At 70.7% G+C, this 54,771-nt stretch carries 60 protein-coding genes, 2 tRNA genes and 2 pseudogenes; 33 read left to right on the top strand and 31 right to left on the bottom strand.

The features are described from left to right. Positions 1-14: 14 nt before the first annotated feature. On the bottom strand, positions 15-986 hold the full coding sequence (locus MR1_RS05485; protein WP_067243748.1) for a GlxA family transcriptional regulator: 972 nt from the start codon (positions 984-986) through the stop codon (positions 15-17). A gap of 162 nt (positions 987-1,148) precedes the next feature. Between MR1_RS05485 and MR1_RS05480 the strand changes: the two genes are divergently transcribed. The 4 genes from MR1_RS05480 to MR1_RS05465 are packed head-to-tail and all read left to right on the top strand — an operon-like array spanning position 1,149 to position 2,945. Next, entirely contained in the window at positions 1,149-1,841 is a 693-nt protein-coding gene (locus MR1_RS05480; RefSeq protein ID WP_067243793.1) for a DJ-1/PfpI family protein, read from the top strand. A 56-nt stretch (positions 1,842-1,897) separates the two neighbouring features. Next, positions 1,898-2,182: a hypothetical protein gene (locus MR1_RS05475; protein ID WP_217996182.1), complete on the top strand. Its 285-nt coding sequence runs from the start codon at positions 1,898-1,900 to the stop codon at positions 2,180-2,182. Next, a complete protein-coding gene (locus MR1_RS05470; RefSeq protein ID WP_067243745.1) occupies positions 2,179-2,664 on the top strand; it encodes a hypothetical protein in 486 nt (161 codons plus the stop codon). The genes MR1_RS05475 and MR1_RS05470 overlap by 4 nt, the downstream gene beginning before the upstream one ends. 11 nt (positions 2,665-2,675) lie before the next feature. After that, positions 2,676-2,945 (top strand): hypothetical protein, encoded by a 270-nt coding sequence (locus tag MR1_RS05465; RefSeq protein ID WP_231492954.1) that lies wholly within the window; start codon positions 2,676-2,678, stop codon positions 2,943-2,945. Positions 2,946-3,115: 170 nt separating this feature from the next. On the opposite strand, the gene MR1_RS05460 is transcribed toward MR1_RS05465, so the two are convergent. Further along, a complete protein-coding gene (locus MR1_RS05460; RefSeq protein WP_255218100.1) occupies positions 3,116-4,333 on the bottom strand; it encodes an SGNH/GDSL hydrolase family protein in 1,218 nt (405 codons plus the stop codon). Then, a complete protein-coding gene (locus MR1_RS19290) occupies positions 4,254-4,862 on the bottom strand; it encodes a TetR/AcrR family transcriptional regulator (RefSeq protein ID WP_084344388.1) in 609 nt (202 codons plus the stop codon). The genes MR1_RS05460 and MR1_RS19290 overlap by 80 nt, the downstream gene beginning before the upstream one ends. 305 nt (positions 4,863-5,167) lie before the next feature. Between MR1_RS19290 and MR1_RS05455 the strand changes: the two genes are divergently transcribed. The 11 genes from MR1_RS05455 (at position 5,168) to MR1_RS19285 (ending at position 14,674) form a co-directional block, all read left to right on the top strand. Continuing rightward, on the top strand, positions 5,168-6,262 hold the full coding sequence (locus tag MR1_RS05455) for a helix-turn-helix domain-containing protein (RefSeq protein WP_084344387.1): 1,095 nt from the start codon (positions 5,168-5,170) through the stop codon (positions 6,260-6,262). Between the two features lie 256 nt (positions 6,263-6,518). Further along, positions 6,519-7,598 (top strand): ArdC-like ssDNA-binding domain-containing protein, encoded by a 1,080-nt coding sequence (locus MR1_RS05450; protein ID WP_067243742.1) that lies wholly within the window; start codon positions 6,519-6,521, stop codon positions 7,596-7,598. After that, the gene (locus MR1_RS05445) at positions 7,598-8,494 is read left to right on the top strand and encodes a bifunctional DNA primase/polymerase (RefSeq protein ID WP_067243740.1); all 897 of its coding nucleotides are present in this window, start codon (positions 7,598-7,600) and stop codon (positions 8,492-8,494) included. The genes MR1_RS05450 and MR1_RS05445 overlap by 1 nt, the downstream gene beginning before the upstream one ends. Beyond that, a complete protein-coding gene (locus tag MR1_RS05440; RefSeq protein ID WP_174522513.1) occupies positions 8,491-9,171 on the top strand; it encodes a DUF2637 domain-containing protein in 681 nt (226 codons plus the stop codon). The genes MR1_RS05445 and MR1_RS05440 overlap by 4 nt, the downstream gene beginning before the upstream one ends. Continuing rightward, complete coding sequence (locus MR1_RS05435; RefSeq protein WP_067243738.1) at positions 9,168-9,617, top strand: hypothetical protein; 450 nt, start codon at positions 9,168-9,170, stop codon at positions 9,615-9,617. Before MR1_RS05440 ends, MR1_RS05435 begins: the two co-directional genes overlap by 4 nt. Positions 9,618-9,697: 80 nt before the next feature. Beyond that, a complete protein-coding gene (locus MR1_RS05430; protein ID WP_067243736.1) occupies positions 9,698-10,561 on the top strand; it encodes a serine/threonine-protein kinase in 864 nt (287 codons plus the stop codon). Continuing rightward, positions 10,558-11,637, top strand: a complete 1,080-nt coding sequence (locus tag MR1_RS05425; protein ID WP_067243733.1) for a ParB N-terminal domain-containing protein — start codon at positions 10,558-10,560, stop codon at positions 11,635-11,637. Before MR1_RS05430 ends, MR1_RS05425 begins: the two co-directional genes overlap by 4 nt. 73 nt (positions 11,638-11,710) lie before the next feature. Then, a complete protein-coding gene (locus MR1_RS05420) occupies positions 11,711-12,409 on the top strand; it encodes a hypothetical protein (RefSeq protein WP_067243786.1) in 699 nt (232 codons plus the stop codon). Positions 12,410-12,421: 12 nt separating this feature from the next. Further along, positions 12,422-13,600, top strand: a complete 1,179-nt coding sequence (locus MR1_RS05415) for a M23 family metallopeptidase (protein ID WP_067243731.1) — start codon at positions 12,422-12,424, stop codon at positions 13,598-13,600. Then, entirely contained in the window at positions 13,600-13,866 is a 267-nt protein-coding gene (locus MR1_RS05410) for a DUF6112 family protein (RefSeq protein WP_022883064.1), read from the top strand. Before MR1_RS05415 ends, MR1_RS05410 begins: the two co-directional genes overlap by 1 nt. A 94-nt stretch (positions 13,867-13,960) precedes the next feature. Beyond that, entirely contained in the window at positions 13,961-14,674 is a 714-nt protein-coding gene (locus tag MR1_RS19285) for an amidase family protein (RefSeq protein WP_084344386.1), read from the top strand. 22 nt (positions 14,675-14,696) lie between these two features. On the opposite strand, the gene MR1_RS05400 is transcribed toward MR1_RS19285, so the two are convergent. Beyond that, a complete protein-coding gene (locus MR1_RS05400; RefSeq protein ID WP_027479446.1) occupies positions 14,697-15,146 on the bottom strand; it encodes a MarR family winged helix-turn-helix transcriptional regulator in 450 nt (149 codons plus the stop codon). Positions 15,147-15,212: 66 nt separating this feature from the next. On the opposite strand from MR1_RS05400, the gene MR1_RS05395 reads away from it, so the two are divergent. Then, on the top strand, positions 15,213-15,587 hold the full coding sequence (locus MR1_RS05395; RefSeq protein WP_067243721.1) for a VOC family protein: 375 nt from the start codon (positions 15,213-15,215) through the stop codon (positions 15,585-15,587). Here MR1_RS05395 and MR1_RS05390 read toward each other — a convergent pair. From MR1_RS05390 to MR1_RS19685, 3 genes and pseudogenes are all read right to left on the bottom strand, one after another. Beyond that, positions 15,565-16,197: pseudogene (locus MR1_RS05390) on the bottom strand (MmyB family transcriptional regulator). The gene MR1_RS05395 and the pseudogene MR1_RS05390 sit on opposite strands and share 23 nt — an antisense overlap. Positions 16,198-16,243: 46 nt before the next feature. After that, positions 16,244-16,459 carry a helix-turn-helix domain-containing protein gene (locus MR1_RS20500; RefSeq protein WP_245556858.1) on the bottom strand — a complete coding sequence of 72 codons (216 nt, stop codon included), beginning with the start codon at positions 16,457-16,459 and terminating at the stop codon, positions 16,244-16,246. Between the two features lie 71 nt (positions 16,460-16,530). Beyond that, positions 16,531-17,395 (bottom strand): annotated as a pseudogene (locus MR1_RS19685) (IS5 family transposase). Positions 17,396-17,899: 504 nt separating this feature from the next. On the opposite strand from MR1_RS19685, the gene MR1_RS19280 reads away from it, so the two are divergent. Continuing rightward, positions 17,900-18,804, top strand: a protein-coding gene (locus tag MR1_RS19280) for an IS5 family transposase (RefSeq protein WP_255218101.1) whose coding sequence is annotated in 2 segments (ribosomal slippage) — positions 17,900-18,302 and positions 18,302-18,804 — 906 coding nt in all. Because the reading frame shifts where the segments join, the coding sequence is not laid out codon by codon here. Here the strand turns inward: MR1_RS19280 and MR1_RS05365 are convergent. Next, the gene (locus tag MR1_RS05365) at positions 18,801-19,094 is read right to left on the bottom strand and encodes a hypothetical protein (protein WP_022883068.1); all 294 of its coding nucleotides are present in this window, start codon (positions 19,092-19,094) and stop codon (positions 18,801-18,803) included. The two genes, MR1_RS19280 and MR1_RS05365, sit on opposite strands and share 4 nt — an antisense overlap. A gap of 108 nt (positions 19,095-19,202) precedes the next feature. Between MR1_RS05365 and MR1_RS05360 the strand changes: the two genes are divergently transcribed. The 11 genes from MR1_RS05360 to MR1_RS05310 all read left to right on the top strand — a co-directional run bounded on the left by MR1_RS05360 (position 19,203) and on the right by MR1_RS05310 (position 29,782). Further along, a complete protein-coding gene (locus MR1_RS05360; RefSeq protein WP_022883069.1) occupies positions 19,203-19,472 on the top strand; it encodes a DUF6112 family protein in 270 nt (89 codons plus the stop codon). Positions 19,473-19,512: 40 nt separating this feature from the next. Beyond that, complete coding sequence (locus MR1_RS05355) at positions 19,513-21,000, top strand: conjugal transfer protein TrbL (RefSeq protein WP_067243778.1); 1,488 nt, start codon at positions 19,513-19,515, stop codon at positions 20,998-21,000. 7 nt (positions 21,001-21,007) lie between these two features. Beyond that, entirely contained in the window at positions 21,008-22,474 is a 1,467-nt protein-coding gene (locus MR1_RS05350; protein WP_067243716.1) for an SCO6880 family protein, read from the top strand. A 52-nt stretch (positions 22,475-22,526) separates the two neighbouring features. Beyond that, complete coding sequence (locus MR1_RS05345; protein ID WP_067243715.1) at positions 22,527-23,351, top strand: hypothetical protein; 825 nt, start codon at positions 22,527-22,529, stop codon at positions 23,349-23,351. After that, a complete protein-coding gene (locus MR1_RS05340; protein ID WP_067243714.1) occupies positions 23,348-24,871 on the top strand; it encodes an ATP-binding protein in 1,524 nt (507 codons plus the stop codon). The genes MR1_RS05345 and MR1_RS05340 overlap by 4 nt, the downstream gene beginning before the upstream one ends. 85 nt (positions 24,872-24,956) lie before the next feature. After that, positions 24,957-25,448 carry a hypothetical protein gene (locus tag MR1_RS05335; RefSeq protein ID WP_255218099.1) on the top strand — a complete coding sequence of 164 codons (492 nt, stop codon included), beginning with the start codon at positions 24,957-24,959 and terminating at the stop codon, positions 25,446-25,448. Further along, complete coding sequence (locus MR1_RS05330) at positions 25,445-27,241, top strand: type IV secretory system conjugative DNA transfer family protein (protein ID WP_067243712.1); 1,797 nt, start codon at positions 25,445-25,447, stop codon at positions 27,239-27,241. The genes MR1_RS05335 and MR1_RS05330 overlap by 4 nt, the downstream gene beginning before the upstream one ends. Before the next feature lie 57 nt (positions 27,242-27,298). Next, positions 27,299-27,754, top strand: a complete 456-nt coding sequence (locus tag MR1_RS05325; RefSeq protein ID WP_067243711.1) for a single-stranded DNA-binding protein — start codon at positions 27,299-27,301, stop codon at positions 27,752-27,754. Between the two features lie 15 nt (positions 27,755-27,769). Continuing rightward, entirely contained in the window at positions 27,770-28,360 is a 591-nt protein-coding gene (locus MR1_RS05320) for a hypothetical protein (protein ID WP_067243775.1), read from the top strand. Continuing rightward, positions 28,357-28,572 carry a helix-turn-helix transcriptional regulator gene (locus MR1_RS05315; protein WP_067243709.1) on the top strand — a complete coding sequence of 72 codons (216 nt, stop codon included), beginning with the start codon at positions 28,357-28,359 and terminating at the stop codon, positions 28,570-28,572. The genes MR1_RS05320 and MR1_RS05315 overlap by 4 nt, the downstream gene beginning before the upstream one ends. Beyond that, the gene (locus MR1_RS05310; RefSeq protein WP_067243707.1) at positions 28,556-29,782 is read left to right on the top strand and encodes a tyrosine-type recombinase/integrase; all 1,227 of its coding nucleotides are present in this window, start codon (positions 28,556-28,558) and stop codon (positions 29,780-29,782) included. Before MR1_RS05315 ends, MR1_RS05310 begins: the two co-directional genes overlap by 17 nt. 209 nt (positions 29,783-29,991) lie before the next feature. On the opposite strand, the gene MR1_RS05305 is transcribed toward MR1_RS05310, so the two are convergent. Next, positions 29,992-30,065: transfer RNA gene (locus tag MR1_RS05305), tRNA-Pro, on the bottom strand. 111 nt (positions 30,066-30,176) lie between these two features. Then, positions 30,177-30,247 (bottom strand) — tRNA-Pro (locus tag MR1_RS05295). 168 nt (positions 30,248-30,415) lie between these two features. Here MR1_RS05295 and MR1_RS05290 point away from each other — a divergent pair. Continuing rightward, positions 30,416-30,997: a GNAT family N-acetyltransferase gene (locus MR1_RS05290; protein WP_067243704.1), complete on the top strand. Its 582-nt coding sequence runs from the start codon at positions 30,416-30,418 to the stop codon at positions 30,995-30,997. A 13-nt stretch (positions 30,998-31,010) separates the two neighbouring features. On the opposite strand, the gene MR1_RS05285 is transcribed toward MR1_RS05290, so the two are convergent. Further along, on the bottom strand, positions 31,011-31,586 hold the full coding sequence (locus MR1_RS05285; RefSeq protein ID WP_255218098.1) for a GNAT family N-acetyltransferase: 576 nt from the start codon (positions 31,584-31,586) through the stop codon (positions 31,011-31,013). A 142-nt stretch (positions 31,587-31,728) separates the two neighbouring features. On the opposite strand from MR1_RS05285, the gene MR1_RS05280 reads away from it, so the two are divergent. Then, positions 31,729-32,385 carry a pyridoxine/pyridoxamine 5'-phosphate oxidase gene (locus tag MR1_RS05280; RefSeq protein WP_067243700.1) on the top strand — a complete coding sequence of 219 codons (657 nt, stop codon included), beginning with the start codon at positions 31,729-31,731 and terminating at the stop codon, positions 32,383-32,385. Positions 32,386-32,426: 41 nt separating this feature from the next. Here the strand turns inward: MR1_RS05280 and trpS are convergent, their stop codons facing one another. Next, positions 32,427-33,494 carry a tryptophan--tRNA ligase gene (gene trpS, locus MR1_RS05275; protein WP_067243698.1) on the bottom strand — a complete coding sequence of 356 codons (1,068 nt, stop codon included), beginning with the start codon at positions 33,492-33,494 and terminating at the stop codon, positions 32,427-32,429. A 173-nt stretch (positions 33,495-33,667) separates the two neighbouring features. On the opposite strand from trpS, the gene MR1_RS05270 reads away from it, so the two are divergent. Together MR1_RS05270 and MR1_RS05265 are read left to right on the top strand one after the other, a co-directional pair. Then, positions 33,668-34,384: a lysoplasmalogenase gene (locus tag MR1_RS05270; protein ID WP_067243696.1), complete on the top strand. Its 717-nt coding sequence runs from the start codon at positions 33,668-33,670 to the stop codon at positions 34,382-34,384. Beyond that, a complete protein-coding gene (locus tag MR1_RS05265) occupies positions 34,381-34,761 on the top strand; it encodes an RNA-binding S4 domain-containing protein (RefSeq protein ID WP_067243694.1) in 381 nt (126 codons plus the stop codon). Before MR1_RS05270 ends, MR1_RS05265 begins: the two co-directional genes overlap by 4 nt. Positions 34,762-34,974: 213 nt before the next feature. On the opposite strand, the gene MR1_RS05260 is transcribed toward MR1_RS05265, so the two are convergent. From MR1_RS05260 to MR1_RS05165, 19 genes are all read right to left on the bottom strand, one after another. Beyond that, positions 34,975-36,039 carry an NUDIX domain-containing protein gene (locus MR1_RS05260; RefSeq protein ID WP_067243692.1) on the bottom strand — a complete coding sequence of 355 codons (1,065 nt, stop codon included), beginning with the start codon at positions 36,037-36,039 and terminating at the stop codon, positions 34,975-34,977. 380 nt (positions 36,040-36,419) lie between these two features. Further along, entirely contained in the window at positions 36,420-37,487 is a 1,068-nt protein-coding gene (locus tag MR1_RS05250; protein WP_067243688.1) for a Glu/Leu/Phe/Val dehydrogenase family protein, read from the bottom strand. A 131-nt stretch (positions 37,488-37,618) separates the two neighbouring features. Next, complete coding sequence (gene der, locus MR1_RS05245) at positions 37,619-39,157, bottom strand: ribosome biogenesis GTPase Der (RefSeq protein ID WP_067243686.1); 1,539 nt, start codon at positions 39,155-39,157, stop codon at positions 37,619-37,621. After that, entirely contained in the window at positions 39,150-39,857 is a 708-nt protein-coding gene (gene cmk, locus MR1_RS05240; RefSeq protein WP_067243684.1) for a (d)CMP kinase, read from the bottom strand. Before cmk ends, der begins: the two co-directional genes overlap by 8 nt. After that, the gene (locus tag MR1_RS05235; protein WP_067243683.1) at positions 39,850-40,953 is read right to left on the bottom strand and encodes a prephenate dehydrogenase; all 1,104 of its coding nucleotides are present in this window, start codon (positions 40,951-40,953) and stop codon (positions 39,850-39,852) included. The genes cmk and MR1_RS05235 overlap by 8 nt, the downstream gene beginning before the upstream one ends. 4 nt (positions 40,954-40,957) lie before the next feature. Further along, the gene (locus tag MR1_RS05230; RefSeq protein WP_067243680.1) at positions 40,958-41,797 is read right to left on the bottom strand and encodes a pseudouridine synthase; all 840 of its coding nucleotides are present in this window, start codon (positions 41,795-41,797) and stop codon (positions 40,958-40,960) included. Beyond that, a complete protein-coding gene (gene scpB / locus MR1_RS05225) occupies positions 41,797-42,417 on the bottom strand; it encodes an SMC-Scp complex subunit ScpB (RefSeq protein WP_067243773.1) in 621 nt (206 codons plus the stop codon). The genes MR1_RS05230 and scpB overlap by 1 nt, the downstream gene beginning before the upstream one ends. Positions 42,418-42,484: 67 nt before the next feature. Beyond that, positions 42,485-43,357, bottom strand: coding sequence for a segregation and condensation protein A (locus tag MR1_RS05220; RefSeq protein WP_084344384.1), 873 nt, complete (start codon positions 43,355-43,357; stop codon positions 42,485-42,487). Beyond that, positions 43,341-44,204 (bottom strand): ParA family protein, encoded by an 864-nt coding sequence (locus MR1_RS05215; protein ID WP_157517908.1) that lies wholly within the window; start codon positions 44,202-44,204, stop codon positions 43,341-43,343. The genes MR1_RS05220 and MR1_RS05215 overlap by 17 nt, the downstream gene beginning before the upstream one ends. 78 nt (positions 44,205-44,282) lie before the next feature. After that, positions 44,283-45,185, bottom strand: coding sequence for a site-specific tyrosine recombinase XerD (gene xerD / locus MR1_RS05210; protein WP_067243676.1), 903 nt, complete (start codon positions 45,183-45,185; stop codon positions 44,283-44,285). Between the two features lies 1 nt (position 45,186). Beyond that, entirely contained in the window at positions 45,187-45,804 is a 618-nt protein-coding gene (locus MR1_RS05205) for an NUDIX domain-containing protein (RefSeq protein ID WP_067243674.1), read from the bottom strand. Positions 45,805-45,808: 4 nt separating this feature from the next. Then, entirely contained in the window at positions 45,809-47,512 is a 1,704-nt protein-coding gene (locus MR1_RS05200) for a CTP synthase (protein ID WP_067243672.1), read from the bottom strand. A gap of 17 nt (positions 47,513-47,529) precedes the next feature. Then, positions 47,530-48,450, bottom strand: coding sequence for a PfkB family carbohydrate kinase (locus MR1_RS05195; RefSeq protein WP_067243669.1), 921 nt, complete (start codon positions 48,448-48,450; stop codon positions 47,530-47,532). An 82-nt stretch (positions 48,451-48,532) separates the two neighbouring features. Next, positions 48,533-50,215 carry a DNA repair protein RecN gene (recN, locus tag MR1_RS05190; protein WP_067243770.1) on the bottom strand — a complete coding sequence of 561 codons (1,683 nt, stop codon included), beginning with the start codon at positions 50,213-50,215 and terminating at the stop codon, positions 48,533-48,535. Further along, a complete protein-coding gene (locus tag MR1_RS05185) occupies positions 50,212-51,120 on the bottom strand; it encodes an NAD kinase (protein ID WP_067243667.1) in 909 nt (302 codons plus the stop codon). Before MR1_RS05185 ends, recN begins: the two co-directional genes overlap by 4 nt. Positions 51,121-51,220: 100 nt before the next feature. Next, the gene (locus MR1_RS05180; RefSeq protein ID WP_067243665.1) at positions 51,221-52,021 is read right to left on the bottom strand and encodes a TlyA family RNA methyltransferase; all 801 of its coding nucleotides are present in this window, start codon (positions 52,019-52,021) and stop codon (positions 51,221-51,223) included. After that, positions 52,018-52,206 carry a hypothetical protein gene (locus tag MR1_RS05175; protein WP_067243663.1) on the bottom strand — a complete coding sequence of 63 codons (189 nt, stop codon included), beginning with the start codon at positions 52,204-52,206 and terminating at the stop codon, positions 52,018-52,020. The genes MR1_RS05180 and MR1_RS05175 overlap by 4 nt, the downstream gene beginning before the upstream one ends. A 62-nt stretch (positions 52,207-52,268) precedes the next feature. Next, positions 52,269-53,300 (bottom strand): HAD-IIA family hydrolase, encoded by a 1,032-nt coding sequence (locus tag MR1_RS05170; RefSeq protein ID WP_067243661.1) that lies wholly within the window; start codon positions 53,298-53,300, stop codon positions 52,269-52,271. Next, on the bottom strand, positions 53,297-53,971 hold the full coding sequence (locus MR1_RS05165; RefSeq protein ID WP_255218097.1) for a hypothetical protein: 675 nt from the start codon (positions 53,969-53,971) through the stop codon (positions 53,297-53,299). The genes MR1_RS05170 and MR1_RS05165 overlap by 4 nt, the downstream gene beginning before the upstream one ends. Positions 53,972-53,977: 6 nt before the next feature. Between MR1_RS05165 and MR1_RS19680 the strand changes: the two genes are divergently transcribed. After that, positions 53,978-54,724 (top strand): hypothetical protein, encoded by a 747-nt coding sequence (locus MR1_RS19680; protein WP_157517907.1) that lies wholly within the window; start codon positions 53,978-53,980, stop codon positions 54,722-54,724. The last annotated feature ends 47 nt before the right edge of the window (positions 54,725-54,771 follow it).

Raw genomic sequence — 54,771 nt, 5'->3', positions numbered from 1 at the left:
CTCACCCGCGGTGTTCACCGGGTCGCCTCGTCGTTGTCGTATGGCGGACGGCCGGAGAATGTTGCGCGGTACTCGCTGGGAGAGACTCGGGTGGCGCGGCGGAACTGGTCGCGGAAGGCGCTGGGGCTGCTGAAGCCGATCTGTCGGGCGATGCGCTCGATGCTGTGGTCGGTGGTCTCCAGCAGCTCCTGCGCGTGCCGGATGCGCACACCGGTGACCCATTCCATGGGAGCCTGCCCGGTCTCCTGGTGAAAACGTCGGGTCAGAGTACGGATGCTCGTGTGGGCTGCTGTTGCGATGTCGGCGAGCGTGAGCGGACGGTGGGCGTTCTCCTCGATCCACACGAGCACGTCCTCCAGCGTGGCGGTGCGGTAGGTGGGCGGATTCCGGACGATGAACTGCGCCTGCCCTCCTGTGCGGTGCAGCGGCGCGACCGCCAACCGTGACGCGTGGGCGGCGACCGCTGCACCGAAGTCCCGACGGATCATGTGCAGGCACAGGTCCAGCCCTGCGGCCGCACCCGCCGAAGTGAGCACCTGCCCATTGTCGGTGTAGAGCACATCCGGCTCCACGATCACCCGCGGGAACCGTCGTGCGAGCAGATCGGTGGCGAGCCAGTGGGTCGTCGCGCGCTGCCCATCGAGGAGCCCTGCGTCTGCGAGCACGAACGCCCCCACGCAGATCGAAGCGATGCGCGTCCCCGCCGCCGCTGCCGCACGGAGCGCGTCCGCGACGCCGTCCGGGAGCGGCGCGGCCGCGTCGTTGCGCCCTGGAACCATGATCGTGTCCGCTCGCTCCAGCGCTTCGAGACCCACGCTCGTGGCGATCTGGAGGGGGCCCGCGTCGACCGTGGGCGCCGTCCCGGCGACGATCACCCGATACGCCAGGCGCCCGTCCGGGAGCGTCACACGACCAAACGTCTCCACTGCGGTGGCCAGATCGAACGCGATCACATCAGGAAGAGCGAGCGCGACGACGGTGTACATACCGTGCATCCTACAGATATTCAAGCGCGAGATTGACGTTCAGAACGCGTGGCCAGATTCCGGCGATCATTGACCATCGGGCCGATTGTGCCCGATCGGAACAGGCCGGAGACTCGATAGCGTCGCCGCCGTTTCCGCCAACGCAAGGGAGTTCCCGTGTCGATGTCCGTGCAGATCGTGCTGTTCGACGGGTTTGATCCGCTCGATGTGATCGCGCCGTTCGAGGTGTTCGTCGCAGGCAGCGAGTACTTCCTCGACAACGCACTCGACATCACTCTGGTCAGCGCCGAAGGGGCGCGCGATGTCGTCTCCGGCTCGCAGGGCCTCAGGCTCCGCGCGACGGCGGCGCTCGATCCCCACCGGCCGGGGATCGTGCTCGTGCCCGGTGCATCCGGGCCGGTTGACGGCGACCCCGACGAGGGCGCCGAGACGATCCCGGTCCTTTTGGCACGGTTCGCGGCGACCGGGGCGATCCCGCTCATCGCCAACGCGATGCGCGACCCCGACGTCCTGGTCACGGCAGTGTGCGGCGGCTCGCTCGCGCTGGCGATGGGCGGACTCTGCGAGGGCCGCAACGTCGTCACCCACACCCTCGGAATGCCACTGCTGGAGGCGACCGGCGCGACAGCGGTCAACGCCCGCGTCGTCGACGACGGCGACCTCGTCACCGCCGGCGGCGTCACCTCCGGGCTCGACCTGGCCCTCTACCTCTTAGAACGGCACTTCGGACCCCGGATCGCCCACGCTGTCGAGGAACTCTTCGAGTACGAGCGACGCGGCACCGTCTGGCGCGCCGCCGGCAAGGCCCCTACCACGGTGCCCAAAGCCCCCCACGCCGTGAGCATCCGGACCTGAGAACGAAAGGAACACCAAAGCGAATGAACCCCATCTGCGGTGACTGGCGACTGAGGATGAAAACTCCCATCGGGACCATCGAAGCCAACTACCACTTCGAAGAACATGACGGTTCGGTCACCGGGACGGCGCACGGCGCGGGCGAAGCAGTCCCCCTGACCGACCTTGTGACCGAAGACACCCCGGATGGCCAGCACGCCACGTGGAGACAGCAGATCACCAAGCCCCTCCGGCTCAACCTCGAATACGACGTCACCATCACCGGCGACAGCCTCACCGGGGTATCCCGAGCCGGACGGTTGCCGCAAACCCACGTCACCGGAGAGCGGGTCACCCGATGAACGCCTTCCTGCTGTCTGTCCACGTCCTCGCCGCAATCCTCACCATCGGGCCCGTCGCGATCGCCGCGAGCATGTTCCCCCGGTTCGCCCGGCTCGCGCTGGCATCCCCGGACGATCCCCGAAAGGCCGCGGTGGCACGCATCCTGCACCGCGTCACCCGCGTCTACAGCGTGATCGCCGTCCTGGTGCCCGTGTTCGGGCTGGCCACAGCGGCGAGCATCGGCGTCCTCGGCGACGCGTGGCTGATCGCGTCGATGATCCTCACCGCGATCGCCGCGGTCCTGCTCATCGCCTTCATCCTGCCCAGACAGTCACACCTCGTCCGCGCTCTCGACCCCGACGCAGCCGATCCGGCCCAGCCCTCGCTCGACCGGATCCCGGGGAGCCTAAGCATGGTCACCGGGATCTTCAACGTGGTGTGGGCCATCGTCGTCGTCCTCATGATCTACCGGCCGGGATCGACCACGGGCGTCGGGCTATGAGTCCCCGCCGCATGCTCCAGATCGCGGGGACGGCCGAACTGGTCACCCTCATCCTCATGCTCGCCAACATGCTCACCGTGCATGCACCCGCGATCTCGCAGATTCTCGGGCCGCTGCACGGCCTGGCGTACATGGCCACCGTCATCACCGCGATCCTCGTCCGCGGTGACCGACACATCGTCTGGGTGCTCTCCCTCATCCCCGGCATCGGCGGACTCCTCGCCGCCCGCTCCGCCTCCCCCCAGCAACTCGATCGGCACATCCTCGACGAGGACGTGTAGCTCGGCCTGCGCCGGGGGCGGGATCAGCCGGTCGACGGCATGGTCACGACGGGCGCGCGCCGAACGAGAGGCATCAGACGGCCGCGACGCACCAGTCAGCTCGCCGAATCCTCTACGAAGGCTGGGGATCTGGCTCGCTCAACGCAACGATCAGATCAACGCAGTCACTGTCACTTTGTGGTGGGGATCGCCCCCTCAACGCCGAAAACCTCCTCGGCGAACCTCTCCCCGAGAAGCCGGTGGGTGGCCGCATCAGGGTGGAGGTCGTCTGGGAGTGGATGTGACTGTGCATCGCTCGCCCCGTAGAGGGCCATTCCGTCGAGTTGGAAAAGGTTCGGGTCGGACGCGGAACGGTCGTGAACTACCCGGTCGATGTCAGCGCGGATCGTGGCGAGATCAAGCTTTCCACTTCGGACCTCCGCTGGGTCGCCGGCAGCGACGAATCTCGTCTCTCCCCGGGAGAGCGCGTCAGGGTCGAACGCTCCGGGCCCGGGTGTGTGTTCGAAGATCGGGCTCCACAGCGGGGTGACCAGCAGCAAAGGCGTGTCGGGGTGACCGTCCCGGATCACGTCGAGGAAGCCATGGAGTGCCGGGGCGAAAGCGCGACGGCGCATGAGATCCGCGTTGACGATGTTGATCCCCACTTTCACGGAGATCAAGTCGGCGGGCAGATCCCGTATCGTTCGTGCGACGAACGGGTCCAGTAGGGCACTGCCACCGAAGCCCAGGTTCGTGAGTTCTACGCCTCCGAGACGCGCGGCAACCGCCGTCCAGATGGTGGCCGCGCTGGCTGCGTTAGATCCCTGGCTGATCGAGGACCCGTAATGAACCCATGTTGGAGCTGGCCGGTGCGCCGGAGCGAGCGGCTCGTCTGCGTCAATGGAGATCAGTTCGACTGACTCCGAATACGGCAGCCATATCTCGACCAGACGTTCCACGCCACCGGACACGCCGAGCTCAAAGGTCAGCTCTTCCGGCTCGGCCTCTGAGCGGGTGATCTCGCCAGTGGTGAGGTCACGAAGGATCTGAACCGCGCTCGAAAGCGAGGCCGAGGCGACGAGTTCCCCGTCGACGAGTACATCGAACACGCCCGGCGCACGCAGCGGAACGCCGACGTAACCGAACCGCTCAGCGCGAGCCACAAGAGTCACGCGTGTTGCGGCAGATCGAAAAGCGACTCGAACTCCCGCGGGCTGCGCTTCGGCTAGCTCGAGCTGCGCATCTGCTTGACGCCGAGCCCACGCAGGTAGGCGATGCGGTCGAACGCCAGTTTCGGTGCGCTCGATCTCGACAGCACCACGAACAAGTTCAGCTGTGATCTCCACTAGATCCTCCTTCACGTTCATCTCGATGCGTTGGCCAATGACTGAGCAGTTGATGTAGCGCATCGATACAGCGTTGCCAGCTGACCTCAGGGTCGGGCTGTGAGTGTGCGAACCCACCCGAACGCTGCAGTTCGATGTAGCCGTGGATGGTTGCACCGATGAACCGGACGGCATGCACCTGCTCTTCCTCCGGAACCTCGTATCCCCTCAACACCGCCCCAGTCAGCTGCACATGCCGCGGGCCATCACTCGAGTGCGCAGTGGGCGAATCCAACCGCAGGCGCGCAGCCTCATACCGCCCAGGATGATCTGCCGCGTACGACCGGTACGTAGCCGCCAACGCCGTCAACGCGTCACGCCCCGACCGACCTGACAGCGCCGCGGACAAGCGATCGGAAAGCTCAGAAAGCGCCCGAAGCGCCATGCGAGTCCGCAGATCCCGCAAACTGCGAACGTGCGTGTACAGGCTCGCTGCCTGCACCCCGGCACGCCGAGCAAGAGCAGACATCGTGACCCGTTCCACCCCCTGTTCATCCGCGAGACGACACGCATCCTCTACGAGACGCTCCGTCGTGAGCCGCGCACGATTCACTTCATCACCTTCCCTTATTAGGATTTACCCTAACATGTTTAGGATTCTGGTTGACATCGACGTGACGAACTGTGGCTCTCGCCATCATCCGATGAACCGCATCACCGCCTACAGCACCCAGAACACGGGAGGTTTGACCTGCTCCTGTCGGGTGATCTTGCGTCGGCGTGTGGACGTTCACGCGTCGCTCACTACGACGTTACGTAGCGTCACATCTCGTGTCGGGCCTCTCTCGTGCTCGCCGCCCCGTAGAACGGCTTCGGAGCGCAGGCGACACTCCCGCGAGGTTCCCCTGCGCCTCCTGCATGAAGAACCCGCGATTGCGCCGCGCCCGAGAAGCACAAGAGGTGGACACGGCTCAACTCAGAGAGGAGAAGATCACGGCGGAATCTCACGATCCTGTCCGAAGCGCCATGGCGCCGTACTCAGCGCAAGTGTGTTCGACGCAGGCCGCTCCGCTGGAAAGCGCAGCCCTGCACAGCGGCTTGCCGATGCGGATAGCCGCCGTTGAGATGGTGCGGCGGTTGCCGACAGCGCGTGCGGTATTCCCGTTCGCGAAGATCGTCAATGTCGTCGATGGCGTCTGCGAGATCCGGACGAGGGAACGGAACGTGATCTTGCCGACGGGTTCTGCGGTCGCGGTCGGGGCTGGCAGGTGGTGTCAGTTGGTCCCGAAGCCTGAGGTGCGGGCCTGGACGGTGTACGCCGACGATGAACTGTGGCGAAGGCAGATGGAATGCTTTCTGCCGATCAAGCAGCGCCTCGTTCCTGGTCTTCATCCTGATGATTGGGATGGCGCGCCGCTCGTGCTGCATGTTGGGAAAGAGCGCTTACACGCACTGGAGCCGATCTGGCGGCAGCTCAGCTTGCTCGACACGAATCGTCAGCCGTTGGAGTTGGTGACCGCCCGCACGATCGAGTTCGTCGCGCGGTGGGTTGCCGAGGTCGTGCCTGTCTTCCTCGCCCCGGACGCCCGATCAGAAGGTCTCGTGGATGCGTGGCACCCTGTGGATGGTCGCCTGACCGACCCAGTGCTGGTCGGGCATATCGGGAAAGCAGTTCACGTGCTGCGCGCCAGGCTCGCCGAGCCGTGGACGGTGTCGTCGCTGGCGCGGGAGGTCGCACTGTCTCGCACACATCTGACTCGTTTGTTCGCCCGGTACGCGGGCGCACCGCCGATGCGATTTCTCACGGAGGTTCGCGTCACTGAGTTCACTCGGCTTATCGAAGAGACCGACATGTCGCTCGCTTGCGCGTCTCAAGCGGTGGGTTGGAGTGATCCACGGGTAGCCTCGCGATGGTTCCGTCAACGATTCGGCGTTACCCCGTCGCAGTACCGGACTGCCCTGTCCATGCACGTCGAGAGCAGCGCCGCGTCGTTGAACTCGGCAGTCGGCTGACCGCACGTCTCAAGAAACTCGCCAGAACGACCGCGTTCTGCGTGACGCGAACCCTCCTCCCTCCCGGGGTCTCCCGCGTGTCCGCCGAGCAGCGTTAGGACGGGACAGACACGTCGGTTTCAGTGTGGATTCTGGCGGTCGCGCTGCCTGGCCGTCGTCCGCCTGGTCCTTCTGCGTTCCCTGGCGCACCTGATGTTCACGACGGGTCGTCTTGTCCGGCTGGTGACCCGTTGCCGGGAGGAGGTCTGTGGTGGCAATGAACGAGGAGGAGCGGGCTGCGCGGGATGCGAAGCTCGAAGAACTCCATGAGCGGTTGACCGCGGCCGTCGACCTGCTTGTGTCGGGTGAGGACTGGAAGCGTGCGCTGGAGTTCGCTGCCCGGTTCCGGGCGCGGTCGTTCCGCAACACGCTGCTGATCTTCGCTCAGCATCTCGATGCCTACGAGCAGGGCCGGGTCGCTTCCCCGGAGCCGTCGTATGTCGCCGGTTACAAGCAGTGGCAGACGCTGGGGCGTCAGGTGGAGCGGGGTCAGGCGGGGTATGTGATCTTCGCGCCGGTGACGGCCCGGTTCGCGTCGAGCAATCCGGCTGATTCTGAGTCGTGGCGGCGGCTGGGGCGGTTCGAGAAGCCGAAGCCCGGCGAGGTGGTGCGTTCCCGGATGGTCGGCGCGAGGCCCGCCTACGTGTGGGATGTGTCGCAGACCAGCGGTGATCCCGTGCCCGAGCGCCCTGCCCCGACGCTCCTGGAAGGCGAGGCGCCCGACGGGCTGTGGGCTGGGCTTGCCTCCTTGGTGGAGGCCGAAGGGTTCACGGTGGTGCGCGTCGCGGATGAGCGGGAGATTCGTGGCGCGAACGGCGTCACGGACTACGCGAACCGCACGGTGGCGGTGCGGATGAACATGGATGAGGCCGCGCAGGTGAAGACCCTGGCGCACGAGCTGGCGCATGTGAAGCTGCACGGTCCGGACAACCCGGATGCGACGGGGCATCGCGGGATCGGTGAGGTCGAGGCCGAGTCGGTGGCGTTGATGATCGGTGCCGCGCACAGCATGGATACCACCGCCTACACGATCCCGTATGTCTCCGGGTGGGCGGGCACGGTGAAAGACAAGGAGCCGGGCGAGGTCGTGCAGGCCACCGGTGAACGCGTCCGCAAGACCGCCGGGGCGATCCTCGATGCCCTCGACACCGTCCAGGTCGGCACCGGAGATCCGCCCGGTCTGACCCGTGAGTCCGCGGCGCCGTCGCGAGGGGCCGGGGCGGAGCGGGCAGTTCCGGCACTGGTCGAGCCAGCGCCTTCCTCGCGTGCGGCGGAGGCCGTGGTGAGGGGGCTGTGATGAGCGTCGCCAGCGTTCTCGCTTCCCTCAGCGGGCTCCCGCTTCCGCAAGCCTCCGCGCGGCTCGCGGCGGCGGGTGTGCCGGTGTTTCCGTGCGTGCCTAGTGAGAAGCGTCCGCTGACCCGGCATGGCTTCCATGAGGCGAGCGTTGATCTGGCGCAGGTGGAGGCGTGGTGGCGCCGGTGGCCGGCCGCGAACATCGGCGTCCCCACCGGCGCCCCATCCGGGGTCGATGTCGTGGACGTGGACCGCAAGCCGGACGGGAACGGGTTCGATGCCTTCGGTCGTGCCCGCCGGGCGGGGCTCGTGGAGGGGTGGGTGGCGGTGGTGCGCACGCCGTCCGGTGGCGCGCACTTCTACTACCCGGCCGACCCCGGCCGGCCGCAGCCGTCATGGCAGGCGGCCGCGGCACGTGTCGACTTCCGCGGCACCGGCGGGTACGTCATCGTCCCGCCCTCCGCCGTCACGACCGACCACGGCCGGGCTGGGTACTCGCTCACGGGGAGTAGTGACCGGGAGCCGCGCCCGGTGGATGCGGCGGCGCTGCGGGATTTCCTCGATCCGCGTCCCGAGCCCGTCGTGCATCGGGCGCGGGGCCCTGTTCGTTCGGAGGACGCGAAGCGGCTGGCCGACTGGGTGGGCATGCGCGCGGAGGGCGAACGCAACCGTGGCCTGTTCTGGGCCTCCTGCCGCCTGGCCGAGGCGGGTCTGTCGCTGCCGGAGATGGTCGATGCGCTCGCCCCGGCGGGTGAGCGGGTCGGGTTGCCGCCGCGGGAGGTCGTCACGACGATCCGCTCCGCCTACCGCGCCACCCACGTCCAACCCGCACCATCCAGCGCGGTACGGGACGATGACCTGCGGCGCGTGCCGCGTCTTGCAGGGCAGGTGCTCTCATGAACCCGCAGGCGCAGGCACCTGTGCGGTCGCGGGGTGGCCGGGTCGCGGTGGCGACGGCGGTCGCCGGGACGGTGTTCATCGCCGCAGGTGCGTTCTGGCTCTCCTTCACCGCTCTGGCGGACCTTGCCCGGCGTTCCGGGATCGAGGCGGGGCAGACGTGGGCGTGGCCGCTGATCGTGGACGGGATCATCGTCGTCGCAACCGTCGCTGTCGTCGCGCTCGCCCGGCAACGGTCGGCTTGGTATCCGTGGGTGCTGCTCGCTGCGGGCGCGCTGGTGTCGGTGACGGCGAATGCGATCCATGCCGTCGTCGCCGCTGACGCCGATGTGCCGGGCGTGCTGGCGGCGTCGGTGGCGGCGGTGCCGCCGCTGGTGCTGCTGGCGATCACGCACCTCACCGTCATCCTCACCCGCCCGGCTTCCGAGCCCGTCCCGCCGCCCCTCGCTGACGAGGAGACGACCCCGGCGGGCGGTCTGCCCGAGTCACAGGCGGTCATCCTCACTCCGGCGCCGGAGCGGACGCCGATGCGGGAGGTGGCGGTGCGGTTGCGGGATGCGGAGGGCTGGTCGAACAAGGCGATCGCCCGGCATCTGGGTGTGCACCCCTCCACTGTGGGCCGCTGGTTCGCGCGGCCCGAACTGACTGCGACCGCTGACAGCGATGAGGAGAAGCCATGAACGACGACCGGAACACGAACATCGAGCCCACCGTGACGGCCGTGCGCGAGCGGGACGAGCGCGAGGGTGGCCACGTCGATGAGACGCCGCACGAGGGCGAGACGTCCGCGCTGGCCCGGCACCGCGACCCGTCACTGACCAAGGACTCGACGGCGAAGGACGCGGCGAAGAAGGAGCTGCCGGGGGCGGAGTGGGTGCGGCCGACTGACCTCATGGCGTCGCGCTCGGCGCGGATGGCGGGTCGGGGCATTGACTTCCAGGCCGAGCTCGCGCGTCGCGCCCGCAGGGTGCCGGGCCAGGCGTACCGGGCGGCGAGGACCGGGGCGCGGTCGGGTGCGCGGTTCGTGAGCGAGCGTGCGCGGAAGTTGCCTCCGGTGACCGCGTTCGGCCGCGGTGGCGGGGAGCGGTTCTCGTGGGTGTCGCGCTCCGGGATCGGGCTCGGGTAGCCGCCATGCACGCCGCCGGCCGATCCGTGAGCATGCCTGCTGGGGAGCATGTGCGCACCTGCCTGTCAGGAGGTGCCCTGATGCAGACTGCAACAGCCCGCGACCGGCGGGAACGTTTCGAGGACTCCGAGGCGCTGCGCGCCCTGCTGAACCGGCTCCACGAGGCCGGGCGCGGGGCGTGGCAGCGTGACCCGGAGGCGGCGGCGCTGATGGAGCACGCCGCGAACAAGTACGCCGCCCTCGCCCGCAAGCACGGCCTCGACCCGTGGGAGGCTGCATCGGCCGCGTTCGAGGCGATGCGGGGCGCGGCGACGCGCCGGGCTGAGGACCCGTGGGCGGTAGTGACGCGGGCGGTGCAGGTGACCTGCACCGCCGAGGAGCGCGGCAACGGGCTGCTGTGCTCCGTGCACCAGGCCCGTCGCCCGAAGTACTCGGTGTTCCACGATGCGGAGCGGTTCAGTGACCGGGAGAATCCGCTTCCCGACTACCACCCGGCGTTCTGCTTCGACCCGTTCACCGACCCCGACGATGATCAGGATGACGAGCGTCCGGTGCGGGAACGGGCGATGAACGTCACCGCCGCGATCGAGGAGACGATCGCATTCCTGACCTGGGTCGGCTGGGAACCCTCGACAGCCCGGGCCGCGGTCGAATACATCACCACGCGGCTCGCGGAGTCGGTGTCGCGGGCGTCGGCGTTCGAGGTGCTGCGCCGCGACCGGCAGGCCCGAGCACTCCTGGACCTTCCGGGTGCGTCGTGGACGGCGCTGCTGCGGATCGTGCTCGGCACCCCCGACCCGACCCTCGCACACACCAACGCCGGGCGCGGGATGCTCGTGCGGCTCCTGATCGGCCAGCCCCTGCGCGCCCTCCTCACCGACGACGACCTCGTGATCGCGGCCGGGCTCGCCGCCCCACTCCTGACAGGGGGCGAGGAGTCATGAGCACGGTGCCGGCGGGACACATCGAACTGGAGCGCGCGGTCGACTCCATCATCGTCGGCCGCCGGCACCGGCACGACCACGGCGACCTCGCGCCCTTGGTGGAGTCGATCCGCCGCAACGGGCTGCTCCAGCCCATCACGATCACCCTCGACGGCCACCTGATCTGCGGGGCGCGGCGCCTGGCGGCGTTGAAACTGCTCGGTATCAAGACCGTCAACGTCTGGGTCAGGTCCGGGATCTCCGACCGGCTCGGGGAACTCCTCGCCGAACAAGACGAGAACGTCCTGCACAAGCCGCTCACCCAGCTCGAAGCCGCCGCCCTCTACCGCGAACTCAAGACCCTGCTCGCCGAAGACGCCGCCCGCCGCCAGGAGGCCACACGGTTCCAGACGACCGCGGACGACGCAGAAGACGGTGGTGCCAATTTGGCACCACCGCAGTTCGAGCAGGGCAAGGCTCGCGCTCAGGCTGCGCGGATGGTGACTGGCCGTGCCTCCTATACGACATTGGAGCGCATCGGCCGGTTGCAGGACCTGGCCGCGGACGAGTCGCAGCCGGAACCGGTACGGGCGCGCGCGGCGGCGGAGGTCGAGCGGATCAAGGCAGGCGGGAGCGTCTATCCCTCGCACCTGCGCGTGAATGCCGAACTGTCGCTGGCGGAGCTCGACCAGCTCGCCGCGGACCCCGCCCAGCCTGTCGAGGTGCGTGAACAGGCACGGGTCGAAGCAGACACGGTGCGGGCGGCGGAGCAGGAGGCGAGGGCGGCGGAGCTGGAGCAGCTCGCGCAGGCCGCGCTCGCCCGCGTGAAGGCGGCTAAGGCCGCCGGGAAGAAGAAGCCGGCACGGCCCGCGCTGACGGCGGTGAACACCGGGGAGCCGGTGCCGTTCCCGCTGACCGCGTTCCTGGCCATCTGGGACGACATGGCCGGATGGTGGACCCACTACGATCCCGCCGACGTCGGCCCAGCTCTCACCGCTGAACAGTGGGCACGGTTCGAGGAGACCATCGCCGGGACCATCGCGTTCGCCAACGCCGCACGCGCGGCACGGCAGGACCGGGCCGCGCACATCGCCTGAACCCGGTGACGGGTCGCGCACCTTCCTGGCAACCACGCATCCGTTGTTGCCGTCCGGGAAGGACCCCGTGATCATGGACCCCGCCACGTCTGATGACCGTCGCCGTCGTCGCCTGCTGATCGCCGCCACCGCTGGCGGCCTCGCTCTGCTCTTGCTCGTCGGAGTCGGCATCTACGGGCTCGTCCGTGGCCCCGCCGCCCCGTCGGACCCGGCGCGGAGCGAGCGGCCTTCCACCACCGCGCCCGTGACACCGGCCCCGACCTCGGGCGCAGAGCTGGAGCCTGTGGACCAGCACCTTGGGCCGGAAGCGTTCGCCCGAGCAGTTGCAGAGGCACTGTTCACTTGGGACACCACGACCGGGCTTACGCCGTCGGACTATGCGCAGGTGCTCGCGGATGCCGCGCACGGCAGCGAGGCCGACGCCTTCGTCGGTGATGTCCGCGCCTACCTGCCGACGAACGATACGTGGGCGCAGCTGCGCACCTACGCGACTCGCCAGTGGCTGACCATCGACGACGTGTTCGTCCCCGAGGCGTGGGAGACCGCCGTCGAGCAGGCCGCCCCCAGCCAGATACCCGACGGGGCGGTCGCGTACACCATCTCGGGGACACGGCACCGGGACGGCATCTGGGGCACCGATCCGGTCGAAGCGTCCCGCCCGGTCTCCTTCACCGTGTTCCTCGTCTGCACCCCGCCCACGCCCGGTCGCGGCACCGGGTCCGGGTTGTGTGAGGTGCTGCGGCTCTCACAGCTCGACAACCCTCTCCGCTGAGCCGAGTCCGTGATGAAGAAGCTCGCGCTCCTCGCCCTCACCTTGCTGCTTCTGGGGCCGTCCACGATCCTGCTGGGCGTCGCCACGCTCGGCGGCACCTCTGCGACCGCCGCCGTCTGCGCGCCCGGCTCACTCGCGGTCGGCCCGATCCCGGACTCACTGACCGCGACAACCCGTAACGGGGAGACGGTCACGCTGAACCGGCAACAGCTCACCCACGCCGCGACGATCATCACCGTCGGAGGGCAGACAGCCGGCGTCGGCCGCGATGGGGTGCGGGTCGCGCTCATGGCTGCGCTGACCGAGTCGACCCTGCGAATGCTCGCCAACACCAGCGCCTATCCCGAGTCGGCGGAGTACCCCAACGACGGCGACGGTTCGGATCACGACTCGCTCGGGCTGTTCCAGATGCGCCCGGTCAGCGGATGGGGCACCGTCGCAGAGCTCATGGACCCCACCTACCAGGCGCGAGCGTTCTACGGCGGGGAGTCCGGCCCGAACTACCCGTCGCCGCGGGGCCTGCTCGACATCTCCGGCTGGCAGCAGATGGATCCCGGCGAGGCCGCCCAAGCCGTCGAGGTCAGCGCCTACCCCGACCGGTATCAGAACTACCAGCCGGTCGCCGAGGCGATCCTCGCTGCCCTCACTCGGCCCGCTCCTTCCGGCGACGGTGGCGGGGACGAGACGCCCGTCGTGCCCGAGACGACGCGCATCGTGTTTCCGCTCCCGGAAGGCACCTGGGTTCGGACGAGCCCGTTCGGGTGGCGAAACGACCCGATCACCGGCGAACGCCGCTTCCACGCAGGCTCCGACTTCGCCGCCGCGGACGGCACTCCGATCTACGCCGTCGCAGATGGCGTCGTGGTGCGAGCGAATTACACCGACGCAGGCGGCGGAGTCATCGTCATCGAGCACACCGTCGGCGGGCAGCGGGTCGCATCCATGTACATCCACATGTGGTCTCACGGCATCCACGTCGCAGAAGGCGACACCGTGACCGCGGGCCAGCACATCGGAGACGTCGGCTCCTCCGGCCACTCCACCGGCCCTCACCTCCACCTGCAAATCCACCCCGGCGGCGCAAACGCCGGCGCGGTGGACTCCGACGCCTGGCTCACCGACCACGGCGCCGAAGGCATCACCGGCGGCGACACCACACCCGCTCTCTGCACGGCAGGAGGGGGTGCGTGATGGACGTGTTCCCCGACTTCGGCAGCGTCGGCGGCACAGCCAGCCTCCGCGAGATCGTCGGCGCGCTGCTCATGTTCGTTCTCGTCACCGCCGTGCTCATGCTCATCGTCTGCGCCATCACCTGGGCGATCGCCTCCTCCAACGGCAACTACCAGGCAGCGACCAAGGCCCGCGCCGGCCTGCTCGTCTCGGTCGGTGCCGCGGCCCTCGCCGGCGCCGGGGTCGCGTGGCTCAACTTCCTGCTGGACGTCGGCACCCAGCTCTAGGTAATGACCGCCGGCCCAGAAACACCGTTCATCGGACAGACCCGGTTTCTCCCCCGGAGAGTGGAATCCGTCACCCGGACCGCGCGCGTTCAGCGTGCCTCTCACGATCGGGCTGCTCCTGGAAGCTCCGGGAGGCACGGCGGTCGATGACGATTACGTGCAGGCCACGTCGGATGCCGCTGAGGTGCTGTCTGCAATAGGGCATCGTGTCGTGCGTGTGCGGCCCACCGAAGAGGTCAGGAGGGTCGGCTCCGTCTTCGGCGCGATCGCCGGGGCACATCTGGCCAGGCTCCTGAGCGATGGAGAAGACCTCGATCCGGACGTGCTCGAACCGGTGACTGCAGAGGTCGTGCGGGCGGGGCGGAGCATGACAGCCGTCGAACTCCTGCGTGTCCTGACGGAACTGCACGCTCTCAGCTACGCCTTCGCCGATCACTTCTCGGGCGTCGACGTCGTCCTGTCCCCCACGACAGCTCAGCCTCCGCCGCTCATCGGGACGATGAGCACGGACCGCCCCGCAGCGGTGCACTTCGCAGAGCTCTTCTCGGTCTCTCCGTTCGCTGGCATCTTCAACGTCACCGGGGGTGCCGCTCTCTCCGTCCCGTGGGGCCTCGATCAGCGTGGTCTGCCTGTGGGAATCCACCTCGGCGCCGCCATCGGTGACGACGAGCTCATACTCACGCTGGGGGAACAGTTGGAGAACGCTCGCCCCGATCTGACGCGACTGCATCCGCCGGATGCTTGTGGGCCCGGGAATGGGCGACTCCAAACAACACAGGACAGGCCGGCAGACAGAGCCGGCAAGTAGCCCGCCATCGACGCCGAGAAGGTCACCGCGATGACTCTCTGGCAAGTGCATCCCGACATGCGCTGAGCAGTGCGTGGAGCTCGTTGCGCTGCTCCTGCCCGAGGTGCTCGGTCATGGCGCCGACGACGTCCGACACCGCGTTGTCGGCGCGTGCCAGGATTTCGGTTGCCGCGTGAGTGAGCATGGCTCCGCGTTCACGACGCGGGCCGGGCTCGGGGGCCCGCTCAACGAGGCCGTGCCTCTCCAACCCTTGAACGAGCACGTTCATCGACTGGCGCGACACGAAGGTGCGCCGAGCCAGCTCTGATCCGGTGATGCCGGGCTCTTCGTGCAGGTTCCGCAGGCAGGCGTACTGAGAGACGCTGAGCCCGAGTGGACGCAGCACCTCATCCATCCGCTGGTTCAAGACAGCCTGGGTCTCCTTGATCAGCACGCCCAGCTGATCCGGAGACACGTATCCTCCCGACTTCATGTCAACAGTTTGACACACAATCCAGTCAGTGTCAGCATGTTGACACCCCGATGATTGGAGAAACTCATGAACAGCACGACCAGCGGCCCGGACTTCGTCTCGTTTCAGGTGCGCGATCTCGAGGCCTCCGCAGCGTTCTACGAGCACACCGTGGGCATGGTGCGGCTGCCTGCGCCGAACCCGGACGCCGCGGTGTTCTCGGCAGGGGACGCGACCTTCGCAGTGCGCGTCCCATTGCCTGGTGTCGACCTCGACGCCATCCCTCAACCGGGCGCCGGCATCGGCGTCTGGTTTCGCAACGAGGACGCGGCTGGCCTCCACGAGCGCCTGAGCACCCAGGGCGTGGTGATCGTGCAGGAGCCACTCGAAGGACCGTTCGGCACGCAGTTCTCCTTCCGAGACCCCGACGGCTACATCGTCACGGTGCACTCGAAGGGCTGATCCGCCGGTCGGCGCCGGCCGGCGCGCTCGCGGTCGGCGCCGACGCGAGAAGCCGCAGCGCGTGCTCCGACGGGCTTACCGTCTCAGCGCGGTAGACGAACACCGTCTGTTCGGGGTCGTCGCCGGGCGTGAGCGCCTGATAGGTGATGGTGAGCTCGCCGACGAGCGGATGGCGGTAACTCTTGGTGCCGGCGCTGCGTCGGTGGACGCGGTTGCGCGCCCAGAGGCGTCAGAAGTCGGGGCTGTGGATCGCCAGCTCGCCGACCAGGCGGCCGAGCGCCGGATCATCGGGGTGGTCCCCGGCGTCCATGCGCAGCATCGCGGCGGTATCGGCCGCGACCTGTCCCCCGTCGGCGTACAGGTCTCGTGCATGCGGGTCAAGGAAGACGAACCTGGCCTGGTTGCGCTCGGACACGGGCATGCCCTCGAAGTCCGCGATGAGCAGGCCGGCGAGGCGGTTGTGCGCCAGAACGTCCAGGCGTCGGCCGAGGACGAAGGCCGGTCGCAACGAGGCCTCGAACACGTCCAGGAGCGCCCGTGTCTCCGGATGCAGCCGCTGCGGTTTGTCCGAGCGCGGACGGGCTGGCCGCTGCCTGGCGATGGCGTGCATATGCATGCGCTCGGCGTCGTCGAGCTGAAGCGCTCCGGCGATCGCGTCAAGGACCCTCTGGTGATGCGCTCTTGCTGCGCCCCTGTTCCAGGCGGGTGTAATAGTCGACGCTCACGCCGGCCAGCATCGCGAGCTCCTCCCGCCGCAGCCCCTCCACCCGGCGACGCCCGGCAGCATCGGAGATCCCAGCACGCTCGGGTGTCAGACGACCCCGTGCTGCGCGAAGGAAGTCCGCCAGTCGGGGTTCCGGGTGCTCGGGCATGTCTCCAGTTTCCCAGGTGTCACGGCGGCATGACGACGCGAAGGGTGCCCAATCTGTCCTAGGCCGTGTTGCTAAATCCATTGCAGAGCGGCGGAGAGGCAGATCCCTGCCGCGTATGACCGGGCGGTCTTGTCGTAGCGGGAAGCGAGTCCGCGCCACTGCTTCACGAAGCTGAAGCACCGCTCGACGACGTTGCGGCCCTTGTAGCGCTCCCGTTGGTCATCGCCGAAGTCGATCGGACGGCCCGGCCGCTTGCGACGGTGCGCGATCTGGTCGTCGCGTTCGGGGATCGTGGCCTTGACGCCGCGCTCGCGCAGCCAGGCCCGGTTCTTCTTCGACGGGTAGCCCTTGTCCGCGAGCACCCGGTCCGGTCTCGTGCGCGCGGGCCCTCGGCCGGGGATGTGGATCTCGTCCAGCACGCAGGTGAACATGCTCGTGTCTGCGACCTGCCCGCCAGTGAGGACGAACGCCAGCGCCCAGGCCTTCCCGTCGCAGACGAGATGGATCTTCGTCGTCAAACCACCCCGTGACCGGCCGATCGCGTGGTCAGAAGGCTCTGGCCCGGACTTCTTGTAGTTCGACGGATCCCCCTGTGCCCCGGGGCAAGGTCGCGCCATGCTGATGGACACGCGCGATCGAGGAATCCACCGACACGACCCAGTCGATCTCGCCAGCGAGCGACGCCCGCTTCTGCACGTGGGTGAGCAGGTCCTCCCAGACGCCGTCGCTCGCCCACCGGCGGAAGTTCTTGTAGATCGTGTTCCAGCTCCCGAACCGATCGGGGAGGTCTCGCCACGCCGATCCCGTGCGGAACCGCCACGCGGTCGCCTCGACCACTGTGCGCCGATCCACCGGAGGACGGCCCCGTGTCCTCGCCGGCGGGAACACGTCCCGGATCAGCTCCCAGACCTCGTCCGTGATGACATCTCGCGACACGACTCAAGAATCACCCGAAGGCTCCACACCCACATTTAGCAACACGGCCTAGGCCGTGTTGCTAACGCTGCTGATGAACCAGTGTAGTGTCGCGGCGAGACAGAGGCCGGCGTGGCAGTTGCGGGCGGTCTTGTCTGATCGCAGACCAGGTGATTCTTCGTCGTCAGCCCGCCACGGGAGCGGCCGATCGCGTGATCAGGCGGCTCGTCACGAACTTCTTGCAGTTCGACAGACACCCCGGCGATGCGCGGCAGCGTCGCACCGTGCTGATGCACGCGCACGATCGTGGAGCCGATCGAGATGGCCCAATCCAGGTCTCCGGACTGCTGCGCGAGGACTTGCGTCTCCTCCGGCGCCTGCGCACACACGCCCTGCTCGGACCATCGCGGTCGCTTCGACGACGGTGTGTCGATCCACAGGCGGGCGGCTAGGGCGTGTCTCCCATATGCATCGTGAGGTTCGCGGCAGTCTGGTGGGGTGAGGGCGACGGGTTCTCGATATCGGGTGTTCACGGATGCGCAGTGGAAGCGGATCGCTCCGCTGTTGCCGTCCAATGCCGGGCGGCGTGGTCACCCGTTCGGTGACGACCGGCGGGTTGTGGAGGGCATCGCGTACCGGTTCCGCACCGGGATCCCGTGGCGTGACTTGCCCCGCGAGCAGTTCGGACCGTGGCAGACGGTGTGGAAGCGGCATCGCCGTTACGCCGGTGACGGGACGTGGGATCGGGTGCTGGCGCAGATCCTCGCCGAGGCCGACGCGGCCGGGAAGATCGACTGGGCGGTGTCGATCGATGCGACGATCGCGCGTGCGCATCAGCATGCGACGAACACCACCCGCCCCGAGCAGGACACAGGGGGCAGGATCGAATCACAAAGAATCTGCCCTGGCACGAGATTGAACCGCCCGGTCACGGTATCGGCCGCTCCCGCGGCGGTCTGACCACGAAGATCCACCAGGCCGTCGATGGGCACGGCCGCCCGCTCGCGATGATCGTGACCGGCGGGCAGCGCAACGACGGAGCGATGCTCATCCACGTGCTCGGCGAGATCCAGGTTCCCCGGCTTGGCCCGGGTCGCCCACGAACCCGACCCGACGCCGTGATCGCCGACCGTGCCTACGCGACCGGAGTCATCCGCAGCGAGCTGCGCCGCCGCAAGGTCAAGGCCGTCATTCCCGACAAGCGCGACCAGATCATCGCACGAAAACGGCGTGGGAGTCGCGGCGGTCGCCCGCCCGGGTTCGACGCCACCGCCTACCGCGGTCGCAACGTGATCGAGCGATTCTTCGCAATCGCGAAGCAGTGGCGCGGCATCGCGACCCGCTTCGACAAACTCGCCATCACGTACCGCGCCGGCGTCACCCTCTGCGCCATCCTCACCTGGGTCCGACTATTGGGAGACACGACCTAGCGGCGTCGCCCTTGGGAGGCGAGAAGTTCTCTGGCACGTGCGGCCTCGGCATCCAGGAGATCGTCAGCGTCTCCTAGCTGCTCGATGGTCGCGAGTGCGTCGGTAAGGACGCGGCGCGCTTCGTGCACGTCGTGCGTATGCAGAAGGTCTCCCAGAACGATCATCGCCCGTACCCGCAGCGCGCCGGCCGGAGTCGTGCTGAGCAGGCTCCTCAGGGTCGCCTCTGCGCCGGAGGCGTCACCACGGTCCGCCTGCATCAGCGCCTTCTGAAACACCAGCTCACCGGTCACACCGTTCAGCCTACGAGCAGCGCGCGGGCTTGAGGCCGAAGCCTGCGGGGGTCGCGGGGTGCACCTGACCGTCGAGAACCCCTTCTCGTCACCAGTCAGGAGCACTCCGTGATCGACATCGACCCCAACAGCTCGGGCCTTCCGGGCATCGAGCAGCTGCGCATCATCGTCGGCGCCGTCATGACCGTCGGCTTGATCTTGTCCGTCCTCGCCTTGATCATCTCCGCGATCGTGTGGGGCTTCGGCGCCAACTCTTCCAACCCGCACCTCGCCTCACGCGGGAAGGTCGGCGTCCTCGTCTCGTGCGGGGCGGCGATCATCTGCGGTGCCGCGGTGACGCTGATCAACTTCTTCTGGGGCGTCGGGCAGGCCGTGTGATGACCACCCGACATGACTCCCGACCTCGGGGGTGGCTGCGGTGAGCGTCTGCGATGTCCCGGTCATCTCCAACGTGTGCGATGCCGTCGGCGAGGGCACCGCCTCCCTGATCGCGGCGCCGTTCGACTGGCTCGGCCAGGCGATGGCGGGAGCTGCCGCGTGGCTGTTCGAGGCCGTCTGGGCCGTGTTCGACACCACGACTCTCGTGGACGTCACCAGCGCCGAGTACGTGGGCGTCTACAACGTCCTGTTCGGTGCCGCCGTGTTCATCATGCTGGTGTTCTTCTGCCTGCAGTTGATCACCGGGCTCATCCACCGCGACCCCACCGCCCTGTCCCGTGCCGCCCTCGGTCTCGCCAAGAGCGTGCTCGGGTCGTTTCTGGTCATCACGCTCACGGCCCTGCTGCTGGAGGTCACCGATCAGCTCGCTGTTGGAATCGTGCAGGCCACGGGCAACACGATGGAAGACATGGGGACCCAGATCGGGCTCCTCGCCGCCGGGCTGGCCACCATCAACATCACCGCTCCCGGAGTCGGCGCGATCATCACGATCTTCCTCGCCGGGCTTGCCATCTCGGCGGCGGCGATCGTGTGGTTCTCCCTCCTGATCCGCAAGGCCCTGCTGCTGGTCGCGATCGTGTTCGGGCCGGTCGCCCTCGCGGGGGCGACGTGGGATGCGACCAAGGGCTGGTTCGCCAAATGGGCGACGTTCGTCATCGCCCTGATCTTCTCCAAGCTCGTCCTCGTCGTGATCTTCCTCGTCGCGATCGGGCAGGTGTCTGCCCCGATCGAGGCCGACCTCGCCTCGATCAGCGATCCGATCGCGGGGGTGGTGTTGATGTTCATCGCCGCGTTCGCCCCGTACATCACGTACAAGTTCCTGTCGTTTGTCGGGTTCGACATGTACCACGCGATGAGTTCGGAGCAGGAGGCGAAGTCGGCGCTGAACCGGCCCGTGCCGGTGCCGTCCGCGCCGAAGGCTGACTCTGCCAAGACGGTGCTCGACGGCGGCTCCGATCCCGGTAGCACGCCCCCGAGCGGAGGCGGCTCAGCACCGCCCCCCACCTCGTCTGCGGCACCCGCCAGCGCAGGAGCCGGGGCCGCAGGGACCGGGGCTGCCGCATCCTCGACCGGAGCGGGGGCCGGAACCGGGGCGAGTGCGGGAGCCGGAGCCGGGACCGCAGGTGCAGCGGGTGCAGGTGCTGCCGCCGGGCCTGTGGGGGCGGCGGTGGTCGTCGGCGGCGCTGTGGTGAAGGGTGCGGCGACCGCCGGGCCGAAGGCTGGAGCCGCGGTTGGCGGGGCCGCAGACACCCATGCAGGTGCCGCCGCGGAGCAGGCATCCACGCCGCCTGTCCCGCTCTCGCAGGGCACCCCGTCACAGCGTCCCGCACCGTCGGCGCCACCCCCGGTCGCACCAGCGGCCCCGCCGTCTGGCTTGCCCGGGGGCTCGGTGGAGTCTTCGCCTGCGCCGCGACGCCGGTCGGACCCGCCTCTTCCGCCATCGTCCAAACCGACCGGGAAGGAGTGACCTGCGCATGTCTGCGAACTCGCATACGCACAGTGAGTATCCGTTGGCGGCGGTGCAGTTCTCCCGTCTGACCAAGCGCGGGATCATGCTCGGTCTGTCCCTGCCGCAGCTAGTCGTGCTCGGCGTCGCTGTGCTGACGGTCGTGTTCTCCCTCTATCTGGGCGGAGGGATGGCCTTCGTTTGGACCGCCCCTATCTGGGGCTCCTGCGCGCTGTTGGCGGTGGTCCCGGCGGGCGGGCGGAAGGTGATCGAGTGGGTGCCGATCCTCGCCCGCTGGGCAGCCAGGACGTATCTGGGGCAGCTCACCTACCGGCGCCGCGTCATCAAGCCCCGCCCCGCCGGCACGCTCGCCCTCCCAGGGGATGCGGCGCCGCTGCGGGAATGGGAGGACCCCGAGACCGGCGCGGCGATGATCCACGACCCGCACGCCCAGACCCTCACCGCCATCCTCGGCGTCTCACATCCGGCCTTCGTGCTCCTCGATCCCGGCGAGCAGCAGCGCAGGGTCTCCGGGTGGGGCCGCGTGCTCGCCGCAGCCTGCCGATCCGGGCGCATCGCCCGCATCCAGGTCTCCGAGCGCACCTTGCCGGACTCGGGAACAGGGCTGGCGGAATGGTGGCGCACGCACGGCACCGACGACGGCTCCTGGGCCGCGACCACCTACGCCGAACTGATCGAGCGCGCCGGCCCCGCCGGGGAACGCCACGCGACCACCATCAGCCTGGCGCTCGACATGAAGGCCGCAAGCCGGCAGATCAGAACGTCCGGCGGCGGGATGCGCGGCGCCGCCGCGGTACTGCGGCAGGAGATGACCACGCTCACCACGGCGCTGCGCGCGGCAGAGCTCGCCTCGACCGGGTGGCTCACGCCCGGCGAGGTCGCCGTCATCCTGCGCGGCGCGTATGACCCGGCCGCCGCGCCCGCGCTGGAACGGCACGGCGACCTCGGGCGGGACCTGGCGACCGCCGGGCCGGTCGCGGTCACCGAGACCTGGGAGAGGCTGCGGTCGGACTCCGCGCACCACGCAGTGCTGTGGATCACCGAATGGCCCCGCTCGCAGGTCTACCCAGGGTTCCTCGCCCCGCTCGTGCTCTCCAACGGGATCCTCCGCACCCTCGCCCTGCACTACACGCCGGTGCGCGCCGATCAGGCCGCGCGGGACCTGCGGAAGAAGAAGACCGAGCTCATCAGCGACCAGGCGCAGCGGCGCAAGATCGGGCAGATCGAGGACGCCGCCACCAGCGCGGAGCTGGATGACGTGCTGCAACAGGAGGCGGACCTGACCGCCGGGCACGGCGTCCTGCGCGTCTCCGGCCTCGTGTCCGTCTCTGCGCCGACCGTCGATGAGCTCGAAGCTGCGGTCGCCGCGGTCGAGCAGGCCGCGATCCAAGCCTCCTGCGAGACCCGCCGCCTCGTCGGTCAGCAAGCCCAGGCCTTCACCGCCGCCGCGCTGCCGCTGTGCCGGCCGGTCTGAGCTGGCGCACCTGCCCACCAACCGTCACACCTTCTCCCGAGGAGTATCGCTCATGCCTACCTTCGATGACCCTGTCGCGGACGCGACCGAGGCGTCTGCCGCGTTGCGGGGCCTGGCCCATGCGACCCGCCAGTTCGCCGACCCGGCCGACACGTGTGCGGTGATCGGTGACCTGCTGTCCGGTGTTCGGTCGCTGCGGCAGGTGCTCGACCAGGTCGCCGCCGCCCACATCGCCTCCCGCGCCCGCGCGAACGACGATGCCGGGAGCCAGGCAGCGGGTGCGACGTCGGCCCTCGCGGCCGCGGACGAGCTGCACCAGGCCGGTACGCTCCTCGACAGTGTGGAAGCGCGGCTGGATGCCGCCTCCCAGCACTCCGGCCGCATCGCCTGGCATCCCGCGCCCGCCATCTCGGTGGCGCCCGGGGCGCGGTGGATCAGTGTCGTGTTCCTCCAAGGTTCCGAGGCCGACGAGGCGCTGGACCTGATCGGCCGGGAGGGCACGGATGCGGCGATCGAGCACCTGGCTGGGTTCGACGGCGAGGAGACCGTGCAGGCCGCGCTCGAGAACGGGTACGTCTACGACGAGCCCCCGGCCGGGGCGCTCGACAAGGTGGCGACCCGAGACGTCTACACCCTCACCTACAACCCGTTCCTCGGGCACGTCTCGCTGCTGCGCGAGCACGGCGCCCTGCCCGACCCGGCACTCCTCGGCATCGACACCCCGACCCCCGTGCCCGCGTCGACCGCGACGTCGGTGCGCGTCGCACACCAGCCTGCACCCGCGGGCACCCAGGCAGCGAGCCGGGAGCGAAGCGGCGACTGGTTCACCCGCCGCCCCGGTGCCGCGACGGCGCAGGGCCGGGGGCTCGCGCTGTGACCGGGCAGGACGAGGGCCGTCTGCACACGGCCGTGCTCGTCGGCCCCGAAGGCGAACGACGCCGGGCCCGCAAGGCCCGCCGGCGGGCCGCGACCCGCGTCGAGACCACCGCCCGCGCGACACGGAAGGCCGAGGCGAAGGCCCGGTGGGAGGCGGAGCAGGCCGAACGACGCGCGACGACCTACCTGCCCGCCGCTGGCGAGCCGGGGCCTGCGGCGTTGCGCACACCGGGCAGGTTCCGGTTACCCAAGCACCAGGACACGAGTGCGACGTTGGCCGGGCAGTACCCGTTCCTCGCCGAAGGCGGCCTCGGATCGGAGGGGATCTTCGTCGGTCAGGACCTGTACTCCGGCGGGTCGTTCGTCTACGACCCGTGGGTGCTCTACCGGCGCGGGATCATCACCGCCCCCAACGTCGTCCTGGCCGGAATCGTCGGCTCCGGCAAGTCGAGCCTGGCAAAGTCGCTCTACACGCGATCGCTCCCGTTCGGGCGGCGCGTCTACGTTCCCGGTGACCCGAAGGGCGAGCACACCGCCGTCGCCGAAGCAGTCGGCGGGAGAGCGATCATCCTCGGCCACGGCCTGCCCAACCGTCTCAACCCCCTCGATGAAGGTCACAGGCCATCCGCGGTGTCCGACAGCGAGTGGGCGATGCAGGTCGCCTCCCGCCGCCGCGACCTTATCGGCGCCCTCGCCGAGACCGTGCTGGACCGGGCGTTGTCCCCGCTGGAGCACACCGCGATCGACCTCGCCCTGAGGGACGCGGTCCGAAGTGCGGAGGTTCCGATCCTGCCGATGGTCGTCGACCGCATCCTCACGCCCAACCCCGGCGACGACGAAGACGGGCGACTCGCGGAAGACGGCCGCCTCGTCGGCCACGCCCTGCGCCGGCTCGTCGCGGGCGACCTCCAAGGACTGTTCGACGGCCCGTCCACGGTCCGGTTCGATCCGTCCCTGCCGATGGTGTCCCTCGACCTGTCCCGGGTCGCGGAGAACAGCACCTTGATCTCGGTGCTGATGACGTGCTCGTCGGCGTGGATGGAGTCGGCCCTGTCCGACCCGAACGGCGGGCAGCGATGGGTGATCTACGACGAAGCGTGGCGGCTCATGGCCTACCCGTCGCTGCTGCGGCGGATGGATGCCCAGTGGCGGCTCGCCCGGCACTTCGGGATCGCGAACATGCTGATCTTCCACAAGCTCTCCGACCTCGACAACGTCGGCGACTCCGGTTCCGCGATGCGTGCCCTCGCCTCCTCGCTGCTGGCGAACGCGGAGACCAGGATCGTCTACCGGCAGGAAGCCGACCAACTCGGCACCACCGCAACAGCGCTCGGCCTCACCGGTACCGAGCAGAAGCTGCTTCCGGGCCTGGGCACCGGGCAGGGGCTGTGGCGCATCAAGGACCGCTCCTTCGTCGTGCAGCACCAACTCCACCCCGCCGAGCTCGCCGCCTTCGACACCACCAGCCGCATGACCACGGAAACCCGCACGTTCACGAATCGTGACGCGAGAACTCAGTGATCCCGAACGCACGGGAGGACGCCTGATGCCCCGGCCACGCCATAAGCGCACCACAGTGTCTGCTTCTCGTGACGAGAGCCAGGCGGTGCCGATTGTTCTCCCGCAGGTGGTCATCACGATCACCGACGACGGCCGCATGACGGTCACCGTCGACGGGGTGCCGTTCGAGCCGGAGCCGTTCGCGCCTCCGTGGCAGCGAGAAGACTTCGCCCGTGTCCTCGACCAGCTCACCGAACAACGCCGGTCGCCGGTGCGGGTCGAGGTCCGCGAAGCGGACGGAAGCACGTTCACCGACATCATCACCCCGACCAGACGCCACCGCACCGAACCAAAACCCGCCCCCGCACCTGAGCCACCGGTCGCGAGTGCTCCGCCCGAACTCGTGGCGCTCCACGGCGAGGGGTTCGTTCCGGGCGAGGACGTGGCGATCGCCGTCGTCATCGCCCACAGCGATGCCGCACCTGACGGGACCATGCGCGGCCTGCTCACCGCCGACCAGCTCGCCGTGAGCCCGACCCGAGAGGTGATCCTGCTCGGCCGCGTCTCCGGGACGCTCACGATCGGGCACCCCGAATGAGCACCCCGCGGCCTGCGGGTTCACTCGGGGACGAGCTGAGCAACCTCGGCATCGGCCTCCTCATCGGCGCCGCGATCCTCGCCGCCATCCTCCGCGGCGCCGGCTCGGTCGCCGCGTGGATCACCGGGACCGGTCAGCCCGCCGGCGGAGTCGAGGCCGGGTTGGGCGTGCTGCTCAACCCCTGCGACCCGGCGGAAGCACTCGGCGCACCCGGCCTGAGCGTGGTGGCGTACTGGGTCACCGCTGGCGTCCTCATCCTCGCCGCCGCTGGCGCAGGGTGCTGGGCGTGGCGGTTCTTCCGCGAGCACGGCCGACAGGCCAAGAACGACCCCTACCGCATCCCCGGCATCGCCACCCAAACCGACGTCACCAAGGCCGCCTCCGAGCCCGCACTGCTGCGCCGGGCCGGACACCTGCGACCCTCCCTCGACAAGCCAGCACCGGAGGATGTCGGCTACCGGATCGGCACCTCCCGCGGCAGGACCGTGTGGGCATCCGTCGAGGACTCCATCCTGCTGATCGGCCCGCCCCGCTCCGGCAAAGGCGCCCACATCGTCATCAACGCCATCCTCGACGCGCCCGGTGCGGTCGTGACGACGAGCACGCGGCCGGACAACCTCACCGCGACGCTCCGCGCACGTGAGAGGGTCGGGCCGGTCGCGGTGTTCGACCCGCAGCATCTGGCCGATGGCGTCCCCGCGGGCCTCAGGTGGTCGCCCATCCGTGGGTGCGAGGACCCGCTGACCGCGATGATCCGTGCCACCGGCCTCGCCGCCGGCACCGGTCTGTCCGCTGGCGGCGTCGAAGGTGGCGGGTTCTGGGAGGGGAAGACCCGTACCGCCCTCCAAGCACTGCTCCACGCCGCCGCTCTCGACCGTCGCCCGCCGAGTGAGTTGTTCCGGTGGACCCTCGATCCCTCCGCTGCCGCTGACGCGGTGGCGATCCTGACCTCTCATCCGCACGCTGCGGCGGGGTGGGCGGAGTCGTTGCAGGCGATGACCGACTCCGACCCGAGAACCCGCGACTCCATCTGGCAAGGCGTCTCCCTCGCCCTGGCCGCCCTCGCGGACCCGCGCGTGCTCGATGCCGTGTCGCCACGCGAAGGCGAGGACTTCGACCCCGAAGCGTTCCTCCAAGCCCGCGGGTCGCTCTACCTTCTGGCGACCGGCGCCGGCGCCAACAACAGCGCGGCGCTGGTGGCGGCGTTCGTGGAAGACGTCGTGGAAGCCGCCCGCCGCATCGCCGCCCGCAGCCCCGGGGCCCGCCTCGACCCGCCACTGCTGCTGGCCCTCGATGAGGTCGGCAACCTCGCCCCCTTGCCGTCGCTACCCACGCTCATGGCCGAAGGCGGCGGTACGGGGATCACGACGATGCCGGTGTTGCAGTCGCTCGCGCAGGCGCGGGAGAAGTGGTCGGAGAACGCCGCCGGCGCGATCTGGGACGCCTCTATCGTCAAGATCATCCTCGGCGGGGCATCGAACTCCAAAGACCTGCACGACCTGACCACGCTCATCGGCGAACGTGACGAGGTGACCGACTCCACCACGGTCGGAGACCACGGCTCCCGCTCCGCCCAACGCTCCATCCGCCGCGTCCCGATCATGCCGCCCGACACGATCCGCACCCTCCCGTTCGGGACCGCGCTCGTCATGCTCCGCTCCGCACCGCCCATCGTCACGCGAATGTGGACCTGGACCGACCGCCCGGATGCGAAGGAACTGCGGGCCGACAGGGCTGGCATCGAGGCGCTGCTGCAACGCCGGTCGCTGGAGGAGCCGGGCGCACCTGCCTGACACAAGGGCGGCCCCGGCCGTGGGGCCGCCCATCGATGTCAGAAAGAGGACAGTCCGATGGCTCTCCACACGCAGGAATCCCTCTCCGGGTTCATCGCCTCCGACCCACAACTCACCTACACCGAACGCGGCGACGTCCGCCTGTACGTCAAGATCGGCCAGGAGCACTACCGGCGCGAGGACGACGGGTCGTTCACGCAGACCGAGACGACCTTCCACGACCTCGTCGCGTTCAGCAAGACCGCTGAACGCGCTCACGCTCGCCTCGCCAAGGGTGACAAGTTCGTCGCCGAGGGCTACGTCCGTGAGTACGACCGGACCACGCCGGAGGGCGAGGTAGTCAAGGCCGAGGAGTTCGTGGCGAAGAGAATCGGCCACGACCTCGCCCGCACCCGCTACGACGTCGACCGCACCCGCCGCCAGCCGGCCGTGACGCAAGAGGCCGCAGCGCAGAGCGTCAGCACGAATACCCGCCGTGAAGCTGCGAGTGCCGTCCCGGCGCTCGGTCTCTGACGGGCAGTGGCCGTGATGAACCAGAACGACATCACCCCCGGCCCCGATGAGCCGGACCTGCCAGACGAGCCCGGTCTGAACGAGGAGCCCGACGAGTTCGACGGCCCGTTGATCCCAGAGCCCCCGCATCCGATCAACTGGAATCTTCTGACCGCGGACGAAGCCGAGGCCGAGTGGCTGGAGCTGAACCGCTGGGTTGACTGGCTACGGCGAACCTACGGGCTGCCGGCCTCGGTGATCCCGCCGTTCTGGCACCGTCACCCCGAACTCGTCTGGGAGCTCTCGGCCCTGCACCTGCACTGGCTGGCCGCCTACGACCCCGAGCAGAACGCCTCCGCGCCGCTGGGCTGGCACCGCGACTTCGCCGACGCCCGACAGCGACTCCGTGACTGGGTCGCCACCAGCGGCACCCGGCTCGACCGAGACCGTCCCACCCGGCAGACCGCCTGGCCTGGAGAAGAACCAGCCGACCCCGTCGAGGACACTGTCATTCCCGACCGGGACGAGAACTTCATCCAGTTCGTCCTCGACGACGTCATCGCCCGCCGCAAAGCCGAGGACGACTTCTACGCCAGCCTCGACCCCGCCACCGGGGAGCTGCCATGAACGAACCGGAATTGACGGTCACGGTGTCACCGCTGATGGACAGCCGCGAGATCGCCGCCTACCTCAAAGTGTCGGAGTCGACGCTGTCCCGATGGCGGTCAGCCGGCCAGGGGCCGCCGTTCCTGCGATTGGGCGGTATCGCACGATACCGGCTCGAGGCAGTCGACGCGTGGCTGGCCGGTCTGGAACACGACGATGCCGCGGAAGGCTGAGCCGCTCCCGCAGGCGCAGCCCAAGCCCGTCCCGCCGGTCGGAGTGAAGATCTCCACCGACCTCGAACGCCGCTCCTACGGCATCCGAGCCCGCGCCCGCTGGACCGATCCCATCAGCAAGCGCCGCATCACCCGTTCGGAGATCGTCGCCGACGAGGCTGCAGCACACGAGTTCTTCGACTCGCTGCGGCAGTCCTCTGCCAAGGGCATGGACGTGTCCATGACGCTCACCGAGTTCGTCACCGCGATCGGCGACCGGTGGGCGCGGGGGCTGGACCCGACCTCCACCGGGGAGACCTACGGGTACGGGCTCAAGCTCCGCGTGCTGCCCGCCCTCGGGCACCTGCCGGTCACGCAGATCACCGCCGGGATCATCGACCGCACGATCGACGCCTGGGAGAAACGCCACGGGGCGTCAACGATCAAGAACTCCATCGCCCCGCTCGTGCGCGTCCTCGACGAGGCAGTCCGCGACGGGCTCATCCCGATCAACCCCGCGAAGAACCGCGCCAAGCGCAGCCTGAACCGCAACGCCTTCCGAACCCAGCCCGCCGAGCAAGCCTCGCCCCGCGCGCACGCCATCCCCGACATGGGCACCCTGACAAAGCTCGCGGACGCCTGCGGAAAGATCCACCAGTCCTACTCGGACTTCGTGATGCTCGCCGCGCTCCTCGCCGCGCGTTCCTCCGAAGTGTCAGGCCTGCAGGCCGGCGACGTCCGCTTCGACAAGAACATCGTCGTCATCGCCCGGCAGACCTACCCCGGCAAGGGCGGCCTCGTCACCAAACAGACCAAGGGCCGCAAGGAGCGACGCGTCCCGATCCTCGACCCGCTGCGGCCGATCCTCGAACGGCTCACCGAAGGCAAGCAGCCGGAAGAGCGTCTGCTCGTCGGCCCGAAAGGCGGCGCGCTCACCACCGCCACCGTCAGGGACGCCACGAACTGGGACCAGATCGTCAAGGATCTCGGGCTGCCCGATCTCACCCGACACGGGCTCCGGCACACCGGAGCCACCTGGATGGCCGACGCTGGCATCCCGCTGCACGTCCTCCAGGACATCCTCGGCCACGCTTCCGTCGAGACAACCCGCGGATACCTCCACCCCGACGACCGCCACCTGGCCTCCGCCGCGGAGCAGGCCAACGCCTTCCTCGCCCGATCCGCCAAGGCCAGCAGGCCGACCCGGCGCGACGCGTCGAGGTCCCTGTGACCGGGAGCCCGGAGCCCGGATCAGGCGCTCTGGTCCCCTTTTGGTCCCCTTATCCACAGGCGACGAACTCCAGAGAGCCAGATCCGCCCTCCGGCCCCTCGGAGCGAGCATCAGCACCTCGGCGAGGGGACCAGAGGGGGACCAACGAAAACCCGTCACCAGACATGACGAAGCCCTGATGAAAATGGCTTCTCATCAGGGCTTTTCCGTCGGGATGACAGGATTTGAACCTGCGACCCCCTGACCCCCAGTCAGGTGCGCTACCAAGCTGCGCCACATCCCGTCGCTTCAGTTTTCAGTTGTTCGGGCCGACCGGAGCGGGGTAGACCCCTTGACCCCCAGTCAAGTGCGCTACCAAGCTGCGCCACATCCCGTCGCTTCAGTTTTCAGTTGTTCGGGCCGACCGGAGCGGGGTAGACCCCTTGACCCCCAGTCAAGTGCGCTACCAAGCTGCGCCACAGCCCGTGGACGACCGCGCCGAAGCGCGGGCAACTCCCCCATCGTAGCCGACCGGCGAGGGCACCGCGAACCAACGGGGCACCGGGCGCGCCGCAGTCCCCGATCCCCCAGCCGAACGCACCACCAACCCCGGGAACCGTTGCCGATGTCTGAGGTGCGGCGTAACGTGCGGGCATGCCCACCATCACCACGGCCCTGGCGACGCCCGCGCAATGGGAGGACGTGCAGAGCGCGCTCTCCGGCGGCGGCGACGGACGCAGCTGTCAGTGCATCTGGCCCATGATCAGCAACAAGGAGTGGGAGTCCACGACCGTGGAGACCCGTCGCGACATGCTGCGCGCCGAGTTGGAGGGTCCTCCGCCGGGCATCGTGGCGTACGTCGACGACGAGGCGGCGGGGTGGATCCGGATCGGGCCGCGCCCGGCGCAGCAGCGCCTCGGACGGACTCGCGCGATCAAGGCGGCGACGGCGGAGCCGCTGGAGGACGAGAGCGTCTGGGCGGTGAGCTGCTTCAGCGTGCGACGGGAGTTCCGCGGGATGGGGATCAACCGCGTGCTCCTGGACGCTGCGGTCATCTACGCCCGCGAGGCCGGCGCCCGGGTCATCGAGGGCTACCCCATCGACACGTCCGGCGGCAACGTCCGCTCCAACGACCTCTTCCACGGCGCCCTCTCGACGTTCCTCGCCGCGGGATTCTCCGCCACCGGAGAGCTCAAGCCCGGCCGCCCCCTCGTGACGCTGACCACCGCGGGCTAGCCGAGTCGTCCGGCTACGACACCGGACCCCGCGGCGCGCTCGACCACCGTGCACGCGTGAGCCCGTAGGAGTACATGTCGCGCCGCTCCTCGCCGACGAGCTCCCAGGAGCGAAGCAGTCCCTCCCGCTCGAAGCCCGCCCGCTCGGCGGTCCGACAGGAGCCGACGTTGTTCGGCTCCACGTACAGCTGAAGCCGCGGGATCTTCTGCTTCGTGAACGCCCAGTCGACCAGGGTGGCCAGCGCGGCGGACGCGTGACCGCGCCGACGAGCACCGGGCCGGATCCAGTAGCCGATCGTCGCGCGGCCTCGGTCGATGTCGCGGAGCCAGAGGCCGATCTGGCCGACGCAGCCCGACTCGGCCTCGATCGCGAAGGAGTAGCCGGCGCCCGTGGCCGCACGATCGTGCTGACGCGCGATGAACGCCGCGGCGAGCGCCCGGTCCGCCACAGCCGGAACCGTCGTGACGAGAGGGACCATCGGATCCGTCGATGCGTCCAGGACCGCGTCGATGTCGGTCAGCGCGAACCGGCGAAGCCTCACGGTCGCGCCCACGATCTCAGGCACCTCGATTCGCCGCACCGGTTCCACGTCACCAGTATGCGACCCGGCCCGCTGCCCACATCGCAGATCCCGGATCCGCCAGACCGCACGGACCTGCCTGCCGCATCCCGTCCGAGGTCCCAGCCCCCATCCGAGGACGCCTGTCCCACCCGCACGGGATACTGGAGCCATGCCGAGCATCCGCGATCGTCTCCGCGCCCTGCCCGCGATCGTCGGCTCTCCCCCGCCGTTCGACCCGGCCTCGGCTCCGGCGGATCCGCACCCCCTGTTCCTCGACTGGCTCGACGCCGCGATCACGGCCGGAGTTCCCGAGCCGCACGCCGCGACGCTCTCGACGGTCGATGCCGCCGGGTCGCCGGACGCCCGGGTCCTCACTCTCAAGGACGTGACGGCCGACGGCTCCTTCGAGATCGCCTCGGGCGGCGAGTCCGCCAAGGGTGCACAGTTGACCGCCAACCCGGCCTGCGCGCTCTCCTTCTACTGGACCCCGCTCGCCCGCGCTGTCCGGATCCGGGGCGTCGCCGTGACGGCGTCACCGGAGGAGTCCGCCGCCGACTTCCGCGTCCGTGCCGCGGGCGCCAAGGCCATCGCCCTCCTCGGACGCCAGGGCGACGTGATCCGCGACGACGAGGACCCGGCGGCGCTCATCGCCGCGTCCGCCGCACGGCTGGAGCAGGATCCCGCCACGGTCTCGCCCGAGTGGACCGTCTGGCGGATCCGTCCGGAGTGGGTCGAGTTCTGGCAGGGGTCCCCGGACCGAGCGCACCAGCGGCTCCGCTACCGCCGCGACGCCGACGCCTGGATCCGCGAACGCCTCTGGGCCTAGCCCCGCGCGCCTCCGGGCCGACCTGCCACCCGCACCGGCCCTCAGGCCGCGAACCCCCGCGGCGGATTCGCGTATCCCATCCCCATCGCCTCACGGACCTCCCGCAGAGTCTCGACCGCGATCGCTCGCGCACGGTCGTTCCCCGCGGCGAGGACGTCGTCGACGATCCGCGGATCCGCCGCCAGCTCCGCCCGACGCGCGCGGAACGGAGCGAGGAACTCGTTCACCGCCTCGGTTACCGTCGCCTTCAACGCCGCGCCGCCCGCCGGGCCGATGTCCGCCGCGAGATCCTCCGGCGTCCGACCGCAGCACACGGCCGCGACGGAGAGCAGTCCGGACACCTCTGGGCGCGAGCCGGGGTCGTACGTGATCGCCCGCACGCTGTCGGTCCGCGCACGACGGATCAGCGCGGCCGTCTCGTCGGCCGTCATCGAGAGCGCGATCGCGTTGCCGCGGCTCTTCGACATCTTGCCGCCGTCGAGTCCCGGCAGCTCGGGCGCGTCGGTCACCAGGCCCTCCGGCTCCGGGAACAACGCTCCGTACCGCTCGGCGAAGCGCCGCGCGATCGTCCGGGTGATCTCCACGTGCGGCAGGTTGTCCTTGCCCACCGGCACGAGATTCCCCTTGCAGAACAGGATGTCCGCGGCCTGGTGCACGGGGTACGTGAGCAGGAGTCCGCTGAGCGCCCGCCCCGAGGCCGCGAGCTCCGCCTTGACCGTCGGGTTCCGGTGCAGCTCGGCCTCCGACACGAGGCTCAGGAACGGCAGCAGGAGCTGGTTCAGCTCGGGAACGGCCGAGTGCGTGAAGATCGTCGTGCGCTCGGGATCCAACCCGGTCGCCAGATAGTCGAGGACCGCCTCGCGCACGAACCGGCCGACGTCTCCGGCGACCTCGCGATCCGTGATCACCTGGTAGTCCGCGAGCACGACGAACGTCTCGATCCCCCGCTCCTGCAGCCGCACGCGCTCACGCAGCGTGCCGAAGTAGTGCCCGAGGTGCAGCGGCCCGGTCGGCCGCTCCCCCGTGAGCACGCGGAACGCCCCGGGATCCTGATCGATCCGTCGCTCCAGCTCGGGCATGCGCGCCCGGGTCGCCTCGAATGAGTCCATCTCCGATTCCCTTCTGAACGAAGGGACTGCACGGATCGCTCCCTCGGCGGGGCTGCACCATGCAGCCCCCGACGAGACACGTCGTCTACGGCTGCGAGAGCAGCCACCACCCGGTGGAAGACGACGAGAACATGCCCACGACTCTACTCGTCCGCGCTGAATACGATGGACGGATGCAGACCCCGCCGTCGACCCGCATGCGCACCCTGGGCGCGTTCCTGCCGTTCGTGGTGGTCTCGATCGTTCACGTGGCGGCGCTCGCGGCCGAGAGCCCCCTGGCGGTGCCGACGAAGGCGCTCCTCATGCCGCTCCTCGCGGTCCCCGTGCTCCTCGACGCCCGTCGGATCATCGCCCTTCGCTCCCGCACGCCGGTGATGCTCCTGCTCGGCGCGCTGTTCTTCTCCTGGCTGGGCGACGAAGCGGGACTCTTCTTCCCGTTCGCGCCGGAACTGCCGCTCATGCTCGGCTTCTTCGGCATCGCACACGTGGCGTACATCGTCCTGTTCCTCCGGGTGCTGCGGGTGCGTCGACTGCCCCTCTGGACGGTCGTGTACGGCCTCTGGTGGATGCTGATGCTGGTGACGCTCGGCCCGCACACCGGACCGCTCCTCGTCGGTGTCGGCGCGTACGGCCTCGTCCTCGCGGGGACCGCGGCGACGGCCGCGCGCTGCACCCCGATCATCGCCCTGGGCGGAGCGTTCTTCCTGCTCAGCGACTCGATCCTCGCCTTCCGCCTCTTCCTGCCCGACGCCATGCCGGCCTGGACGAGCCCCGCCGTGATGCTGACCTACACCCTCGGCCAGGGACTGCTCGTGTGGGGCGCCCTGAGGGCTCTGCGCGTATCCCCCTCCTCGAACCCGGCCGCCGCCTCCGAGGAGGTCGTCCGATGAGCGAGGTCGATCCGACGAGAACCGTCCGCGTGGACAGCTGGCTCTGGGCCGTCCGCGTGTACAAGACGCGCTCCGCCGCCACCACCGCGTGCCGCGCCGGTCACGTCCGCGTCAACGGGGAGCGCGTCAAGGCCGCGCAGACGCTGCGGGTCGGGGACGAGCTGCGCGTGCGGATCTCGGGCTTCGATCGGATCCTCGTCGTCCGCCAGCCGATCTCGAAGCGCGTCGGCGCCCCGCTCGCCGCAGCGGCCGCAGAGGACCGTACGCCGCCCCGCGAACCCGTGGCAGCGGCGGGGCTCCGGGACCGCGGCGCCGGACGCCCGACGAAGCGCGAGCGTCGCGAGATCGACCGCCTCCGCGGCCGCGACGAGCACTGACCCCGCCCGCCGTGCGCCCTCGGTCGTTGAGCGAGCGCAGCGAGACGAAACGCCCCGCCCTCCGCCGGCCGTTGAGCGAGCGCAGCGAGACGAAACGCCCTGCCCTCCCCCGGCCGTTGAGCGAGCGCAGCGAGACGAAACGTGCTCACCCGTCTCGCGATCGGTCACCGTGGCTGCCCACGGCCCCGCCTGAGTGTCGCACCTACCCTCGGGCTAGGCGTCGAGGAGCGCGCGGAGTCGTCCGGCGGAGAGGACGGATGCGCCCTCCGTCTCCACCCTCTCCCGAAGTTCTCGGTCGCTCGTCACCGCGGTGACCAGCGCCCCGGACGCCACCCGCTCCGCGACCCGCTCGACGATCGCATCGTCGCCATGGCCGGCCGCGCGGACCACGGAGACGCCGACCGCGCCGGTCCGGCCGCCCTCCGTCCCCGCGTCGGCGAGCGATTCCGTGTGGGCGAACGGTTCCCCGCCACCCGCCGGTTCGCTGCGCTCCGTGACGTCCCGCGCCGCACCCTCCACCACCAGATCGATCTCGGGGAACCACACGATGCGGGTCCGGTCGTCACGCGCGGTGCCGGAGACCTCAGGGGCGCCGCCCTGTCCCCCGGCATCCCCGTGCCACTCGTTTCCGGCGACGCCCAGATCTGCGCCCGGCACACCGCTGGCGCGCCAGGCGTCGAGGCGGTCCCGCAGCCGTCCCGCGGCACCGGCGCGGTCCTTCCACCAGCCGTCGGGCACCGAGCCCACGACGTTCGCGGCGTCCACCACGAGGACGGGACGCACGGTGAGCAGCTCTCGGAGCGCGGGCCAGGCCGCGGCGAAACCCGGATGCAGCGGCCGCTCGCCGACCTCGTCCACGGGCACCCATTCCAGGGCGACGCTCTCCGGGTCGCTGATCACCGGCGAGAAGGGCACGCTCACATCCGCGACGACGGTCGTGTAGGACCAGTAACCGAGGTCGAACACGCTCGCGAAGCGGGCTCGGACCGCGCCGTCGGGCACGCCGGCCTCTTCCTGCGCCTCTCGACGGGCCCCCGCGATCGCCGACTCGCCCTCGTGCAGGGCGCCGCCGGGCAGCGCCCAGGTCCCGCCGAAGTGGCTCCATCCGACCCGATGCTGCAGCAGCACCCCGCGCGCGGCGTCGTACGCGAGGAGTCCCGCGGCCCCGTACCGCCCCCAGTACCGCTCCCCGTTGGGCGCGATCACCCAGGCGTCACCGCTGTCCTGCGGGCCCAGGGGGCGGCGCGGTTCACCGGGTTCGGGCGGGACGATCGTCACCCGTTCAGCCTTTCACAGCTCACCGACCCTGCGCGCCGTCGCCGACCCGATCCGCAACAACTCCGGCCCGATCCGCGTTCCGCTCCACGACCTGAGCGGACTGACTGGGCGCATCAGGTCACCGCGTTTCGTCTCGGTGCTTCGCTCCTCGCTCAACGACCAAGACCCGACTCGCGGCCCGCCCCACGGAGACCTGCCCGGACCGAACGGGCGCATCAGGTCACCACGTTTCGTCTCGGTGCTCCGCTCCTCGCTCAACGACCAAGACCCGACCCGCGTCCCGACCCACGGAGACCCGCCCGAACCGAACAAGCGCATCACGTCACCGCGTTTCGTCTCGGTGCTCCGCTCCTCGCTCAACGACCGATACCCGCCCCGCGTCAGGACCGGGCCTGCGCGACCCCGCCGGCGAGCCGGGCGGCGGCGAGCTCCTCGGCGGCCGCGAGCGGCGTGATCCCGCGACGCTCCGCGTCATCCAGGATTCGTCGCACGGTGTCGCCGATGCCCGCGACGCGCGCCATGATCTCGTCGCTGCTCCCGATCCGCTTGGCCTCCAGGTCGAGGTAGATCACGCCGCCGGCGTTCACGACGAAGTCGGGCGCGTACAGGATGCCGCGTCCGGCGAGCCGCTCGGCGCCGGAGTGGTCCGCGAGGGGATTGTTCGCCGGGCCGCAGGCGGCGCGGGCCGCGAGCGCGTCGATCACCTCGTCGGTGAGGACGCCGCCGATTCCCGCGGGCACGAAGACGTCCGCGTCGACGAGGTGCTCGGTGCCCGGCTCCGCCCAGGCCGCGCCCAGATCCTCGGCGAGCTCGCGACGCGCGGGGACGACGTCGGTGACGGTGAGGACCGCGCCCTCCGCCGCCAGCCGGCGGGCGAGGCGTCCACCGACCTGCCCCAGTCCCGACACGGTGATGCGCCGGCCGGCCACGTCCGGCGAGCCCGCGATCCGCTCCAGCACCGCGCGCAGCGACGAGTAGACGCCCAGGCTCGTCGGCCCGGCGGGCTCCCCCGACCCGCCGACGGCGTCCGGGAGCCCGACGACGTGCGCCGTCCGCTCGCTGACCACGAGCATGTCGTCGGTGGTGCTGCCGACGTCCTCCGCCGTCCGGTACAGGCCGCCGAGGCTCTCCACGGCGTCGCCGAGGTCGAGGAACGCATCCCGGCGTCGCCCGGCGTCCAGCTCCTCACCGGGCATCAGGGCGATCACGGACTTCCCGCCGCCCGCGTCCAGACCGGCTGCGGCGTTCTTCAGCGTCATCGCGGCGGACAACCGCAGCGCGTCGCCGAGGGCGTCGCTCCAGTGCGGATAGGTCCACAGCCGTGCGCCGCCGAGGGCGGATCCGAGCACGGACGAGTGCAGGGCGACGGCGATGAACAGCCCGCTTCGCCGGCCGCTCACCACCTCCACGCGCTCGTGGGCGAATTCGGGCAGGGGCAGACGGTTCATCGGGTCCTCTTTCGGCGAAGCCTTGTGGGCTGTGCTCTGCGTCCGCCGCGGCTGTGCGGCGGACGAGACCATTCTGCCGCACGTCCCCGCGCCGGGCGAGGCGCGGCGCCCTCCCCGGACCGGTCCGCGGACTACCTCTGGCGGCGCTCCCTGACCCGCATGTTGATGACGATCGGAGTGCCCTCGAAGTCGTACAGCTCGCGCAGCCGGCGCTGGATGAAGCGCCGGTAGCCCGGATCGAGGAACCCGGTCGTGAACAGCACGAAAGTGGGCGGGCGCGTCGACGCCTGGGTGCCGAACAGGATGCGCGGCTGCTTGCCGCCCCGCAGCGGGTGCGGGTGGGCGGCCACGAGCTCGGTGAGGAAGGCGTTGAACTTCCCGGTCGGGATCCGGCGGTCCCAGTTCTCCAGCGCCAGCTCCAGCGCCGGGACGAGCTTGTCCAGGTGGCGTCCGGTCCGCGCGGAGATGTTCACGCGCGGCGCCCAGGCGACGTGCGCGAGGTCCTTCTCGATCTCACGCTCCAGGTACCGGCGGCGGTCCTGGTTCTCCAGGTCGTCGTCGCTGAGGCGATCCCACTTGTTGAACGCCAGGACGAGCGCGCGACCGGATTCCAGCACCAGGTCGATGATGTTGAGATCCTGCACGCTGATGGGCTGGGTCACGTCCAGCACCACCACCGCGACCTCGCTCTTCTCCAACGCCGCGGAGGTCCGCAGCGACGCGTAGAAGTCGGCCCCCTGCTGGAGGTGGACGCGCCGGCGGATGCCCGCCGTGTCGACGAAGCGCCAGAGCTTCCCGCCGAGCTCGACGATCTCGTCCACCGGATCCCGCGTCGTGCCGGCGAGGTCGTTCACGACGACGCGCTCCTCCCCCGCGGCCTTGTTCAGCAGCGAGGACTTGCCGACGTTCGGCCGGCCGAGGATCGCGACGCGGCGAGGCCCGCCGATCTCGTGCTTGGCGACGGCGGAGACCTCCGGGAGCGCCTTCACCACGGTGTCGAGGAGGTCGGCCACGCCGCGGCCGTGGATCGCGGACACGGTGTGCGGCTCGCCCAGGCCCAGGTTCCACAGCGCCGCGGCCTCGGGCTCCTGCCGCGCATCGTCGATCTTGTTGGCGACGAGGAACACCGGCTTGCCGCTCTTGCGCAGCAGGCGCACGACGTGCTCGTCGGTCGAGGTCGCGCCGACCATGGCGTCGACGACGAACAGCACGACGTCGGAGAGGTCGATCGCCACCTCCGCCTGCGCGGCGACGGAGCGGTCGATGCCCTTGGCGTCCGGCTCCCAGCCGCCCGTGTCCACGAGCGAGAAGCGGCGCTCCATCCACTCGGCCTTGTACGTCACCCGGTCGCGCGTGACGCCGGGGGTGTCCTCCACCACGGCCTCGCGACGGCCGAGGATGCGGTTCACGAGCGCCGACTTGCCGACGTTCGGACGACCGACGATCGCGACCACCGGCAGCGCCGGGAGGTACTCGATGCCGTCCTCGCCGACCTCGACGCCGGCGAGCAGGCCGGTGTCCTCCTCGTCCAGCTCGTAGTCGTCGAGGCTGGCGCGCAGGGCGGCCGCACGCGCCTCGACGAGCTCGTCGTCCAGCGCCTCCAGCTTCTCCGCGAGACGGTCGTCGCCGATCCCGGAGCCGGTCGAGGGGTCGTAGTCGTCGTCAGCCATGGTCGGCTCCTCGCTGCACGTCGGACGCGCGTCGGTCGATCACCGCGAGAACGGCGTCGACGGTCTGATCGAAGTCCAGGGCGGTGGAGTCCACCACCTCGACCCCGGGTGCCGCGGTGAGGAAGTCCACCACAGCGCTGTCCTTGGCATCGCGCGAGTGCAGGGCCGCGGCGACCGCGGCGGCGTCCTCGCCCGCGAGCTCGCCCGCCCGGCGGGCCGCCCGCACCTCGGGGGCGGCGGTCAGCAGGATGCGCACCGGTGCGTCGGGGGCGACCACCGTCGTGATGTCGCGCCCCTCGACCACCACCGCCGGATAGTCGGACTCGGCCACGATCCGGCGGAACATGTCGTTCACCTGCGCCCGCACGGGAAGCACGCGCGCGACGCCGCTGACGGCACCGGAGACCCGGGGCTCGCGGATCGCGTCGGTGACGTCGGCGTCCCCGACGAACACCCGCCGATCGTCTGCGTCGAGCCCCTGACGCAGCGCGAAGTCCGCGGCCGCCGCGAGCACGGCGGCCTCGTCGGCCGTGTCCGCGCCGCGTTCGAGCACGTGCCAGGCGAGCGCGCGATACGCGGCGCCGGTGTCGAGGTAGCCGTAGCCGCGGCGCCGGGCGACCGCCTTGGACACGCTGGACTTGCCGGATCCGGCCGGGCCGTCCACGGCGATGATGAACGGAGCCGTCGAGGCGTCAGTCATTGGTCGTGCTCGCAATCCGCCATCCCCTGGCCTCCAGCCCCTCGATCGCGCCGCGCAGGGTCGCCGGAGCGACGCTGATCTCGGCGAGACCGAACTGCGCGCCGGGCGAATGCTCCAGGCGCAGGTCCTCCACGTTGACGCCGAGCTCGCCGAGCTCGCCGAACAGGCGCCCGAGTTGCCCCGCGGTGTCGTCGACCATGACGACGAACTGTTCGAAGCGCCGGTTCTGGCCGTGCTTGCCTGGCAGGCGCTCGACGCCCTCGTTGCCGTGGCGGATCGCCTCCGCCATGACGCGACGGGCGCCCGTCCTGTCCGGATCCCGCAGCGCGTCGGCGACCTGGGCGAGATCCGCGGCGAGCGCATCCAGCACCTCCACGACCGGGGCGGCGTTGGCGCCGAGGATCTGCACCCACAGCTCGGGCGCGGAGGCGGCGATGCGGGTGGTGTCGCGCACCCCCTGCCCGGCGAGGCGCAGCGCGCCGTCGTCGGCGTCGGCGAGACGCCCCGCGAGGAGGCTGGCGACGACCTGCGGCACGTGCGAGGTCAGCGCGACGGCCCGGTCGTGTTCCTCGGGCGTCATCTCCAGGGGCATGGCCCCGAGCTCCAGCGCGAGGGACTCGACGAGCGCGAGGTCGGCGGGACGGGTCTCGGCGTCGCGGCACACGACCCACGGGCGGCCGATGAAGATGTCGGCGCGGGCGGAGATGGCGCCCCCGCGCTCACGGCCGGCGAGCGGATGCGAGCCGATGTAGCGGGTGAGGTCGACGCCTCGGTCGCGCAGCGTCCGATAGGGCTCGAGCTTCACGCTCGCGACGTCGGTGACCACGGCCTCGGGGTACCGGGCGAGCTCGGCCTGGACGACGTCGGCCGTCACGTCCGGCGGGACGGCGACGACGACGAGGACAGGCCGATCGTCGTCGGCGGCGAGCCGCCCTGCGCCGTAGTCCACGGCCAGGCGGAGCTGGGCCGGGGAAGTGTCGGCGAGCGCCACGTCGACGCCCTTGGCGGTCAGCGCGTGGCCGATGCTGGCCCCGAGGAGGCCGGCGCCGACGATGCGGACCGTGCCCGACAGCCGCACGGCAACGGTCTCGTTCACTGCGTCACCCCTGCTGGTCTGAGTCCGATCGGTCCTCCGCGGAGGCGTCCTGGCGCGCGAGAGTCAGCAGCGCGCCGAGTTCGATTCTACTGAGTTCCCGGGCCTGCCCCACCGGGAGCGTGCCCAGGTGCAGCGGGCCGAACTGGCGACGGACGAGCTCGGTCACCGGATGCCCCACGGCGGCCATCATCCGCCGCACGATCCGGTTGCGCCCCGAGTGCAGCGTGAGCTCGACCAGACTGGATCCGCCCTTCTCCGCGCCCCGGGAGCGGGAGGCGGACGAGGTGTCCAGCAGCCGGGCCCGGTCGGCGGCGATCGGGCCGTCCTCCAGCTCGATCCCCCGCGTGAGACGCGCGATCGTCTGCGGCGTCACCCGTCCCTCCACCTTGGCGATGTACACCTTCGTCACGCCGAACGAGGGGTGAGCCAGCACGTGCGCCAGTTCGCCGTCGTTGGTGAGGACGAGCAGGCCGCTGGTCTCGGCGTCGAGCCTGCCGACGTTGTACAGCCGCTCGGGCCAGTCCTTCGTGTAGCGGCGGAGGTCAGGGCGCCCGCGCTCGTCCTTCATGGAGCTGACGACGCCGGTGGGCTTGTTGAGCATCACGTACCGCTTGGTGGCGTCGAGCTGCACCGCCGTGCCGTCGACGTCGACCTTGTCGTGCTCGGGATCGATCCGGGATCCCAGCTCGGTCACGGTCACGCCGTTGACGCGGATCCGTCCCTCGACGATGTACTGCTCGATCACCCGGCGCGACGCGACGCCCGCGTTCGCGAGCACCTTCTGCAGCCGCACGCCCTCGCTCACCGGCGCGGCGTCGTTGTCCCGTTCGGTGGGCGCGGTCATCAGATCGTCCTCTCGTCGAAGCCGTCGGCGCCGTCGTCCAGCAGCGGGGAGATCGGCGGCAGCTCGTCGAGCGAGTTGATGCCGAGGTTCTGCAGGAGCGCATCCGTCGTGCCGTAGTTGATGGCGCCGGTCTCGGAGTCCTGGAACAGCTCCGTGATGAGTCCGCGGGCCAGCAGGGTCCGCACGACCGAGTCGACGTTGACCGCGCGGATCGAGGCGACCTGGCTGCGCGTGACCGGCTGCTTGTACGCGATCACGGCCAGGGTCTCCAACGCCGCCTGCGAGAGCCGGGAGGGGGCCTGTCCGCCGACGAAGTCCGCGACGAGGTCGTCGTACTCCTCCCGCACGTACAGACGCCAGCCGCCGCCGACCTCGCGCAGCTCGAACCCGCGGCGCGGTCCCTTGCCCCGTCCTTCGTACTCCTCCACGAGCGTCTCGATCGCCTGGCGGACGGCCGGCACGGGCGCGCCGACGGCCGCGGCGAGTGACACCAGGCTGTGCGGCTCCTCGATGATGAGCAGGATCGCTTCCAGCCGCTCGGTCAGCGGCCCCTCCGGCACCGCCGGCACGGGCGCGCCGGCGGGCCGCGGCTCCTGCTCCTCGGTCGGGGGTTCGGTCATGTCGTCCTTCGGGTTCGGGTCGGCATACGGCATCGCCTCGGATACGCGGGGCGGGGTCGGGTCGGGCTCAGCGGTCATAGTCGGCTCCCAGCGTCGCCAGCATCTCGTCGGACCAGCTCTCCGCCGACCACCGCAGCGTCAGCTCGCCCAGGGGCTCGAGCTGCTCGAAGGACAGCGCCGCGTGGCGGTACAGCTCCAGCACGGACAGGAACCGCGCCACCACGATCCCCGGCTCGGAGACGCCGGCCACCAGCTCCCGGAACGACACCGACTCGGCGCCGCGCAGCAGGGTGACCACGATGGCGGCCTGCTCCCGGATGCTCACCAGCGGCGCGTGCAGGTGGTCCAGCCCGACCGTGGGGATCTCCTTCGGTGCGAACGCGAGCAGGGCCAGCGCGGCGAAGTCGTCGGCGCTCAGCGTCCACACGAGCTCGGGGGTGCGCGCGCGGTGCTTCTCGTCGAGCCGCACCGCCCGGGCGTGCCGACGGTCCTCGTACTGGAGGCTGCGGGCGAACCAGACCGAGACCTCCTTGAAGGCGCGGTACTGCAGCAGCCGGGCGAACAGGAGGTCGCGCGCCTCCAGCAGCGCGACGGCCTCCGCGTCCACGAGCTCGCCCTGCGGGAGGAGTCCGACGACCTTCATGTCCAACAGCGTCGCGGCCACGACGAGGAACTCCGAGGCCTCGTCGAGATCCTGCTCGGGCCCGAGCTCGCGGAGGTACGAGATGAACTCGTCCGTGACGCGGCTCAGCGACACCTCGGTGATGTCGAGCTCGTGCTTGGAGATCAGCGTCAGCAGCAGGTCGAACGGGCCGTCGAAGTTCGACAGGGACACCCGGAAGCCCTCGCCGGCCTCGACGACCGGGGCGCCCGCATCGGGCACGGGCCCGGTCGCCGTCTCCGGGGCGGTGGACCGCTCGGAATCAGGCGACGGCGCCACGGGCGACCAGCTCCCGGGCCAGTCGCAGGTACGCCTGTGCGGCGGGGTGCTCCGGCGCGAACTCGGTGATCGGGACCCCCGACACCGACGCGTCGGGGAACTTCACGGTGCGTCCGATGACGGTCTCCAGCACGTCATCGCCGAACGCCTCCACGACCCGCTCCAGCACCTCGCGCGAGTGGAGCGTGCGCGCGTCGTACATCGTGGCGAGCAGGCCGTCGAGCGTGATCGAGGGGTTCAGCCGGTCGCGCACCTTGTCGATGGTCTCGATGAGCAGGGCCACGCCGCGCAGGGCGAAGAACTCGCACTCCAGGGGGATCAGCACGCCGTGCGCCGCCGTGAGGGCGTTCACCGTGAGCAGGCCCAGCGACGGCTGGCAGTCGATGAGGATGACGTCGTACTCCCCCGAGACCTGACGGAGCACCCGGGAGAGGATCGTCTCGCGCGCGACCTCGTTGACGAGGTGCACCTCGGCGGCGGACAGGTCGATGTTCGCGGGGAGGACGTCGAGGCCGTCGACGGCGGACGGGATGATGACCTCGTGGACGTCGCGCTTCGTGTCCAGCAGGAGGTCGTAGATCGTGGGGATGTCGTGCGTCGCGATCCCCAGACCCGCCGACAGCGCGCCCTGCGGGTCGAAGTCGACCGCGAGCACCTTGCGCCCGTACTCCGCGAGCGACGCGGCGAGGTTGATCGACGTCGTGGTCTTCCCCACGCCGCCCTTCTGGTTGCACAGAGCGATGATGCGGGCGGGCCCGTGCGAGGCGAGCGGTTTGGGGATGGCGAACCCCTGATAGGGACGCCCGGTCGGTCCGATCGGTGTGTCGTCCTTCGTCTTCGCCACCAGTTCTCCTGCTTCCTCGTGCTCGCTCGATTGTAGCGGCAGGGCGGGCGTGCCCGGCCCCGGCGCGCGGCGATGCCGGACTCAGCGGGCGCGCGGGTGCGCGGTGACGTACACGTCGCGCAGGGCGTCGGCCGAGACGTGCGTGTAGATCTGCGTCGTGGCGACGGAGGCGTGCCCGAGGAGCTCCTGCACGACGCGCACGTCCGCGCCGCCCTGCAGCAGATGGGTGGCGAACGAGTGCCGCAGGGTGTGCGGCGAGACCTCGACGCCCAGCTGCGCGCGCTCGGCGGCCGCGCGGATGATCAGCCACGCGCTCTGGCGGGACAGCGGAGCCCCGCGCGCGCCGAGGAACAGTCGCGCCGAGGCCCGCCCGTGCGCCGCCAGGGCGGGACGGACGCGGGTGAGGTAGGCGTCCACGGCCCGCCGGGCGTAGGAGCCCACCGGAACGATCCGCTCCTTGGATCCCTTGCCCCGCAGGCGCAGCACCTCGCCGTGCGAGAGGTCGTCCACGTCGAGCGCGGTCGCCTCCGAGACGCGGGCGCCGGTCGCATAGAGCAGCTCGAGCAGGGCCCGGTCGCGGATCCCGAGGGGCTCGTCCGCCGACGGCGCGGCCAGGAGGCGCTCGACCTGGTCGATCGTCAGGGCCTTGGGGAGGCGGCGCCCCAGTTTCGGCGGCCGCAGCCGCGCCGCCGGGTCGTCCGTCGCGATCCCCTCCCGCGCCAGGAAGCGGTGCCAGCCGCGCACCGAGGACTGGAGACGGGCGAGGCTGCTGGCCGCGGGCGGCGGATCCGCCGCCGCACGGTCGGCGACGAACCGTCCCACCGCGGCCGGGTCGACGTCGTCCGTGTCGGAGATCCCCTGCGCGGTCAGCCACGACACGTAGCCGCCGAGGTCGCGGCGGTACGCGGCGAGGGTGTGCGCGGCGAGCCCGCGCTCGACCGTCACGTGCCGCAGGTACGCGTCCAGAGCACGGTCCACCTGCACGTCAGCGCCGTTCGTCCCCGCTCCGGACCCGACGCTCGGCCGCCAGCACGCCGACGGCGAGGATCGCGTTGCGGAACCGGCCCTCGAGCACGGCGTCGGCCGCCTCCGCCAGCGGCACCCAGGCGAGTCGGATGTCGGCTTCCTCGTCCTCGCGGGGGTGCGGATGCGGCGCCGCGGAGAGCTCCGTCGCCAGGAACAGGTGGATCACCTCATCGCTGCCGCCGGGCGTGACGAACGTGCTCACGAGCGGCTCCCAGCCGGAGGCGACCAGGTCCGCCTCCTCGGCGAGCTCGCGACGCGCGGCGGCCAGCGGGTCTTCGCCCTCCACGTCGAGCAGCCCCGCCGGAAGCTCCCAGTCGCGGTGCCGGATCGGGTGCCGGTACTGCTGGATCAGCAGGACGCGGCCCTCGTCGTCCAGCGCGACGACCGCCACGGCGCCGGTGTGGTCCGTGTACTGCCGCACGATCTCGCCGTCGCCGTAGCGGACACGGTCCTCGCGGATGCTCCAGACCGCCCCGCGGTAGACCTCCTCGCTGGAGACCACCTCGGGGCGGAACGGCTCGTCGCGCAGGTCCGAGACCTCCGCCGTGCCCGACGGGTCCGTCCGGGGCTCGGTCATGGCCTCAGGCCTCGTCGTCGAACAGCTCGCTCGCGCGGTGACGCTCGATCGCGGCGCCGACGAGCCCCCGGAACAGGGGGTGCGGGGCGGTCGGGCGCGACCGCAGCTCGGGGTGCGCCTGCGTGGCGATGTAGAACGGGTGCACGTCCCGCGGCAGCTCGACGTACTCGACCAGGTCCAGCTCCGGGTTCAGGCCCGAGAACACCAGCCCGGCCTCGGCCAGCCGGTCGCGGTAGGCGTTGTTCACCTCGTACCGGTGGCGGTGGCGCTCGGAGGCCTCGTCGGCGCCGTACAGCTCCGCCGCGAGGGTGCCCTCGCCGAGCGCGGCCTTGTAGAGGCCCAGACGCATGGTCCCGCCGAGGTCCCCGCCGTCGAGGATCTCGACCTGCTCGGCCATCGTCGCGATCACCGGCTCCGGGGTCTCCGGGTCGAACTCGCTCGAGGACGCGCCCTCGATGCCCGCGACGTGCCGCGCGTACTCGATCACCATGCACTGCAGACCCAGGCACAGTCCGAGCGCGGGGATGCCCTGCTCGCGGGCGAAGCGCAGCGCGCCGAGCTTGCCCTCGATGCCGCGGATGCCGAAGCCTCCGGGCACGCAGATGCCGTCCACGTCGGCCAGCGCCTTGGCCGCGCCCTCGGGTGTCTCGCAGGAGTCCGAGGGGATCCAGCGGATCTTCACCGCGACCTCGTGCGCGAAGCCGCCCGCCTTGAGCGCCTCGGTGACCGAGAGGTAGGCGTCCGGCAGATCGATGTACTTGCCGACGAGGCCGATCGTCACCTCGTGCTTCGGGTTGTGCACGGCCTGGAGGACCTTCTGCCAGCGGGACCAGTCCACGTCCGCCGCGCGCTCCATGCCCAGCGCCTCGACGATGTAGTCGTCCAGGCCCTGATCGTGCAGCATCGTCGGGATGTCGTAGATGCTCGGGACGTCCACGGCGTTGACGACCGCATCCTCGTCCACGTCGCACATCAGGGCGATCTTGCGCTTGTTGGACTCGGTGACGGGCCGGTCGCTGCGCAGCACCAGGGCGTCCGGCTGGATGCCGATGGAGCGCAGGGCCGCGACGGAGTGCTGGGTCGGCTTGGTCTTCTGCTCCCCGGACGCCCCCATGAACGGCACGAGCGAGACGTGCACGAAGAAGACGTTCTTGCGGCCGAGCTCGTGGCGGATCTGCCGGGCCGACTCGATGAACGGCTGCGACTCGATGTCGCCGACGGTGCCGCCGATCTCGGTGATGATGACGTCCGGCTGCGGCGTCTCGTCCGCCTGCAGGCGCATGCGCCGCTTGATCTCGTCCGTGATGTGCGGGATGACCTGCACGGTGTCGCCGAGGTACTCGCCGCGCCGCTCCTTGGCGATCACCTGGGAGTAGATCTGGCCGGTCGTGACGTTGGCGGCCTGGCTCAGCTGGATGTCCAGGAAGCGCTCGTAGTGCCCGATGTCGAGGTCGGTCTCGGCCCCGTCGTCGGTCACGAACACCTCGCCGTGCTGGAAGGGGTTCATGGTGCCGGGATCGACGTTCAGATACGGATCCAGCTTCTGCATGACCACGCGCAGGCCGCGCGCCGTGAGGAGGTTCCCCAGGCTCGCCGCGGTGAGTCCCTTGCCCAACGAAGAAACGACACCGCCCGTCACGAAGATGTGCTTCGTGGTGAAAGGAGTCCGGTTGGTGTCGTCCGCTGCCCGCGCGCCTGAAGTCTGCATCACGGACTTCGATCCTATCAGCCCGTCTCCGTGGCGTCACCGAGCGACGCTCCGAGCGCGGCGTCGAGCTCCGCCGCGTCGGGCGGGTTCGCCCCGGCGCGGGACACGGCGATGGAGGCGCTGGCCGACGCCGTCGCGAGGGCGGATTCCACCGCGGCTGCCGGAAGGGCGGAGCCGTCGACCAGCAGGCGGTCCGTGCCGTCCCGGAGGAGAGCGAACAGCAGCCCCGACATGAACGCGTCCCCCGCACCGATCGTGTCGACCACGGTCACGGGCGCGGCCCGGCGCTCGGACCAGACGCCGTCGGCGAGCGCCGCGCAGCCTTCTCCGCCCCGCGTCACCACGACGAGCCGGGCCCCTGCCTCCGCGATCCGGTCGGCGGCCTCGCGCACGGTCGCTCCCGGGAAGAGGGCGAGGGCGTCCTCGTCGCTGAGCTTCACGACGTGGCACGCACGAGCCAGCGCGAGCATGCGCTCTCTCACCTGCTCCCCCATGACGTCGGCGCGGATGTTCGGGTCGAGGCTGCGCAGGGTCGCCGCGTCGGCGCCCTGGAACGCCGCGCGCACCGCGCCCGCCTCCTGCGCCCTCAGGGCGCCGATGGATCCGGCGTGGGCGAGACGCAGCCCGTCGAGAGCGGGCACGGGGATGACGCCGTCGAGCGCGAACCGATAGCTCGCGCGCCCCTCGTCGTCGAGCGTCGCCGTGGCCGTCCACGTCGCGCCGTCGCCCGACGACTCCGGCCCCAGCACGACGCCGGCACGGTCGAGGTGGTCGCGGATCCGGTCCCCCCGCGCGTCGGCGCCGAGCAGGGTGTGCAGCACCACCGGCTCGCCGAGCCGGGCCAGGCCGACCGCGACATTCGTGGGCGAACCCCCGGGATGCTCCTCGCCGCCCACCACGTCGACGAGCGCCTCGCCGATCACCGCTGTCCCGCGCATCGCGGATCCTCCTCGTCTCGGTGTGCCCACGCTATCCCCCCGGCGCTCCGCGAGGAACGCCGGGGATCCGGAACGGGGACGCTCAGTCGGCGAGGGCGAGAAGCTCCCGCGCGTGCTCCAGCGCGGCGTCGGAGTCGGCCAGTCCCGACAGCAGGCGCGCCATCTCCGCCTCCCGCTCCGCGCCCTCCAGCCGTCGCACGCTCGAGGCGGTGACCTGTCCGTCGTTCGATTTCACGACCGTGAGGTGGTTGCCGGCGAACGCCGCGACCTGGGCGAGGTGGGTGACCGCGATCACCTGGGACGTGCGGGCCAGACGCGCCAGGCGGCGCCCGACCTCGATCGCCGCGGCGCCTCCGATGCCGGCGTCGACCTCGTCGAACACGAAGGTCGGGACGGGATCGGTCGCCGAGATGACGACCTCGATGGCGAGCATCACCCGCGACAGCTCGCCGCCGGACGCGCCGCGCGAGACGGAGCGGGGCTCGGCCCCCGAGTGCGGCGCGAGCAGGATGGCGACGTCGTCCCGCCCGTGGGCGCTCTCGGCCCCGGGCGAGACGGACACCTCCAGACGGGCGTCGGGCATGGCCAGGGCGTGCAGCTCCTCGGTCACCGCAGCGCCCAGCCGCTCGGCGGCGTCGGTGCGCCGCCGGGTGAGCACGGTCGCGGCCTCGTCCAGGGCCGCGCGCGCCTCGTCGCGCTCCGTCGTCAGGCGCTCGACGCGCTCGCCGTCGTCGTCCAGCTCGGCCAGGCGCGCCGATCCGGTGTTCCAGAGCTCGAGCGCCGCATCCAGTGATCCGTGCGCGCGGATCAGGGCGCCCAGCGCCGCCCGTCGCTCCTCCACCGCGGCGAGCTCGTGCGGACCCGACTCGTCGAGATCGGCGAGGTAGGCGGAGAGCTGGCCGGCGATGTCCGTCGCCCGGTACCCGAGCTCCGCGATCCCCTCGGCGAGCGCGGCGAGCTGGGGGTCCGCGGCGCGCTCCAGCGCACGGCGGGCCTCCGCCGCGAGCGAGGAGATGTCGTTCTCGCCCTCCTCGTCGGACAACGCGGCGCGGGCGAGAGAAGCCGCCAGGCGAAGCTCCTCCGCATTGGCGAGACGCTCCGCGCGCTCCGTGAGCGCCTCGTCCTCCCCCGGCTGCGGGTCCGTCGCCTCGATGAGCGCCAGCGCGGCGCGCAGGTCCTCCGCCTCGGCCTGTCGTCGTTCGCGATTGGCGGTGATCTCCTCCAACTGCGCGTCGAGCGCGCGCCACCGCTCCCATGCCTCCGCATACGCCGAGCGGGCCTCCGCGATCGCGGAGCCGCCGAACCGGTCGAGCGCGTCGCGTTGGGCGGCCGCGGAGCGCAGCCGCAGCTGCTCGGACTGGCCGTGGACGACGACCAGCTCCTCGGCGAGGTCGGCGAGCACGCCCGCCGGCGCGGCGCGACCGCCGACGCTGGCTCGGCTCCGCCCCTCCGCGGTGAGCGTTCGGGAGAGATACAGCTCACCGCGCCGATCGTCGAGCGGCTCCAGCTCTCCGCCGGCGTCGGCGACCGTCTCGGCCACGCGGCCGGTGTTCGGCACGACCCAGACCCCGGCCACGGACGCCTGGGACGCCCCCGCTCGGACGGCGCCGGAGTCGGCGCGAGCGCCGAGCAGGAGTCCGAGTCCGGTCACCACCATGGTCTTGCCCGCGCCGGTCTCACCGGTGATCGCGGTGAAGCCCGGACCGATCGGCAGCACGGCCTCGGCGATCACCCCGAGATCGCGCAGACGCATCTCCTCGATCACGACGCCGCCCCCCGCCATCCCTCGACGGGGAGCTGGAACTTCCGCACCAGCCGGTCCGTGAACGCGCTCGGGTGAAGCCGCGCCAGGCGCACCGGACGGGACGAGCGGCGGACGATCACCCGCGCCCCGGGAGGGAGCTCGTGCGAGCGGCGTCCGTCGCACCAGAGGATCCCGGTGCCGTCCGTGCGCTCCAGCAGCTCGATCGCGATGGGTGCGTCGGGCGCGACGACGAGCGGGCGCGCGAACAGGGCGTGCGCCGACAGCGGCACGACGGCGATGGCCTCCACCCCGGGCCAGATCACCGGCCCTCCGGCGGAGAAGTTGTACGCGGTCGAGCCCGTGGGCGTCGACACGACCATCCCGTCGCACCCGAAGGTGGACAGCGGTCGTCCGTCGATCTCCAGGACGACCTCGATCATCCGCTCCCGGCTGGCCTTCTCGACCGTGGCCTCGTTCAGCGCCCAGGTCTCGTAGACGACGGCGCCCGCCGCGTCCTTCACCCGGACGGACAGGGCCATGCGCTCCTCGACGTCGTAGTCCCGGTCGATGATGCGGGCCACAGCGGCGTCCATGTCGTCGCGCTCGATCTCGGCGAGGAAGCCGACGTGCCCCATGTTGATGCCGAGGACAGGGGCGGATCCGGGACGGACGAGCTCGGCCGCACGCAGGATCGTCCCGTCGCCGCCGAGCACGATCGCCAGCTCGAGCTCCTGCTCGGTGGCGTCGGCGCCCAGGACGGGGACCTCGGCGAAGGCCGGGTCCACCGCGGCGAGGTCGACCCGATCGTCCGCGGACAGCACGGGACGAGCGCCGGCCGCGCGCAGCGCGGCGATGACGCGACGCGCCGCCTCGACCGTGTCGTCGCGGTGGGCGTGGGCGACGACGAGGATCGTGCGCTCCGTCATCGAGTCCCCCTCGCGCGGGTGTCGGCGGCCGAGGGGGCGGCGGTCCGGCGGTCGGGGACGCCGTGTCCGGCGTTCCGCGCCGTCGCGTGGCTGCGCTCGTTCATCGTCCTCCTGCGATCCGATCGATCGTGCTCAACCATTCTGTCGGATTGGTCCCGCGGCCGGGCGCGAGGTGCGCCAGGTACTCCGCGTTGCCGTGCGTGCCCAGGATCGGCGAGGGCAGGATCCCGAGCACGCCGAACCCCTGGTCCCACGCGGACCACAGGACCCGTGCCACGGCGTCCGCACGGGTCGCGGGGTCGGTGACCAGTCCGCCGCGCACGGCGGTCCGGCCGACCTCGAACTGCGGTTTGACGAGGAGGATGACGTCGGCGCCCTCGGGCGCGACCGTGGCGACGGCCGGGAGCACCAGTTCCAGGGAGATGAACGAGAGGTCGCCGACGATGAGATCGGGCGCGTCCGGCTCGCCCGTCGCTGCGGCCAGGCTCTCCGCGGTCATGTGCCGCACGTTGTATCCCTCGACGGCGGCGACGCCGGGATCCGCGGCGACCGCCGGGGCGAGCTGTCCGTGACCGACGTCCACGGCGAGGACGCGTCGGGCCCCGCGCTCGCGGAGGACCTGCGTGAAGCCCCCGGTGGATGCGCCCATGTCGAGCGCCAGGCGCCCGTCGACCGGGATGCCGAACCCGTCGAGCGCCGCGATCAGCTTGTGCGCGGCGCGTCCGACGTAGTGGTCGGCCTCCGCGACGGCAAGGTCGGCGTCGTCCTCGATCCGGGTCGATGCCTTCACGACCGGCTTCCCGTCGACCCGCACCAGGCCGTCGGCGATGAGCGTCGCCGCGTGGCTGCGCGACCGAGCGAGCCCCCGCGCGGCGAGGGCGGCGTCCACCCGCATGGTCATCCGGGCTCGGACGCGTCCCGCGCACGGGAGCCCTGGTCGTCGCGAGGAGCGCTCTCCAGGCGCCGGGAGAGCTCGTCGTGCAGGGCCGAATACGCCTCGGCGCGACTCTGCAGCGGCTGTCCCTCGATCAGCCGCAGTCTGCTCCACAGCCCGTCGGCGGGCTCCGCGCTGCTCTCGTCGCTCACGGATCCAGCCTAGACGCGGCGCCCCGGACGACCGCAGAGCGACGCCGGAGGAACGGGAATCGCTACGGCCGGTGGAACGGGTCCGCGTACAGGCGCTCGGGCACCCGGAAACCGAAGATCTGACGACCCGTCGCCCAGATCGCAGCCGCCCCGGCGCGCAGCAGGTCGATGGGGCGGTCCCCCTCCCGGAGGATGGTGATGTCGGGACCGTCGATGCGGACCGCCGCGTCGCGGACGGAGGTCACGTCGCCCTTGACGACGGTCTCCGGGTACGGCTCGTGAAGCTCTCGCAGATCACTCAGCAGGTAGGTCGGGCGGGATCCCTCGGACGCGGCGAGGACATGCTTGGGCCGGTCGATCCCGGTGAGGACCAGAGCCGACGGGATCCCCGCCCGGTTGGCGCCGAGGATGTCGGTGTCCATCCGGTCGCCCAGGAACAGGGGGCTCGTCGCGCCGAACCGCGCGACGGCCTCCTCGAAGATCGGCGTCTCGGGCTTGCCTGCGACGGTCGCGAGGCGGCCGACGGCGGTGTGCACGGCGGACACGAGCGTGCCGTTGCCCGGGGCGATGCCCCGCGCCTGCGGGATGGTCCAGTCCGTGTTCGTCGCGATCCAGGGGATGCCGCCCTCCTCCTCGGGGAGCGAGAGCGCGAACGCGGCCTCGGCGAGATCCGTCCAGCCCACCTCGGGCGCGAAGCCCTGGACCACCGCGCGCGGTGCGTCCTCGGCGCTGCGCGTGACCCGGTAGCCGGCCTTCTCCGCCTCGACGACGAGGCCTTCCCCGCCGACCACGAGGATCGTCTCCCCCGCCGGGACCATCGTCGAGAGCAGACGCATCGCCGCCTGGGGACTCGTCACGACCTCGTCGGCGGACACGCGCAGCCCGAGGGACGTGAGGTGCGCGGCGACCGAGGCGTCCGTCCGCGAGGCGTTGTTCGTGATGTACCCCATCCGGCGCGTGCGCTCCACCTCGCGGAGGCTCTCCACCGCGTGCGGGATCGCCCCGGGTCCTGCGTAGACGACCCCGTCCAGGTCGGCGAGGACCACATCCACGTCCGTCAGCGGCGATCGCCGGGACCGGCCGAACAGGCTCACAGCGAGGACTCGCCGGGCTCGGCGGACTCAGCCGGCTCTGCCGGCTCTGCCCGCTCGGAAGGCTCTGCCGGCTCGGAAGGAGACGCGTCCTCCGCGCCATCGACGTCGTCGGCATCCTCGACGAGGGCGTCCTCGATGAGCAGCTCGTCGTCGGTGCCGTGGCCGAGCGCCTCGGCGGCGACGTCGGCGCGCTGCTGCCAGAAGGCCGCCTCCTCGTGGCGCCCGAGGTCTTCGAGGACCGCAGCCCGGGCGCTGAAGAGCGCAGGGCTCCACTCGAAGGCCCGGTCGGGGTCGAGCTCGGGGATCTCGAGCTCGCCGAGAGCGAGTTCCGTCTCACCGCGGTCCAGGCGCGCGCCCGACATCGCGATCGCCAGAGCGACACGCGCCGGTGTCGGCAGCGCAGCGCGATCCACAGACCGCCCCTCCTCCAGAGCACGGTCCGGACGCCCCATCCCGCGCTCGCTGTCCACGATCAGCGCGATCTGATCGTCGCGACCGGAGATCCGGCGGTAGGTGCGCAGCTCCCGCAGCGCCAGCGCGAAATCGCCCACGGCGTAGGCGGTGATCGCGACGGACTCCCGGACGACGGCGACGCGGCCCGCGCGACGCGACGCCGCCAGGGCGTGCTCGTGTGCGCGGGCGGGATCCTCGTCGATCAGCATCGCCGACATCGCCAGATGCCGCGCGACGACGTCCGCATTCTCCTTGCTCAGGGTCTTGAGCTCGTTGCGCGCAGACGGGTGCAGATCCTTCGCGGTGACCTCGTCGGGAAGCTCCGGGTCCCGCGGCCGATCGGCAGCGCGCAGGTCCCGCCGAGGCCGCTCGGAACGATACGGCGTGCGGCCGCCGTCCCGGCGGGCGTGCCCGCCGTCGCGCTGTCCGCCGTCACGACGCGAGAAGCCGCCGTCCCGGCGATCGCCGTCCCGACGAGGAGCACCGTCACGACGCTGGTACCCGCCCTCACGACGATCGCCCTCACGACGAGGAGCACCGTCACGACGCTGGTACCCGCCCTCACGACGATCACCCTCACGACGAGGCGCACCCTCGCGACGCTGGTACCCGCCCTCACGACGATCGCCCTCACGACGAGGCGCACCGTCACGACGCTGGTACCCGCCCTCACGACGATCACCCTCACGACGAGGAGCACCGTCACGACGCTGGTACCCGCCCTCACGACGATCACCCTCACGACGAGGTGCATTCGCCCGGGAGGAGGAATCGGAGCGCGTACCGCGTTCGTTCCCCGCCGGGCGAGGTCGCTCGGCGGGTCGGTCACCGTTATCCCGAGGAGCGCGGAACCCGCGTCGGGACTCACCGTCGACGAAGCGGCGGTTGGGCCGCTGCGATGCGTCTTGGGACGCCGAACGGCGGTCTTCTTCTTCCGGCATGGCGCGATCCTCTCACGGTGGTCCTTTTAACGCGAAAGAGGCCACCCTGCGTTGGGTGGCCTCTTTCGTCTAAAAGG

This window comes from Microbacterium resistens NBRC 103078 (assembly GCF_001552355.1).
In the GTDB taxonomy this organism is placed as follows: domain Bacteria; phylum Actinomycetota; class Actinomycetes; order Actinomycetales; family Microbacteriaceae; genus Microbacterium; species Microbacterium resistens.
The sequence above is the reverse complement of the archived record's forward strand: the minus strand, read 5'-3'. Positions and strand labels throughout refer to the sequence as shown.

Excerpts from the sequence above, each read along its gene's own strand:
- MR1_RS05485 (WP_067243748.1), bottom strand. The coding sequence starts at position 986 with ATGTACACCGTCGTCGCGCTCGCTCTTCCTGATGTGATCGCGTTCGAT.
- MR1_RS05480 (WP_067243793.1), top strand. The coding sequence starts at position 1,149 with ATGTCCGTGCAGATCGTGCTGTTCGACGGGTTTGATCCGCTCGATGTG.
- MR1_RS05475 (WP_217996182.1), top strand. The coding sequence starts at position 1,898 with ATGAAAACTCCCATCGGGACCATCGAAGCCAACTACCACTTCGAAGAA.
- MR1_RS05470 (WP_067243745.1), top strand. The coding sequence starts at position 2,179 with ATGAACGCCTTCCTGCTGTCTGTCCACGTCCTCGCCGCAATCCTCACC.
- MR1_RS05465 (WP_231492954.1), top strand. The coding sequence starts at position 2,676 with ATGCTCCAGATCGCGGGGACGGCCGAACTGGTCACCCTCATCCTCATG.
- MR1_RS05460 (WP_255218100.1), bottom strand. The coding sequence starts at position 4,333 with ATGCGCTACATCAACTGCTCAGTCATTGGCCAACGCATCGAGATGAAC.
- MR1_RS05455 (WP_084344387.1), top strand. The coding sequence starts at position 5,168 with ATGAAGAACCCGCGATTGCGCCGCGCCCGAGAAGCACAAGAGGTGGAC.
- MR1_RS05450 (WP_067243742.1), top strand. The coding sequence starts at position 6,519 with ATGAACGAGGAGGAGCGGGCTGCGCGGGATGCGAAGCTCGAAGAACTC.
- MR1_RS05445 (WP_067243740.1), top strand. The coding sequence starts at position 7,598 with ATGAGCGTCGCCAGCGTTCTCGCTTCCCTCAGCGGGCTCCCGCTTCCG.
- MR1_RS05440 (WP_174522513.1), top strand. The coding sequence starts at position 8,491 with ATGAACCCGCAGGCGCAGGCACCTGTGCGGTCGCGGGGTGGCCGGGTC.
- MR1_RS05435 (WP_067243738.1), top strand. The coding sequence starts at position 9,168 with ATGAACGACGACCGGAACACGAACATCGAGCCCACCGTGACGGCCGTG.
- MR1_RS05430 (WP_067243736.1), top strand. The coding sequence starts at position 9,698 with ATGCAGACTGCAACAGCCCGCGACCGGCGGGAACGTTTCGAGGACTCC.
- MR1_RS05425 (WP_067243733.1), top strand. The coding sequence starts at position 10,558 with ATGAGCACGGTGCCGGCGGGACACATCGAACTGGAGCGCGCGGTCGAC.
- MR1_RS05420 (WP_067243786.1), top strand. The coding sequence starts at position 11,711 with ATGGACCCCGCCACGTCTGATGACCGTCGCCGTCGTCGCCTGCTGATC.
- MR1_RS05415 (WP_067243731.1), top strand. The coding sequence starts at position 12,422 with ATGAAGAAGCTCGCGCTCCTCGCCCTCACCTTGCTGCTTCTGGGGCCG.
- MR1_RS05410 (WP_022883064.1), top strand. The coding sequence starts at position 13,600 with ATGGACGTGTTCCCCGACTTCGGCAGCGTCGGCGGCACAGCCAGCCTC.
- MR1_RS05400 (WP_027479446.1), bottom strand. The coding sequence starts at position 15,146 with ATGAAGTCGGGAGGATACGTGTCTCCGGATCAGCTGGGCGTGCTGATC.
- MR1_RS05395 (WP_067243721.1), top strand. The coding sequence starts at position 15,213 with ATGAACAGCACGACCAGCGGCCCGGACTTCGTCTCGTTTCAGGTGCGC.
- MR1_RS20500 (WP_245556858.1), bottom strand. The coding sequence starts at position 16,459 with ATGCCCGAGCACCCGGAACCCCGACTGGCGGACTTCCTTCGCGCAGCA.
- MR1_RS05350 (WP_067243716.1), top strand. The coding sequence starts at position 21,008 with ATGTCTGCGAACTCGCATACGCACAGTGAGTATCCGTTGGCGGCGGTG.
- MR1_RS05345 (WP_067243715.1), top strand. The coding sequence starts at position 22,527 with ATGCCTACCTTCGATGACCCTGTCGCGGACGCGACCGAGGCGTCTGCC.
- MR1_RS05330 (WP_067243712.1), top strand. The coding sequence starts at position 25,445 with ATGAGCACCCCGCGGCCTGCGGGTTCACTCGGGGACGAGCTGAGCAAC.
- MR1_RS05325 (WP_067243711.1), top strand. The coding sequence starts at position 27,299 with ATGGCTCTCCACACGCAGGAATCCCTCTCCGGGTTCATCGCCTCCGAC.
- MR1_RS05320 (WP_067243775.1), top strand. The coding sequence starts at position 27,770 with ATGAACCAGAACGACATCACCCCCGGCCCCGATGAGCCGGACCTGCCA.
- MR1_RS05315 (WP_067243709.1), top strand. The coding sequence starts at position 28,357 with ATGAACGAACCGGAATTGACGGTCACGGTGTCACCGCTGATGGACAGC.
- MR1_RS05310 (WP_067243707.1), top strand. The coding sequence starts at position 28,556 with ATGCCGCGGAAGGCTGAGCCGCTCCCGCAGGCGCAGCCCAAGCCCGTC.
- MR1_RS05290 (WP_067243704.1), top strand. The coding sequence starts at position 30,416 with ATGCCCACCATCACCACGGCCCTGGCGACGCCCGCGCAATGGGAGGAC.
- MR1_RS05280 (WP_067243700.1), top strand. The coding sequence starts at position 31,729 with ATGCCGAGCATCCGCGATCGTCTCCGCGCCCTGCCCGCGATCGTCGGC.
- trpS (WP_067243698.1), bottom strand. The coding sequence starts at position 33,494 with ATGGACTCATTCGAGGCGACCCGGGCGCGCATGCCCGAGCTGGAGCGA.
- MR1_RS05270 (WP_067243696.1), top strand. The coding sequence starts at position 33,668 with ATGCAGACCCCGCCGTCGACCCGCATGCGCACCCTGGGCGCGTTCCTG.
- MR1_RS05265 (WP_067243694.1), top strand. The coding sequence starts at position 34,381 with ATGAGCGAGGTCGATCCGACGAGAACCGTCCGCGTGGACAGCTGGCTC.
- MR1_RS05250 (WP_067243688.1), bottom strand. The coding sequence starts at position 37,487 with ATGAACCGTCTGCCCCTGCCCGAATTCGCCCACGAGCGCGTGGAGGTG.
- der (WP_067243686.1), bottom strand. The coding sequence starts at position 39,157 with ATGGCTGACGACGACTACGACCCCTCGACCGGCTCCGGGATCGGCGAC.
- cmk (WP_067243684.1), bottom strand. The coding sequence starts at position 39,857 with ATGACTGACGCCTCGACGGCTCCGTTCATCATCGCCGTGGACGGCCCG.
- MR1_RS05230 (WP_067243680.1), bottom strand. The coding sequence starts at position 41,797 with ATGACCGCGCCCACCGAACGGGACAACGACGCCGCGCCGGTGAGCGAG.
- scpB (WP_067243773.1), bottom strand. The coding sequence starts at position 42,417 with ATGACCGAACCCCCGACCGAGGAGCAGGAGCCGCGGCCCGCCGGCGCG.
- MR1_RS05205 (WP_067243674.1), bottom strand. The coding sequence starts at position 45,804 with ATGACCGAGCCCCGGACGGACCCGTCGGGCACGGCGGAGGTCTCGGAC.
- MR1_RS05200 (WP_067243672.1), bottom strand. The coding sequence starts at position 47,512 with ATGCAGACTTCAGGCGCGCGGGCAGCGGACGACACCAACCGGACTCCT.
- MR1_RS05195 (WP_067243669.1), bottom strand. The coding sequence starts at position 48,450 with ATGCGCGGGACAGCGGTGATCGGCGAGGCGCTCGTCGACGTGGTGGGC.
- MR1_RS05185 (WP_067243667.1), bottom strand. The coding sequence starts at position 51,120 with ATGACGGAGCGCACGATCCTCGTCGTCGCCCACGCCCACCGCGACGAC.
- MR1_RS05180 (WP_067243665.1), bottom strand. The coding sequence starts at position 52,021 with ATGACCATGCGGGTGGACGCCGCCCTCGCCGCGCGGGGGCTCGCTCGG.
- MR1_RS05165 (WP_255218097.1), bottom strand. The coding sequence starts at position 53,971 with ATGTCGGCGATGCTGATCGACGAGGATCCCGCCCGCGCACACGAGCAC.
- MR1_RS19680 (WP_157517907.1), top strand. The coding sequence starts at position 53,978 with ATGCCGCGCGACGACGTCCGCATTCTCCTTGCTCAGGGTCTTGAGCTC.